This window comes from Achromobacter sp. Bel (genome assembly GCF_012928505.1).
Taxonomy (GTDB): Bacteria; Pseudomonadota; Gammaproteobacteria; order Burkholderiales; family Burkholderiaceae_B; genus Achromobacter.
The window spans coordinates 1-55,440 of record NZ_JABBJN010000034.1 but is presented as its reverse complement, the minus strand read 5'-3'; the positions used below and the strand labels follow the sequence as shown (position 1 = coordinate 55,440).

Annotated in this window: 55 protein-coding genes and 1 tRNA gene (1 of these 56 only partly in view); 23 read left to right on the top strand and 33 right to left on the bottom strand. The window is 65.4% G+C overall.

From position 1 onward, the window contains the following. On the top strand, nt 1-530 hold the 3' portion of the coding sequence (locus tag HG262_RS20445) for a response regulator transcription factor (protein ID WP_169272756.1). Its footprint begins 112 nt before the window's first position; the window shows 530 of its 642 coding nt (coding positions 113-642); its start codon lies off the left edge, out of view; its stop codon occupies nt 528-530. Between the two features lie 132 nt (nt 531-662). Continuing rightward, nucleotides 663-1,616, top strand: coding sequence for a nitronate monooxygenase (locus HG262_RS20440; RefSeq protein WP_169272755.1), 954 nt, complete (start codon nt 663-665; stop codon nt 1,614-1,616). Nucleotides 1,617-1,681: 65 nt separating this feature from the next. Here the strand turns inward: HG262_RS20440 and HG262_RS20435 are convergent, their stop codons facing one another. The 7 genes from HG262_RS20435 to HG262_RS20405 all read right to left on the bottom strand — a co-directional run bounded on the left by HG262_RS20435 (nt 1,682) and on the right by HG262_RS20405 (nt 8,710). Next, nucleotides 1,682-2,668, bottom strand: coding sequence for a tripartite tricarboxylate transporter substrate binding protein (locus HG262_RS20435; RefSeq protein ID WP_248293434.1), 987 nt, complete (start codon nt 2,666-2,668; stop codon nt 1,682-1,684). A 47-nt stretch (nt 2,669-2,715) separates the two neighbouring features. After that, entirely contained in the window at nt 2,716-3,912 is a 1,197-nt protein-coding gene (locus tag HG262_RS20430) for a CaiB/BaiF CoA-transferase family protein (protein ID WP_169272754.1), read from the bottom strand. Then, nucleotides 3,909-4,643 (bottom strand): enoyl-CoA hydratase/isomerase family protein, encoded by a 735-nt coding sequence (locus tag HG262_RS20425; protein WP_169272753.1) that lies wholly within the window; start codon nt 4,641-4,643, stop codon nt 3,909-3,911. The genes HG262_RS20430 and HG262_RS20425 overlap by 4 nt, the downstream gene beginning before the upstream one ends. 90 nt (nt 4,644-4,733) lie before the next feature. Next, a complete protein-coding gene (locus HG262_RS20420) occupies nt 4,734-5,270 on the bottom strand; it encodes a MarR family winged helix-turn-helix transcriptional regulator (RefSeq protein WP_169272752.1) in 537 nt (178 codons plus the stop codon). Between the two features lie 88 nt (nt 5,271-5,358). Further along, complete coding sequence (locus HG262_RS20415; RefSeq protein ID WP_169272751.1) at nt 5,359-6,315, bottom strand: hydroxymethylglutaryl-CoA lyase; 957 nt, start codon at nt 6,313-6,315, stop codon at nt 5,359-5,361. Continuing rightward, the gene (locus HG262_RS20410) at nt 6,312-7,943 is read right to left on the bottom strand and encodes an AMP-binding protein (protein ID WP_169272750.1); all 1,632 of its coding nucleotides are present in this window, start codon (nt 7,941-7,943) and stop codon (nt 6,312-6,314) included. The genes HG262_RS20415 and HG262_RS20410 overlap by 4 nt, the downstream gene beginning before the upstream one ends. Beyond that, nucleotides 7,940-8,710, bottom strand: coding sequence for an enoyl-CoA hydratase/isomerase family protein (locus HG262_RS20405; protein WP_169272749.1), 771 nt, complete (start codon nt 8,708-8,710; stop codon nt 7,940-7,942). The genes HG262_RS20410 and HG262_RS20405 overlap by 4 nt, the downstream gene beginning before the upstream one ends. Before the next feature lie 294 nt (nt 8,711-9,004). On the opposite strand from HG262_RS20405, the gene HG262_RS20400 reads away from it, so the two are divergent. Both HG262_RS20400 and pbpG read left to right on the top strand, forming a co-directional pair. Continuing rightward, nucleotides 9,005-9,079 (top strand) — tRNA-Arg (locus HG262_RS20400). Between the two features lie 307 nt (nt 9,080-9,386). Then, nucleotides 9,387-10,601: a D-alanyl-D-alanine endopeptidase gene (gene pbpG / locus HG262_RS20395; RefSeq protein WP_169272748.1), complete on the top strand. Its 1,215-nt coding sequence runs from the start codon at nt 9,387-9,389 to the stop codon at nt 10,599-10,601. Nucleotides 10,602-10,669: 68 nt separating this feature from the next. On the opposite strand, the gene HG262_RS20390 is transcribed toward pbpG, so the two are convergent. Continuing rightward, nucleotides 10,670-11,059 (bottom strand): ribbon-helix-helix domain-containing protein, encoded by a 390-nt coding sequence (locus HG262_RS20390; RefSeq protein ID WP_169272747.1) that lies wholly within the window; start codon nt 11,057-11,059, stop codon nt 10,670-10,672. A gap of 251 nt (nt 11,060-11,310) precedes the next feature. Between HG262_RS20390 and adhP the strand changes: the two genes are divergently transcribed. Beyond that, on the top strand, nt 11,311-12,336 hold the full coding sequence (gene adhP / locus HG262_RS20385; protein WP_169272746.1) for an alcohol dehydrogenase AdhP: 1,026 nt from the start codon (nt 11,311-11,313) through the stop codon (nt 12,334-12,336). A 115-nt stretch (nt 12,337-12,451) separates the two neighbouring features. Here the strand turns inward: adhP and HG262_RS20380 are convergent, their stop codons facing one another. From HG262_RS20380 to HG262_RS20365, 4 genes are all read right to left on the bottom strand, one after another. Further along, nucleotides 12,452-13,030: a DJ-1/PfpI family protein gene (locus HG262_RS20380; RefSeq protein ID WP_006222832.1), complete on the bottom strand. Its 579-nt coding sequence runs from the start codon at nt 13,028-13,030 to the stop codon at nt 12,452-12,454. Between the two features lie 135 nt (nt 13,031-13,165). Then, nucleotides 13,166-13,654: a Cys-tRNA(Pro) deacylase gene (gene ybaK, locus HG262_RS20375; protein WP_169272745.1), complete on the bottom strand. Its 489-nt coding sequence runs from the start codon at nt 13,652-13,654 to the stop codon at nt 13,166-13,168. A gap of 65 nt (nt 13,655-13,719) precedes the next feature. After that, nucleotides 13,720-14,703, bottom strand: coding sequence for a site-specific tyrosine recombinase XerD (gene xerD / locus HG262_RS20370; RefSeq protein WP_169272744.1), 984 nt, complete (start codon nt 14,701-14,703; stop codon nt 13,720-13,722). 5 nt (nt 14,704-14,708) lie between these two features. Further along, entirely contained in the window at nt 14,709-15,623 is a 915-nt protein-coding gene (locus HG262_RS20365) for a LysR substrate-binding domain-containing protein (RefSeq protein WP_169272743.1), read from the bottom strand. Nucleotides 15,624-15,793: 170 nt separating this feature from the next. On the opposite strand from HG262_RS20365, the gene HG262_RS20360 reads away from it, so the two are divergent. From HG262_RS20360 to HG262_RS20350, 3 genes are all read left to right on the top strand, one after another. Then, nucleotides 15,794-17,476, top strand: coding sequence for a thiamine pyrophosphate-binding protein (locus tag HG262_RS20360; RefSeq protein WP_169272742.1), 1,683 nt, complete (start codon nt 15,794-15,796; stop codon nt 17,474-17,476). A 132-nt stretch (nt 17,477-17,608) separates the two neighbouring features. Next, the gene (locus HG262_RS20355; RefSeq protein ID WP_105559071.1) at nt 17,609-18,802 is read left to right on the top strand and encodes an acyl-CoA dehydrogenase; all 1,194 of its coding nucleotides are present in this window, start codon (nt 17,609-17,611) and stop codon (nt 18,800-18,802) included. Between the two features lie 229 nt (nt 18,803-19,031). Continuing rightward, a complete protein-coding gene (locus HG262_RS20350; RefSeq protein WP_169272741.1) occupies nt 19,032-20,018 on the top strand; it encodes a TRAP transporter substrate-binding protein in 987 nt (328 codons plus the stop codon). A 76-nt stretch (nt 20,019-20,094) separates the two neighbouring features. Here the strand turns inward: HG262_RS20350 and HG262_RS20345 are convergent, their stop codons facing one another. The 5 genes from HG262_RS20345 to HG262_RS20325 form a co-directional block, all read right to left on the bottom strand. Next, nucleotides 20,095-20,538: a MaoC family dehydratase gene (locus HG262_RS20345; protein WP_006222824.1), complete on the bottom strand. Its 444-nt coding sequence runs from the start codon at nt 20,536-20,538 to the stop codon at nt 20,095-20,097. Nucleotides 20,539-20,617: 79 nt separating this feature from the next. Continuing rightward, on the bottom strand, nt 20,618-21,871 hold the full coding sequence (gene boxA, locus HG262_RS20340; protein WP_169272740.1) for a benzoyl-CoA 2,3-epoxidase subunit BoxA: 1,254 nt from the start codon (nt 21,869-21,871) through the stop codon (nt 20,618-20,620). Between the two features lie 56 nt (nt 21,872-21,927). Next, nucleotides 21,928-23,355 carry a benzoyl-CoA 2,3-epoxidase subunit BoxB gene (gene boxB / locus HG262_RS20335; RefSeq protein WP_169272739.1) on the bottom strand — a complete coding sequence of 476 codons (1,428 nt, stop codon included), beginning with the start codon at nt 23,353-23,355 and terminating at the stop codon, nt 21,928-21,930. 19 nt (nt 23,356-23,374) lie between these two features. After that, nucleotides 23,375-25,033 (bottom strand): 2,3-epoxybenzoyl-CoA dihydrolase, encoded by a 1,659-nt coding sequence (gene boxC, locus HG262_RS20330; protein WP_169272738.1) that lies wholly within the window; start codon nt 25,031-25,033, stop codon nt 23,375-23,377. A gap of 246 nt (nt 25,034-25,279) precedes the next feature. Further along, complete coding sequence (locus tag HG262_RS20325; protein WP_169272737.1) at nt 25,280-26,188, bottom strand: helix-turn-helix transcriptional regulator; 909 nt, start codon at nt 26,186-26,188, stop codon at nt 25,280-25,282. A gap of 180 nt (nt 26,189-26,368) precedes the next feature. Between HG262_RS20325 and HG262_RS20320 the strand changes: the two genes are divergently transcribed. From HG262_RS20320 to HG262_RS20285, 8 genes are all read left to right on the top strand, one after another. After that, nucleotides 26,369-26,845 (top strand): DUF4863 family protein, encoded by a 477-nt coding sequence (locus HG262_RS20320; RefSeq protein ID WP_169272736.1) that lies wholly within the window; start codon nt 26,369-26,371, stop codon nt 26,843-26,845. Between the two features lie 108 nt (nt 26,846-26,953). Further along, entirely contained in the window at nt 26,954-28,513 is a 1,560-nt protein-coding gene (locus HG262_RS20315) for a benzoate-CoA ligase family protein (protein WP_169272735.1), read from the top strand. After that, on the top strand, nt 28,510-29,355 hold the full coding sequence (locus tag HG262_RS20310; RefSeq protein ID WP_169272734.1) for an alpha/beta hydrolase: 846 nt from the start codon (nt 28,510-28,512) through the stop codon (nt 29,353-29,355). Before HG262_RS20315 ends, HG262_RS20310 begins: the two co-directional genes overlap by 4 nt. A gap of 31 nt (nt 29,356-29,386) precedes the next feature. Then, nucleotides 29,387-30,547: an ABC transporter substrate-binding protein gene (locus HG262_RS20305; protein ID WP_169272733.1), complete on the top strand. Its 1,161-nt coding sequence runs from the start codon at nt 29,387-29,389 to the stop codon at nt 30,545-30,547. 25 nt (nt 30,548-30,572) lie between these two features. Then, nucleotides 30,573-31,454 carry a branched-chain amino acid ABC transporter permease gene (locus HG262_RS20300; protein WP_169272732.1) on the top strand — a complete coding sequence of 294 codons (882 nt, stop codon included), beginning with the start codon at nt 30,573-30,575 and terminating at the stop codon, nt 31,452-31,454. 2 nt (nt 31,455-31,456) lie between these two features. Continuing rightward, a complete protein-coding gene (locus HG262_RS20295; protein WP_169272731.1) occupies nt 31,457-32,503 on the top strand; it encodes a branched-chain amino acid ABC transporter permease in 1,047 nt (348 codons plus the stop codon). After that, nucleotides 32,496-33,272, top strand: coding sequence for an ABC transporter ATP-binding protein (locus HG262_RS20290; RefSeq protein ID WP_169272730.1), 777 nt, complete (start codon nt 32,496-32,498; stop codon nt 33,270-33,272). The genes HG262_RS20295 and HG262_RS20290 overlap by 8 nt, the downstream gene beginning before the upstream one ends. After that, a complete protein-coding gene (locus tag HG262_RS20285) occupies nt 33,269-33,979 on the top strand; it encodes an ABC transporter ATP-binding protein (protein WP_169272729.1) in 711 nt (236 codons plus the stop codon). The genes HG262_RS20290 and HG262_RS20285 overlap by 4 nt, the downstream gene beginning before the upstream one ends. Before the next feature lie 12 nt (nt 33,980-33,991). Here HG262_RS20285 and HG262_RS20280 read toward each other — a convergent pair whose 3' ends face one another. The 7 genes from HG262_RS20280 to HG262_RS20250 all read right to left on the bottom strand — a co-directional run bounded on the left by HG262_RS20280 (nt 33,992) and on the right by HG262_RS20250 (nt 41,257). Beyond that, nucleotides 33,992-35,551, bottom strand: coding sequence for an acetolactate synthase large subunit (locus HG262_RS20280; RefSeq protein WP_169272728.1), 1,560 nt, complete (start codon nt 35,549-35,551; stop codon nt 33,992-33,994). A gap of 176 nt (nt 35,552-35,727) precedes the next feature. Continuing rightward, the gene (locus HG262_RS20275) at nt 35,728-36,480 is read right to left on the bottom strand and encodes an amino acid ABC transporter ATP-binding protein (protein ID WP_169272727.1); all 753 of its coding nucleotides are present in this window, start codon (nt 36,478-36,480) and stop codon (nt 35,728-35,730) included. Between the two features lie 4 nt (nt 36,481-36,484). Next, nucleotides 36,485-37,177: an amino acid ABC transporter permease gene (locus HG262_RS20270; protein ID WP_006222809.1), complete on the bottom strand. Its 693-nt coding sequence runs from the start codon at nt 37,175-37,177 to the stop codon at nt 36,485-36,487. 31 nt (nt 37,178-37,208) lie between these two features. Continuing rightward, entirely contained in the window at nt 37,209-37,997 is a 789-nt protein-coding gene (locus HG262_RS20265) for an ABC transporter substrate-binding protein (RefSeq protein WP_169272726.1), read from the bottom strand. Nucleotides 37,998-38,038: 41 nt separating this feature from the next. Continuing rightward, nucleotides 38,039-38,947, bottom strand: a complete 909-nt coding sequence (locus HG262_RS20260; protein ID WP_169272764.1) for an arginase family protein — start codon at nt 38,945-38,947, stop codon at nt 38,039-38,041. A gap of 281 nt (nt 38,948-39,228) precedes the next feature. Next, on the bottom strand, nt 39,229-40,095 hold the full coding sequence (locus tag HG262_RS20255; protein WP_169272725.1) for an IclR family transcriptional regulator: 867 nt from the start codon (nt 40,093-40,095) through the stop codon (nt 39,229-39,231). Nucleotides 40,096-40,234: 139 nt separating this feature from the next. After that, complete coding sequence (locus HG262_RS20250; RefSeq protein ID WP_169272724.1) at nt 40,235-41,257, bottom strand: amino acid ABC transporter substrate-binding protein; 1,023 nt, start codon at nt 41,255-41,257, stop codon at nt 40,235-40,237. Nucleotides 41,258-41,611: 354 nt separating this feature from the next. Here HG262_RS20250 and HG262_RS20245 point away from each other — a divergent pair, with 354 nt between their 5' ends. The 4 genes from HG262_RS20245 to HG262_RS20230 are packed head-to-tail and all read left to right on the top strand — an operon-like array spanning nt 41,612 to nt 44,872. Then, entirely contained in the window at nt 41,612-42,664 is a 1,053-nt protein-coding gene (locus HG262_RS20245; RefSeq protein ID WP_169272723.1) for a tripartite tricarboxylate transporter substrate binding protein, read from the top strand. A 52-nt stretch (nt 42,665-42,716) separates the two neighbouring features. Continuing rightward, nucleotides 42,717-43,397 (top strand): 3-oxoacid CoA-transferase subunit A, encoded by a 681-nt coding sequence (locus HG262_RS20240; RefSeq protein ID WP_169272722.1) that lies wholly within the window; start codon nt 42,717-42,719, stop codon nt 43,395-43,397. 9 nt (nt 43,398-43,406) lie between these two features. Then, nucleotides 43,407-44,045 (top strand): 3-oxoacid CoA-transferase subunit B, encoded by a 639-nt coding sequence (locus HG262_RS20235; RefSeq protein ID WP_169272721.1) that lies wholly within the window; start codon nt 43,407-43,409, stop codon nt 44,043-44,045. Then, nucleotides 44,045-44,872, top strand: a complete 828-nt coding sequence (locus HG262_RS20230) for an IclR family transcriptional regulator C-terminal domain-containing protein (RefSeq protein WP_169272720.1) — start codon at nt 44,045-44,047, stop codon at nt 44,870-44,872. Before HG262_RS20235 ends, HG262_RS20230 begins: the two co-directional genes overlap by 1 nt. Before the next feature lie 54 nt (nt 44,873-44,926). On the opposite strand, the gene HG262_RS20225 is transcribed toward HG262_RS20230, so the two are convergent. The 6 genes from HG262_RS20225 to HG262_RS20200 form a co-directional block, all read right to left on the bottom strand. Then, on the bottom strand, nt 44,927-45,988 hold the full coding sequence (locus HG262_RS20225) for an L-threonylcarbamoyladenylate synthase (protein ID WP_169272719.1): 1,062 nt from the start codon (nt 45,986-45,988) through the stop codon (nt 44,927-44,929). Between the two features lie 14 nt (nt 45,989-46,002). Further along, nucleotides 46,003-47,193 carry a 5-(carboxyamino)imidazole ribonucleotide synthase gene (locus HG262_RS20220; protein ID WP_169272718.1) on the bottom strand — a complete coding sequence of 397 codons (1,191 nt, stop codon included), beginning with the start codon at nt 47,191-47,193 and terminating at the stop codon, nt 46,003-46,005. Nucleotides 47,194-47,198: 5 nt separating this feature from the next. Further along, nucleotides 47,199-47,720 (bottom strand): 5-(carboxyamino)imidazole ribonucleotide mutase, encoded by a 522-nt coding sequence (purE, locus tag HG262_RS20215; RefSeq protein WP_169272717.1) that lies wholly within the window; start codon nt 47,718-47,720, stop codon nt 47,199-47,201. Nucleotides 47,721-47,824: 104 nt separating this feature from the next. Then, complete coding sequence (locus HG262_RS20210) at nt 47,825-48,397, bottom strand: disulfide bond formation protein B (RefSeq protein WP_169272716.1); 573 nt, start codon at nt 48,395-48,397, stop codon at nt 47,825-47,827. Nucleotides 48,398-48,407: 10 nt separating this feature from the next. Further along, nucleotides 48,408-48,566, bottom strand: a complete 159-nt coding sequence (locus tag HG262_RS20205; protein WP_169272715.1) for a DUF5993 family protein — start codon at nt 48,564-48,566, stop codon at nt 48,408-48,410. Nucleotides 48,567-48,711: 145 nt separating this feature from the next. Then, nucleotides 48,712-49,593, bottom strand: coding sequence for a phosphoribosylaminoimidazolesuccinocarboxamide synthase (locus HG262_RS20200; RefSeq protein ID WP_006222795.1), 882 nt, complete (start codon nt 49,591-49,593; stop codon nt 48,712-48,714). A gap of 264 nt (nt 49,594-49,857) precedes the next feature. On the opposite strand from HG262_RS20200, the gene HG262_RS20195 reads away from it, so the two are divergent. Next, complete coding sequence (locus HG262_RS20195) at nt 49,858-50,310, top strand: GFA family protein (RefSeq protein ID WP_169272714.1); 453 nt, start codon at nt 49,858-49,860, stop codon at nt 50,308-50,310. Between the two features lie 143 nt (nt 50,311-50,453). Here the strand turns inward: HG262_RS20195 and fba are convergent, their stop codons facing one another. Beyond that, a complete protein-coding gene (gene fba, locus HG262_RS20190; protein ID WP_169272713.1) occupies nt 50,454-51,518 on the bottom strand; it encodes a class II fructose-bisphosphate aldolase in 1,065 nt (354 codons plus the stop codon). Nucleotides 51,519-51,725: 207 nt separating this feature from the next. Next, nucleotides 51,726-52,625 carry an SMP-30/gluconolactonase/LRE family protein gene (locus tag HG262_RS20185; protein WP_169272712.1) on the bottom strand — a complete coding sequence of 300 codons (900 nt, stop codon included), beginning with the start codon at nt 52,623-52,625 and terminating at the stop codon, nt 51,726-51,728. A gap of 282 nt (nt 52,626-52,907) precedes the next feature. Between HG262_RS20185 and HG262_RS20180 the strand changes: the two genes are divergently transcribed. Together HG262_RS20180 and HG262_RS20175 are read left to right on the top strand one after the other, a co-directional pair. After that, on the top strand, nt 52,908-54,206 hold the full coding sequence (locus tag HG262_RS20180; protein WP_248293433.1) for a dicarboxylate/amino acid:cation symporter: 1,299 nt from the start codon (nt 52,908-52,910) through the stop codon (nt 54,204-54,206). 143 nt (nt 54,207-54,349) lie between these two features. Next, the gene (locus HG262_RS20175; protein ID WP_169272710.1) at nt 54,350-54,727 is read left to right on the top strand and encodes a hypothetical protein; all 378 of its coding nucleotides are present in this window, start codon (nt 54,350-54,352) and stop codon (nt 54,725-54,727) included. A gap of 32 nt (nt 54,728-54,759) precedes the next feature. Here HG262_RS20175 and HG262_RS20170 read toward each other — a convergent pair whose 3' ends face one another. Continuing rightward, nucleotides 54,760-55,194 carry a hypothetical protein gene (locus tag HG262_RS20170; RefSeq protein ID WP_169272709.1) on the bottom strand — a complete coding sequence of 145 codons (435 nt, stop codon included), beginning with the start codon at nt 55,192-55,194 and terminating at the stop codon, nt 54,760-54,762. Nucleotides 55,195-55,440: the final 246 nt, after the last annotated feature.

The following is a 55,440-nucleotide window of genomic DNA, read 5'->3' as shown; positions in this document are numbered from 1 at the left end:
TGCTCTATGGCCTGGTCCAGGCCAAGCCGCACGCCGATCTGCTGTTGCTGGACCTGGACATGCCTGGCGCCACGGGCTTCGACACCTTGACGCACGTGCTCCGCCTGCGGCCGCGATTGCGCGTCGCCATCGTGTCGGCGCATGACGACCCGCTGCTGATGCACCGCGCGATCGATCATGGAGCGATGGGTTTCATTCCGAAGTCGGCCAACGCCGACACCATCGGCCGGGCCTTGCGCCACGTGCTGAACGGCGGCGAGTGGCTGCCCTTTGATGACAGTCGAGCGGGTGGCTCCGGCCCCGAAGACAGGCAACTGGCTGCGAAGCTGCGCGAGCTTACGCCGCAGCAGTACCGGGTACTGCGGATGGTGAGCGCGGGTCTGCTGAACAAGCAGATCGCACATGAGCTGAACGTGGCGGAGGCCACGGTCAAAACACACATGACCGCCGTGATGCGCAAACTCTGCGTCTCCAACCGGACGCAGGCGGTGCTGATCGCGAGGCGTCTGGGGTTGACTGCCTGGGCGTGAACCCCTGTGCCGACTCCCGCGCCAGGCCGCTTCCACGCGCGCCCGCCACGTGCCCCCTCCCCGCCATTCGAATATAGTTGATATTATCAACTAATTGGCCGAAAATGGGATTTTCCCCACGGCAGGTAGGCCATGATTCTGCAAACTCCGCTGACCCGATTGCTGGGCACGCGTTATCCCATCATCCAGGGCGGCATGAGCTGGGCATCGTCCAACGCGGCGCTTGCGCTGGCGGTGTCCCGCGCGGGCGGGCTGGGCGTCATCGCCGCCGGCCCGATGTACCCCGAGGCCCTGCTTGCCGCCGTCCGCGAGGTGCGCCGAGGCACCGACGCGCCGTTCGCCGTCAACATCCCGCTGTACAACAAGCGCGCCCAGGAACACATGGACATCGCCATCGCGGAAGGCGTGCCGGTGATCATCGCGTCGCAGGGCGGACCGCAAAAGCACATCGGCCGCGCGCGGGACGCGGGCATCAAATGGCTGCAAGTGGTGGCCAGCCCGCTGCATGCCGAGAAAGCGCAAGCCGCAGGGGTAGACGCCGTCATCGCCGTGGGCCTGGAGGCCGGCGGTCATCCGGGCCCCGACGAAATCGGCCTGCAGGTCCTGCTGCGCGCCACCGTGCGCCGCGTCTCTTTGCCCGTAGTGGCCGCGGGCGGCATCGCCGACGGCGCGGGCATTGCCGCCGCGCTGTGCCTGGGCGCGGCGGGCGCGCAATTAGGCACGCGCTTCCTGCTGACGCCGGAGGCCGGCGTGCATGCCGACTACAAGGCCGCCGTGCTGGCCGCCGGCGTGGCCGACACCACGCTGGTCGGCCGCGGACGGTCGCCAGTGCGGATGCTGCGCAATGCGTTCGCGCGCCAGTATCTGGCGTCAGAACGCGGCAGCGACGACGCCGCGCTGGACGCGCTGTTCGCCGTCAGTTCGCTGAAGCAAGCGGCACATGACGGCGACGTCGAAGGCGGCAAGGTCGAGGCCGGGCAAAGCGCCGGATTGATCGACAGCCTGTTGCCCGCCGGCGAGCTCGTACAGCAACTGGTGGGCGAAACGCGGCAAGCCCTGGCGCGCGCCGCCGCGCTGGCAGGCTGAACAAAAGGAAGCCGCCCCGGGGGCGGCTTCGATGGCTTCGAGTGCGTACGCGCCCGGCGTGGCGCCTACTTCTTCAGCAGGCCCGCGGATTCCACCAGCTTCTTCATGGCCACCTGGTCTTTCTCCACGAAGGCCGTGGCCTCCGCAGGCGTCATGTTCCACAAATCGACGCCCTGCGCCTGCATCAGCTTGCCGTACTCGGCATCCGCGTTCACGCGGCCCATGGCGTCGTTAAGCCGTTGCAGCACGTCGGCCGGCGTCCCTTTGGGCGCCGCCAGGCTGTACCACGACGCGGACTCCGCGCCCGCGACGCCCGACTCGGCCAGCGTGGGCACGTCCGGCAATAGCGGCGAACGCTTGCCGTTGGCGTAGGCCAGCGCTTTCAGCCTTCCGCTGCGGATGAATGGCAGGCTGGCCGCCAGATTGAGCACGGCGATATCCACCTGCCCACCCACCAGGTCGTTGATGGCAGGCGCCGCGCCGCTATACGGTATATGCACGATGTCCACGCCCGCCCGTTCGCGGAACAGTTCGGCACCCAGATGCGGCGAACTGCCCGGCCCGGCCGAAGCGTAGTTGATCTTGCCCGGCTCCTTGCGCGCCAGCGCGACCAGGTCGGCCACGCTGCCGGCATTCAGCGTGGGGCGCGCCACCAGCATGTTCGGCTGATTGGCCACAATGGACACGAAGGCGAAATCCTTGATGCCGTCGTAGGGCGTGCGCTGCATCAGCGGCGTGACGACATGCGCGGCCGACGTCCCCAACAGCAAGGTGTAGCCGTCAGGCTTGGCGCGCGCCACGAAGTTCGCGCCGATCGCCGCTCCCCCGCCCGCCTTGTTCTCCACGATCACGGGCTTGCCCAGTTGCTTTTCCAGTTCACGCGCCAGGGCGCGGCCCAGCACATCGGCGGGGCCGCCGGCGGCATAGGGATTGACCAGCGTGATGGGCTGGGACGGATAGGGGTCGGCCGCGGCCGCAGCCGCGCAGAACGCGCCGGCGATCAGGCCGCACAACAAGCGCTTATGGGTAAGCAGACGCTTAAGGGTCATCATGGGTTTGTCTCCTGCAATGTCGTTTTTTTGGTGTGGCGGTAAATGGCTTAGATCGCGCCCTCGGCGCGCAACGCCTGGATTTCCGAATCGGACAGGCCCAGCGTCGACTTCAGCACGCGATCGGTGTGTTCACCCAGCAGCGGCGGGCGCTCCAGGCGCGGATCCTCGTAGCCTTTGAACTTGAACGGCACAGGCACGGCGCCAAAGCGGCCGATGGAGGGGTGCTCGTAACTGGACACCATGCCGCGCGCCAGCACATGTTCGTCGTGCATGATTTCTTCCACGTCCAGGATCGGACCGGCAGGCACGCCCACGGCATCGCAGCGCCGGCACAACTCGTCGCGCGTCAGGCGCCGCGCGGCAGCGGCCAAGCCCGCCATGACTTCGTCGCGCCGCGCCACGCGCACGGCATTACGCGCCAGTTCCGGGTCGTGCGCCCATTGCGGCAATTCCAGCGCGTCGCACAAGGGCTTCCAATGCTGATCGCTGCCCGTGATCTGCACCCAGCGCCCATCACCGCATTCGAACGCGGCCGAAGGCACACGCCCCGGATGTTCGGTACCCAGCCGTTGCGGCACTTCGCCCAGCGCGAAGTAGCGCGCCGCCGCCAGGGACAACAGGCCGACCTGCCCGTCCAGCATCGAGAAGTCGATGTGGCAGCCTTGTCCCGACCGCGCCCTGCCCACCAGCGCGGACAGGATGCCGATGGCCGCCCACAGGCCCGAGGTCAGGTCCGCCACCGGCAGACCCGGTTTGACGGGGCCGCCACCCCGTTCCCCCGTCAAGCTCATGATGCCGCCCATCGCCTGGAACACGGTGTCGTATCCCTTGCGCGGCGCGTAGGGCCCGGTCATGCCGAAGCCCGTGCAGGAAAAGTAGATCAGGCCAGGGTTGCCGGGCGCGATCCTGTCGCGGTCCAACCCGTACTTGGCCAGGGTCCCCACCGGAAAATTCTCCACGACCACGTCGCAGGTCTCGGCCAGCCTGCGGATCAGCGCCTGGCCCGCCGGCTTTCGGAAGTTGACAGTGATAGATTGCTTGCTGCGGTTGAAAGCCAGGTAATAGGCGGATTCGGTTCCGCCCTCGCCCTGCACCTGCGGCTCGAATCCCCGGGTTTCGTCACCCGCGCCAGGTTGCTCGACCTTGATCACGGTGGCGCCCAGTTCGGCCAGGATCATCGACGCGAACGGGCATGCCAGCACGCGCGACAGGTCCAGGATGGTCACCCCATCCAGCGGCCTCATCGCGCCGCCCCCTGACGGAATCCACGCATGATCACGTTGGCGTCGCGCCCCACGCCCAGCGCTTCGGCCAGGCCCAGATCCGCCGCGCGATGAAAGGCGCGCTTGGTCAATCCCATCGCGGCGGGCTCCCAACCCGCCAAGCGTGCGGCCATCGCCAGCGCCGCGTCCAGCACATCGGCAGCAGGCGCGACGCGATTGGCGATACCCAGCGCCAACGCGCGCGCGCCGTCGATGGGTTCGGCCATCGCCACCAATTCGAACGCGTGCTTGCGGCCTACCTGCCGCACCAGATTCGCCATGACGACGGCGGCCACGATGCCATGGCGCAATTCGGGATAGCCAAAGCGCACGTCCTCGGCCATCACGGTCAGGTCGCAGGCCAACGCCAGGCCGGCGCCGCCGCCCAGCGCATTGCCGTGCACCGCGCCCACGACGGGCTTGGTCATGCGCGAGAACACCAGATGCAGGTCGGTCGTCAGATCGGCGCGGGCAAGGACCGCTTCGGGCCGCTCCATCGTAAGACCCGAAAACTCGGTGGTGTCCGCTCCCGCGCAAAACGACTTGCCATTGCCCGCCAGCACCACGGCGCGCACCGTTGCGTCCCGCTCCGCTTGCGACAGCGCGTCCAGCAATGCCGTGGTCAGGGCCGTATTCAGCGCATTGTGCTTTTCCGGGCGATTCAGGCGCAGCAGACGCACGGCGCCCTGGTTCTCGACGATCAGTTCCGGCATGACGCAAATCCTTTTGAATAGTGATCAGGCATTTGATTGATTTAATCAACAATATGGGTAAAAAAAGGCGCCGGGACAGGCGCCGCTTGTTCATCGGGGTTGCACCCCACGGCCCCGGCGAGCCGGCACCTCGGCTTTGAATTCGTTCAGCATTTCCAGCGCGTGGGCCGTCAGCTTGTCCAGCATCCGCTCCATCTCGTCGCGCTCTTTCGCTGACAACACGGCAAGCATGGCGTCATTGCGCTGCACGGCGGCAGGGAACATTTCGTCGTACAACGCGCGCCCTGCCCGCGTCAGGTCCAGGCTGACGCCGCGGCCGTCCTGGCTGTCCGCGCTGCGATGTATCAGCCCGCGTTCGATCAATTCGGACACCGTCCGACTGGCCTGGCTCTTGTCGATATTGGCCTCGCGCGCTACCGCATTGAGCGACATGTCGGGCGCCGCGCCCAGCAACGCGATGATCCGCCACTCCCGCGGCCCCACGCCATAACGGCTTTCGTTCAGGCCCGCCGCGATGCGGCTGGACACATAGGCCAGGCGATTCAGGCGGTACGAGAACAGCTCTTTCAAAGCGGTCGGCTGGTCGCGCGCGGGCGAGGCTGGCTTGTGTGCGTTCAGGGGTGCCATGGCTGGGCTCTGCAAAGATAAGGAAAAAGCGTACGGGCGCGCCGGGCGCCCCCCTGGCCGCATGATATACAAATGCGCTGTCCCCTTGTCATGGCACGGCCGGCGCTTGCCGCGCCCCGGGAATCAGCGGATTCATGCCACTGAGCGCAACCCGGCTATGCAGCGGCCGGCCCAGCGTTTGCTGGCACAACACGGATACCTCGTCCAACGCATCCAGGTCCAGCCCCGTGCGCACGCCCATCGATTCGAACAGGCTGACCAGGTCCTCCGTGGCGACGTTGCCGGTGTGGCCGCCGCCGTAGCGGACCTTGGCCGGATGCCCGCCCACACCGCCGAATGCGCAATCGAAATGCCGCACGCCCGCTTCCAGCGCCGACACGTAGTTCACCAGGCCGGTGCCCCGCGTGTCGTGGAAATGCGCGACCGGCGTCAATTGCGGAAACTCTTGCGCCATGCGGGCGTACAGCTCGCGCACGGCCGCAGGGGTCGCCATGCCCGTGGTGTCACCCAACGTGACGATGCCGACCCCCAACCGGGCAAATCGCTCCACGTCGTCCAGCACGGAATCCGGATCCACGGCGCCCTCGAACGGGCATCCAAACGCGACCGAGATCGTACCCACCATCCGCAAACGGCCGCTGGCCAGGCCGGCCATTTCAGCGATGTTGTCCCATTGCGCGGCCCGTTCGCGCTTCAGGTTGCGCAGCGAATGCGATGCGCTGGCCGATACCAGCAGGCTGATCTCGTTGGCGCCGATGCCGGCATCCTGATCCGCCAGCGCGCGCTGCACGGCGCGGGCATTGGCGCAGGTCGCCTTGTACCAGACGCCCACGCGGCGCGGCAGCGCCGCGAGCAAATCGCTGGCGTCGGCAAACTGCGGCACGACCTTGGGATTGGAATAGGAGGTCGCCTCCACCCGCTCGAATCCCAAGCGCGCAAAGCGGTCGATCAGGTCCGACTTGACCGCAGTGCCGATGAATTCGGGCTCGTGCTGCAAGCCGTCCCGGGCAAAGCACTCGCACAGCACCACGTCGCGCGCGCTCATGCCGCCTGCTCCAAACCGAACAAGGCGATCGCATGCGCGCGCAGCTTGTTCTTCTGCACCTTCGAACTGCCGGTCATGCCGATATGTTCAAAGCTGTCGACCACGGCCACATGACGCGGCACCTTGTAGTTGGCGCAGCGGCTCTTGCACCAGGCCGTCAATGCCTCTGCCGAGCAGTCTTGCCCGTCTTTCAGCAACACAAATGCGGCGGGCACTTCGCCCAGGCGCGCGTCGGGCACGCCCACCACTTGGGCCATGCGCACCGCGGGATGCGCATGCAGCACTTCTTCCACCTCGGCCGGCGCCACGTTTTCGCCGCCGACGCGGAACATGTCTTTCAACCTGCCCACCATGCGCAGGCGCCCTTCGGCGTCCATTTCACCCAGGTCGCCCGTGCTGAGCCAGCCGTCGGCGCCCAACGCGCGCGCGGTCGCCTCGGGCATGTTGTAGTAGCCCTTCATGACGCTCCAGCCGCGTGCCTGGATTTCGCCCGCCTCACCGACGGCGACAGGCTTGCCGGTGCCGGGGTCCACCACCCGCACCTCCATGCCCGGGTGCGGTAATGCCCAACCCGCCGCGCGGAGCGAAAACGGATCATCGTGAGACGAAAGCGTGATGTTGGGAGACGCCTCGGATTGGCCGTACGCGTTGCACATGCCGGCCACGCCCATGACATCGCGGATCTTCTGCATGACCTGCGGTCCGGCGGCCGCCCAGCCGCCGCGCAAATGGATGCGCGCGCGGTCGAAATCGGGATGCCCCATCAACATGAGAAAGATCGTGTCGTTGCCGGAGGTGAGCGTACAGCGCTCGGCATCCAGCATCCGCAAGGCATCCGCCACGTCGAACTTGGGCAACGTAAGCAGGCAGCAGCCCGTCACGAGGCTGACCAGGATCGACAAAGTGGTGCCGGCCACGTGGAAGTACGGGCGGATGCTGAAGTAGCGGTCGTCGGCCGTCACGCCAATACGCTGCGCGGCGGCCCACGCGTTGGTCAGCATGTTGGCATGCGTCAGCATCACGCCCTTGGGGAACGAGGTCGTGCCAGAGGTGTACTGGATCAACAGCACGTCATCCGGAACGACAGCCTGCACGCGCGCCTGCAGTGCATCGCCGTCCACCATTTCTCCCGCCGCCAGAAAATCATGCCAGGGCTGTGCGCCAGGCGGGCATCGGTCGCCCAACACCACGACCTGGCGCAGGCAGGGCAGGCGCTCGCCGGGCAGGCCGCTTGCGCGGTCCAGCGCCGGCTCCACTTGCGTCAGCAACGCCAGGAAATCGATGCCCAGGAACGTGTCCGCGGTCAGCAGCAATTTCACGTCCGCCTGCTTCAGGCAGAATTCCAGTTCTTCCGTCTTGAAGCGCGTATTGACCGGCACCGTCACGGCGCCCAGCATCGCGCAAGCGTAGAAGATCTGCACCCACACGCCGCTATTGCCCAACAGCACGCCGACGTGATCGCCATGCCGCACGCCCGCGGCGTGAAGCGCGCGCGCAATATCCTTTGCCTGTTCGCGCATGGCGCGCCAGTCATGACGTTCATCCGGCGCGACAAACGCCTCAGCCTGCGGCCGTTCAAACGCCACCCGATCCAATGCCTGTGACAACGTCATCGGTGCGCCGATCATGCCCGGCCCCCTTGGTCCGGCGCGCCGAACCCGGCAATCGCCTGCCGCCAATCCGTGCCGCGCAGGTTTTCTTCAATGGCCAGCAGCTCGATCGCCATGGCGCCTTCGCGCGTGGTGGCCAGGCCCTGATCAATACTGCGTTTGGTCAGCCTGACCGTCAGTGGCGACGCGGCGGCGATCTTCGTGGCCATTGCAAGCGCTTCAGACGGCAACGCGTCCGTCGCGTGCACCTGATTCACCAGACCGATCTCGCAGGCCTCGGCCGCATCGAAGCGGCGGCCCGTGAACAGCAGTTCCTTGGCCTTGCGCGCGCCCGCGATCCGCGGCAGCCGTTGCGTGGCGCCCACCGTGCCCCAACCCACTTCGGGATAGCAGAAGATCGCATCGGACGAGGCCAGCACGAAATCGCACGCCGCCGCGATCTCGCAGCCCGACCCGAACGCCGGGCCGTGCACCACGGCGATCACCGGCTGCGGCATGCGCTCGATCGCGCCGTAGGCGGCAAAGCCCTGCACCCGCCTGGCGGTCATTTCCGAGGTGCTCATGGTCTTGCGCTCTTTCAGGTCGGCGCCTGCGCAGAACGCCGCGCCGGCCGCCCGGATCAGCACGACATGCACGCCCGCGTCGGCGGCAAGCAGCCCCATGGCTTGCACCAATTCGGCGCACATCTGGGAATTCAACGCATTGCGGCTGTCGGGTCGGTTCAGCGTCACCGTGGCGACACGGTCCTGCACGTCCAGCAGGATCGTGTGAAAAGTCGGGGTCATGCCTGCTCCTGAATGTTCTAGGTCTTGAAATCGACTTTACGGCATATAGTTGATTTAATCCACTATTTTTTCAGAAGCATGATTGCCCGGGCAGGACCCGGCAGGCGGCCACGGCACCGGCGATTTGCCGCATTGGCCCAAGCCCCGGCGCCTCTGCTAGACTTGCGCCCTGTCAGCGGCCTGGATTTGCCTTGAATAGTGATACACTCCGCCCGGGTGTTTCCCTGCAATATCAAGGCACTAGAGAAGAAATTCGCCCCTGCGCGATCGCTTCGACACCCAAGTTTTGACCGTCTCGCCGTAGTTAAATGGATATAACCGACCCCTCCTAAGGGTCAATTGGTGGTTCGATTCCACCCGGCGAGGCCACCCCCCGGCCTCGATTCCGACGCCGCTCCCCCCGAAACACCGCACGTTCAGCCGGATGAGGGTTAATCCGGGCTACGCTCTCGCGCTCCGCGCAGTTAGCTTCTCATGTCGCGTCTTGTGACGAATTGAATCCACGTCAATACGTCACCATTATTTTTTTCGGCGATGATAGCGAATCGTCTTGCGCGCATCTTGATGTACTGTTTAAATTCGACGCGTAAGCCCCTAATTCCTCTGGATTTTTTTGAACCGACGATACGCCGGCTTAAGAAATACTTCTTCACAGACTGACAAGCCTGCTCAAACCATGGCATTTACCTGGAAACGTGCAATTGCGAACGCGGTAGCGCCGACGGCGCTGGCGCTGTGCGCGCTCCTCCTCCCCCCGGCCGCGCTGGCCGCGAAGAATTCCGACCCTTGCAAGACGAACGCCAAGTCGGCGGCCTGCAAGGCGCAACAAGCTAAAAAGACCCCCGCCGCGAAATCCGGCTCGGGCAAGGCCGCGGCAGGCAAGCAGGCCGCGCCGGCCGCCAAGAAAGCCGCCCCGGCCACGGCCAAGAAAGCACCGCCCAAATCGTCGTCCACCGCCAAGAAGGCGCCGCCCAAGGGCGGCAAGCAGGTGGCAGCCAAGGGGACACCGCCCAAGAAAGGCGCCGCGGCCGGCAAGAACGGCACGCCGAAGTCTTCGCGCGGGCAGCGCGCCGCCGCTGCGGCCTCCGCCGCCATGCCGCCGCCCGCCGTATCCGTACGCGCGGAAGCCGCCGCGCTGCGTTCCAGCACCGCTTATGTGCAAGACCTGGAAACGTCGACCGTCCTGTTTGCCAAGAACGAAAACGTCGTGCGCCCCATCGCTTCCATCTCGAAGCTGATGACCGCGGTCGTCGTCGTCGACGCCAACCTGCCGATGGACGAAATGCTTGAGATCACCGACGACGATGTCGACGGCCTCAAGCACACCACGTCGCGCCTGCGCGTGGGCACCAAGCTGTCGCGCGGGGACATGCTGCACCTGGCGCTGATGTCCTCTGAAAACCGTGCCGCCAACGCGCTGGGCCGCCACTATCCGGGTGGCCTGCCCGCTTTCGTGGCCGCCATGAACGCCAAGGCGCTGTCGCTGGGCATGAGCAGCACGCACTTCATCGAGCCGACGGGCCTGTCCAGCAATAACGTGTCGTCGCCGCATGATCTGGCACGCCTGCTGCGCGCAGCCTCGCAACGCCCGCTGATCCACCGCTACTCGACCGATACCGAGTACGACGTCGAGATCAACAACCGCACCCAGACCTTCCGCAATACCAACCTGCTGGTGCGCAAGCCCGACTGGGACATCAAGGTGTCCAAGACCGGCTACATCAACGAAGCCGGGGAATGCCTGGTGATGCTGGCCCGCATCAATGGCCGCGACCTGGCCATCGTGCTGCTGGATTCGCAAGGCAAGCTGTCGCGCATCGGCGATGCGGTACGCATCCGCCGCATTGTGCAGAACGAAGTGGCGTTGGCGTCGATTCAGCCGGGCGGTTGAACGCTCCCCGCCTGCAATGAAAATGGCCCGATCCGATCGGGCCATTTTCATTGGGTGGCGGTCTGGCGTTACGCCGCCACCGGCCGCTTCGCGCGTAGCGGTTTTGCGTCGTACAACGACGCCGGCAATCCTTCCAGAACGGCTTGCGGATTCAAGGACCGGATCGGCACCGCCGCGTCCAGCGGAATCCGGCCTTCAGCCTGCAGCAGTTGATAGCGCAGGCAGCACACCCGCAGGAACGAAGTGAAGTTGGCGGCCTCGCCGCGGTATTCGATCAGCTCGTCGTACAGGCGTTCAATCAGTTGCGTGACGCGCATGTTGTCGCGGCCGGCGATCTCTTCCAGCACCTGCCAGAACAATTGCTCCAGCCGCAAGCTGGTCGCCACGCCATGCAGGCGCAACGAACGGGTTTCGGGCGCGTAGGACTGTTCGCTCGCGCGGATGAAGATTTCACACATGGGAGCTCCGGTGCCGAGGGGCAAGGCGTCCGCCGGGGCGGCACGCCACGACCACTGTACGACGTTTGGCGCACCGCCCGCAAGGCACAGGACGCCCCGGGTCGCGCCCGACTCCACCCGGTTGATGCCCCGCCATTCTGCAACCACACGTTTCCCGCTGGCTGTGCATGTCGCCTGGGTTGATATAAATCATGGTCTGGAACGCGCGGGCGTTCGAGCATAGTGAAACTGATCAGACTTCGGAGGTAGTGATGAACAAGACCATGAAGGCCGCAGTTGCACGCGCATTCGGCAAGCCCTTGGTAATCGAAGAAGTCGAGGTACCCCGCCCCGGTCCAGGCGAACTCCTGGTGAAGATCGAAGCGTGCGGCGTCTGCCACACCGATCTGCACGCCGTCGAAGGTGACTGGCCCGTCAAACCCAATCCCCCGTTCATCCCCGGCCATGAAGGCGTGGGCTTCGTCGTCGCCGTGGGCGCAGGCGTCATGCATGTGAAGGAAGGCGACCGCGTCGGCATCCCGTGGCTGTACTCCGCCTGCGGCCATTGCGAGCACTGTCTGGGCGGCTGGGAAACGCTGTGCGAACAGCAGCAGAACGCGGGCTACTCCGTGAACGGCGGCTTTGCCGAGTATGCGCTGGCCGCGGCCGATTACGTGGGGTTGCTGCCCAAGAACGTGGGATTCGTCGACATCGCCCCCGTGCTGTGCGCGGGCGTCACCGTCTACAAGGGCCTGAAGATGACCGACACGCGCCCGGGCAACTGGGTCGTGATTTCGGGCATCGGCGGGCTGGGCCACATGGCTGTGCAGTATGCCAAGGCGATGGGGTTGAATGTCGCCGCGGTGGACATCGACGACGCCAAGCTGGACTTCGCCCGGCGCCTGGGTGCGGAAGTGACCGTCAACGCCAAGACCACCGATCCCGCCGCCTACCTGAAGCGCGAAATCGGCGGCGCCCATGGCGCGCTGATCACGGCCGTCTCGCCCAAGGCGTTCGAACAGGCGCTAGGCATGGTGCGCCGCGGCGGCACCGTCGCGCTGAACGGTTTGCCGCCGGGCGATTTCCCGCTGTCGATCTTCGACATGGTGCTGAACGGCGTCACCGTGCGCGGCTCCATCGTGGGATCGCGCCTGGACTTGCAGGAGTCCCTGCAATTCGCCGAAGAAGGCAAGGTGCACGCCACCGTCGCCACGGAAAGCCTGGAGAACATCAACAGCGTGTTCGACCGCATGAAGCAGGGCCAGATCGAAGGCCGCATCGTGCTTGATTTCGCCTGATCCAGGAACAAGCGCCGCCACGCAGGCATCGCGACGCTGGTATCACAACGGAAAGGGCCTGGAGCGGTTGCCGCCCCAGGCCCTTGCGCCATTCATGCGGCCTGAGCCTGGGCCGTCAGGGCGTGATCTTCGTGCCCAGCACGGCCAGGAACTGCGACAGCCACGCCGGATGCGCGGGCCACGCCGGCGCCGTCACCAGATTGCCGTCGGTATAGGCCTGGTCGATGCCGATTTCGGCGTACGTGCCGCCGGCCAAGCGCACTTCCGGCGCGCACGCGGGGTACGCCGAGCATGTGCGGCCCTTCAGGATGCCTGCCGCGGCCAGCAACTGCGCACCATGGCACACGGCGGCGATCGGCTTGCCGGCCTGATCGAAACCGCGCACGATATCCAGTACTTTTTCATTCAAGCGCAAGTATTCCGGTGCGCGTCCGCCCGGGATCACCAGACCGTCATAAGACGAAGGCTCGACGCGGTCGAAGTCGAAATTCAGCGCAAAATTGTGACCGCGTTTTTCGCTGTAGGTCTGTGCGCCTTCGAAATCGTGGATCGCGGTCGCGATGGTGTCGCCGGCCTTTTTGTCCGGGCAGACCGCGTGCACCGTGTGCCCCACGGCCAGCAGCGTCTGGAACGGCACCATGGTCTCGTAGTCTTCGGCATAGTCGCCGACCAGCATCAACAGTCTCTTGCTCATGATTGTCTCCTAGGGATGGGGGCAGCCGGTTGCGCGCCCGACAGGCCGGGCTCCGGTTCTTGATGTTCTGCCCCCATTGTGCCCCTGGCGGAAATCAGGTGGGTGGTATGGGAATACCGCGCCGGCGATCGGGCGTTATTCCAGCGCGACGGACACTCCCTTGGCGCCCAGCAGTGTCACCAGCACCTTGGGGTCGATGCCGATCAGGTAGCCGCGTCGTCCGCCGTTGATGTAGACGACGGGGTAGTCCAGCACCTCAGCCTCGACCCATACCGGCATCTTCTTGCGCGTGCCGAAGGGAGACGTGCCGCCCACCTGATAGCCGGAATGCCGCTGCGCGACCTCGGGCTTGCAGGGCTCGACCTTCTTCAGGCCCGCCTGGCGCGCCAGGTTCTTGGTGGAGACCTCGCGGTCGCCATGCATGACCACGATCAGCGGCTTGGCGGATTCGTCTTCCATCACCAGTGTCTTGACCACCGCGTGCGGGTCCAGGCCGAGCTGGCGCGCCGCTTCGCCGGCTCCGCCGTGGTCCACGTAGTCATAGGTGTGTTCCGTGTAGACCACCTTGTTCTGCTTGAGGAACTGGGTGGCGGGCGTTTCAGAAACGTGGCGGGCTTTGCTCATGGGTAGGCGTCAATCGGGAAAACGAAAAGTGTAAGACAGTGGCAGCCGTTGCACGGCGCGGGCGGCTAGCCGCGGGGGTGATGCGCCGCATGCAGCGCCTTCAAGCGTTCGCGCGCCACGTGGGTGTAAATCTGCGTGGTGGAAATGTCCGCATGGCCCAGCAGCATCTGCACCACGCGCAGGTCGGCGCCATGATTGAGCAGATGGGTGGCGAACGCGTGGCGCAGCACATGCGGCGACAACGGAGCATGGATGTCGGCCAGCAGCGCGTATTTCTTCACGAGCTGCCAGAAGGCCTGGCGCGACATCGCTTCGGCGCGGCCGGTGATGAAGAGCGCATCGCTCTGACGCCCTGCCGCCAGCTCGGGCCGCGCGGTCTTCAGGTATTGGTCGATCCAATGCGCCGCTTCGGCGCCCAGCGGCACCAAGCGGTCTTTGCCGCCCTTGCCCAGCACCACGCGCACCACGCCTTCATTCAGGCTGACATCTAGCGCGCGCACGCCCACCAGTTCCGACACCCGCAAACCGGTGGCGTACAGCGTTTCCAGCATGGCCCGGTCGCGCAGGCCGCGCGGCTGGCCCAGGTCGGGCGCCCGCAGCAAGGCGTCCACCTGCTGTTCGGACAGGGTCTTGGGCAGGCGCGGCGGCTGCTTGGCGGCAATGAGCGTCAGGCAGGGATCGCGTTCGGCGCGATGTTCACGCAAGGCCCAGGCGTAAAAGCGGCGCAGGGCCGCCAGGCGGCGGTTGGCCGTGGTGGCGCGGGTTTCTTCGTGGCGGAACGCGAACCAGGCCTCGATGTCGGCCTTTTGCGCCTCGTTCAAGGGTTTGGCAGGGCCCGCAGGCAACGCGTGGGCCGGGGCGGCGTCGCCATGGCGGTCGGCCATCTCGCGGGCGTAGGCGTCGGGGTCTTCCAGCCAGCGGGCAAAGCCCGTCAGGTCGCGGCGATAGGCGGCCAGCGTGTTGGCCGACAGGCCGTCCTCCAGCCAGACGGCGTCGATGAAAGCGTCGATATCGGCCTGGGAAGCCAGCGGCGGGCGGGGGTCTGACATGCGGTTCACCTTTCGCCCACGCCGGCGGCGGCGGACTTCAACCAGCTTTCGAAAAGCTTGAGCGCGTCGGACCGTTCGCTGCGCTGCGGGTAGCCGAAGTAGTAGCCCTGGCTGACCGTCAGCGACTGCGGCACCGGCATCTTGAGGGTGCCCTGGTCCAGCGCCGGCTGCGCCAGGAAGCGCGGCATCAAACCGGCCCCCAGCCCCGCCTGCACCGCGGCCATCACCATGGTGAAGAGTTCATAGCGGGGCCCGCCCGCCGCGTGCGGACCATATAGATGATTGTTGGCGCCGTACCACTGCCGCCAGGCGTCCGGCCGCGAGGCCAGATGCAGGTGGGTCATGCCGGCCAGCGCGCTGACGCCGGAGTCGGTGGCCAACCCCGCCCGGGCCGCGAGTTCCGGCGCACACACGGGCACCAATTCGCGCTCGGGAAACAGCAGCCCCCCCTGGGTGCCCGGCCAGAGGCCGTCGCCATGGTAGAGCGCGCCGTCGAAGGGCTGGTCCTTGAATTGGAAAGGCAAGGTGCGCACCGACAGGCTGACCGTGATGTCCCCGTGTTCGCGCTGGAAATCCGCCAGGCGCGGAATCAGCCACGTGGTGGCCAGCGTGGGCACCACCGCGATATGGATGCTGCGGCCCATGCCGGTGCGGCTGACCAGGCCGAAGGTATCCTTTTCGATCTGGTCCAGATGGTGACGGATCCGGCCCGCGTATTCCGCCCCATGGTCGGTCAGCACAATGCGGCGCCGCACCCGGGTGAACAGCTGCACCCCCAGGCGCGATTCCAGGCTGGCCACCTGCCGGTAGACGGCGCTGTGCGTCAGGGACAGTTCCTCGGCCGCGCGGGAAAAGCTGCCCAGCCGGGCCGATGCTTCGAACGCCTGCAGCGCGCTCAGATTGGGAATGCCGTTTCTCATGGGGCGGGGACAGCCTGAAACCGGCCGGGGCCGGGCGCGCCGATTGCGGCGGCGCAACAGGGCACTACGTGCCGGAGGATCAATAGATTGTGCAATTTTATCAATTGCGTTGTGCGATCAAGGAACATATGCTCGGGAGTCCTATCCTCGGCTCACCACGACACCCCCTCATGCCCCAGCAAGATTCCCGCCTTGGCGGTCACATTCTGGTCGACCAACTGGTCGCTCAGGGCGTCAAACATGTTTTCTGCGTTCCTGGCGAGAGCTACCTGGCGGTGCTGGACGGCCTGCACGACGCGGACATCAAGGTCACCGTCTGCCGCCAGGAAGGCGGCGCGGCCATGATGGCCGACGCCCACGGCAAGCTGACCGGTGAACCCGGCATCTGCATGGTCACCCGCGGCCCGGGCGCGTCCAACGCGCTGGCCGGCGTGCACATTGCCAAGCAGGACTCCACCCCCCTGATCCTGTTCGTCGGCCAGATCGAACGCGGCATGCGCGAACGCGAAGCCTTTCAGGAAATGGACTACCGCGCCGTGTTCGGCACCCAGGCCAAATGGGTCACCGAGATCGACCAGGTCGAGCGCATTCCCGAATTGATTTCGCGCGCCTTCCACATCGCCACGTCGGGCCGCCCCGGCCCCGTCGTGATCGCGTTGCCCGAAGACATGCTGGTCGAAGCCGCCAAGGTGGCCGACGCCCCCCGCTACGAGCTGATCGAATCCGCCCCCACCGCCGGCCAACTGGCCGATCTGGAAAAGCTGCTGGCCGACGCCAAGCACCCGGTTGCCATCCTGGGCGGCACGCGCTGGGATGCGCGCGCCGTACAGCAGTTCGCCGACTTCGCGCAGCGCCATGCGCTGCCCACCGCGGTCTCGTTCCGCCGCCAGATGCTGTTCCCGGCCGACCACCCCTGCTTCATCGGTGACGTGGGCCTGGGCATCAACCCGGCGCTCCTCAAGCGCGTGGCCGACGCGGACTTGATCCTGCTGGTCGGCGGCCGCATGTCGGAAAACCCCAGCCAGGCCTACACACTGCTGGACATCCCGGTGCCCCGCCAAAAGCTGGTGCACGTGCATCCCGATACCGCTGAACTGGGCCGCGTGTACCGCGCCAACCTTGCCATCAACACGTCGCCGGCCGCCTTCGCGGCATCGCTGGCCGGCCTGAAGGCACCTGCCAAACCCGTGTGGGCCGAAGGCACCCAGGCCATGCGCGAGTCGTACCTGAAGTGGAGCGACCCGGAAACCATTACCACCCCTGGCGCGCTGCAAATGGGCCAGGTCATGGCCTATCTGGAAAAGACGCTGCCGGCCGACGCCATCATGACCAACGGCGCGGGCAACTACGCCACCTGGCTGCACCGCTTCCACCGCTTCACCCGTTTCGGCACGCAACTGGCGCCCACCTCGGGGTCGATGGGCTACGGCCTGCCGGCGGCTGTCGGCGCCAAGCGCGTGTGGCCCGACAAGACCGTCGTCTGCTTCGCGGGCGACGGCTGCTTCCTGATGCATGGCCAGGAGTTCGCCACGGCCGTCCAATATGACCTGCCCATCATCGTGGTGCTGGTCGACAACGGCATGTACGGCACCATCCGCATGCACCAGGAAAAACACTACCCCGGCCGCGTATCCGCGACCGAACTCAAGAACCCGGACTTCGCCGACTATGCGCGCGCCTTCGGCGGCCACGGTGAACGCGTCGAGACCACCGAGCAGTTCGGTCCCGCCTTCGAGCGGGCGCTGGCCAGCGGCAAGCCGGCGATCCTGCACTGCTTCATCGATCCGGAAACCATCACCCCGTCGACCACCTTGGAAAAGATCCGCGACGCGGCGCTGAAGGCCCAGCATTGATACCAGACCGGGCGGCATAGCCAGCGGCGAGCCTCTGGCGCGCTGCCGTGCAAACCCCAACTTGCCGCCCGAATTATTTTAGGTTTAAACTTTCTAGATTCCGAATACGGAAATCCATAGCGGAGACCCAGCATGTCCTCGAATCCTTCTTTTCAATGGCAAGATCCCCTGTTGCTGGACCAGCAACTGACCGAAGAAGAACGCATGGTGCGCGACGCCGCCCACGCCTATTCGCAGGACAAGCTTGCCCCCCGCGTGCTGAACGCCTTCCGCAACGAGAAGACCGATCCGGAAATCTTCTCGGAAATGGGCGAACTCGGCCTGCTGGGCGCCACCATCCCTGAAGCCTATGGCGGCGCTGGCATGAACTACGTCAGCTACGGCCTGATCGCCCGCGAAGTCGAACGCATCGACTCCGGCTACCGCTCGATGATGAGCGTGCAGTCGTCGCTGGTCATGGTCCCGATCAACGAATTCGGCAGCGAAGCGCAAAAGCAGAAGTACCTGCCCAAGCTGGCCCGCGGCGAGTGGATCGGCTGCTTCGGCCTGACCGAACCGAACCACGGTTCCGACCCCGGCGGCATGGAAACCCGCGCCGTCAAGACGTCCGACGGCTACAAGGTCTCCGGCAACAAGATGTGGATCACCAACTCCCCCATCGCCGACGTGTTCGTGGTGTGGGCCAAGTGCGTCGGCGGCGAGTTCGACGGCAAGATCCGCGGCTTCATCCTGGAAAAGGGCATGAAGGGCCTGTCGGCTCCGGCCATCCACGGCAAGGTCGGCCTGCGCGCCTCGATCACCGGCGAAATCGTCATGGACGAAGTCGAGATCTCGGAAGACCAGATGATGCCCGGCGTGTCCGGCCTGAAGGGTCCCTTCACCTGCCTGAATTCCGCCCGCTACGGCATCGCCTGGGGCGCTGTCGGCGCCGCGGAAGCCTGCTGGCACACGGCCCGCCAATACACGCTGGATCGCAAGCAATTTGGCCGCCCGCTCGCCGCCAACCAGCTGATCCAGAAGAAGCTGGCCGACATGCAGACCGAAATCACGCTGGCGCTGCAAGGCTGCCTGCGCCTGGGCCGCATGAAGGACGAAGGCACCGCCGCCGTCGAGATCACCTCGATCATGAAGCGCAACTCGTGCGGCAAGGCGCTGGACATCGCCCGCCTGGCCCGCGACATGTTGGGCGGCAACGGCATCTCCGACGAGTTCGGCGTGGCCCGCCACCTGGTGAACCTGGAAGTGGTCAACACCTACGAAGGCACCCACGACGTGCACGCCCTGATCCTGGGCCGCGCGCAGACCGGCATCCAGGCGTTCTATTGATCGCCTGACCGGTAGCCGCAATAAGAAGCCGCCCCTCGGGGCGGTTTTTTTTGTTGCCGGGCCGCCCCAAGACAAACATGCCTCATGGGGGCCGCAAGCAGGCGAAGCCGGCGCGGCGCAGTTGCCCTTTTTTTTGTCGCCTCCCCCCGACGCATTGCCGTTAGCCCGTATAGGCGCGGGCTTGCACACGCCGTACGCTTTGTGCACTTGCCCCGACCTGGAGTCGCGAATGCGCGTCCGTTCATCCCTCCGCCTGATGGCGGTTATCGCTCTGCCCTTCATCGCCCATGGCGCCTATGCCGTCACCACCCTGACGATGGCCACCGAGTACCCGGCGACGTCCATGCCGGGACAAGGCGTGTCCACCTTCGCGGAGCTGGTCCGCGCAAAATCGGCAGGCAACGTGGTGATCGACGCCTCGTACGACGCGTCCAAGGGGATCAAATCGGCCGACATGATCGACGCGGTCGAAACCCGCAAAGTGGATGCGGGCGACGCGTTCGCCGGCGCGCTGGCCAAGAAATATCCCTTGTTCGGCGTATCGTCCTTGCCGTTCCTGGCGGACTCCCTGCCCAAAGCCCGCAACTTGAACAAAGCCGCACGGCCCGCCTACGAAAAGCTGCTGGCCGCCCACGGGCAGAAGCTGCTTTACACCACGCCGTGGCCCGCTTCCGGCATCTGGTCCAAACAGAAGATCGACGGCCTGGCCGCGCTGAAGGGCCTGAGCATCCGCACCTATGACGCCACGTCCCAGGAGGTAATGCAGAAGGCCGGAGCCCGTGCGGAGACCATTTCATTTGCCGACGCCATGCCGCGCATCGCCGCCGGTGACGTGAATGCCGTGCTGTCGTCGGGCGACGGGGGCGCCGGACGGAAGCTCTGGGAATATCTGCCCCACTTCGCCGAGATCAATTATGCGATGCCGATTTCGGTCGCGACGATGAACCTGCAGACCTATCAGGCGCTGGACGAGCGGTCGCGGCGCGCCATCGACCAGGCCGCGGCACAGACGGAAATCGAACAATGGAAACGCATCGACGGCCGCCTGCAGCAGAACTACGCCAACATGCGCAAGAACGGCGTCGCGATCAATACCACCGTGCCATCCGCCGTTCGCCGTGCGCTGCGCAGCGCGGCGGCGGATTCGGTGCAAGCCTGGAAGACGGCGGTCGGGCCCGATGCGGCAGGCATCCTGAAAGGAGGGGCCAACCGCTGACGGCGCAAGCGCGCCGCCGGGGCAACCCGGCCGCGCGGACCTGACGCGGCGATACGTCGCCCGGAAGGCCTCGCGCCTAGTTCTCGCCCGACAGATCGAACAAGCTCGTTGCGTCCAGTTCCAGCACGCCTTCGTCGTGCTGGTTGATGACGGTCCACGCCCACGTGATGATGCCCAGATCGGGGCGCGAAGATGAGGTGCGGGCGCCCTGCACCCGCGCTTCCAGACGCAGGGTATCGCCCGGACGCACCGGGGTGCGCCAGCGCACTTCGCCCAAACCGGGGGAACCGAAAGATTCGGAGTCATGCAGCGCGGCGTCCACCGCCATGCGCATGGCCAGCGCGCACGTGTGCCAGCCGCTGGCGATCAGCCCGCCCCAACGCCCTTCCGCGGCCCGTTGCGGGTCGGTGTGGAACCACTGGGGATCGAACTTGCGTGCAAACTCCAGGATCTCGGCCTCGGTGATGGTGACCGGACCGGCCTTGATCAACATGCCGTCTTTGAATTCGGCGAACTTCATTTTTGGTTTTCCCCCAAGCCAACGCGAACGGCGCGCCGTGGCGCGCCGTTTTCACGTGTGTCACGCTCATTTATCGGATTCAGTACGTCTCGAAATGCAGGCGCCCTTCGCGGCGCAGCACATCATGCAGAATAGACCAATCCTGCCCCGATTGCATTGCCACGTCGCGCAAGGCGTCCAGCACGCCGACTTCCATGCCCTTTAAGCCGCACACGTAGATGCAGGTGTTGCGGTCCGACAGCAAATCCCGTACCTGGGCCGCGCGTTCGCGGATCAGGTCTTGCACATAGCGCTTGGGCTGGCCCGCCTCGCGCGAGAGCGCCAGATTGATGTCGATGAAATCGCGGGGCAGCTTCATCAGCGGACCGAAGTACGGCAGTTCGCGTTCGGTGCGAGCGCCAAAGAACAGCATCAGGCGGCCGTTTTCACCGGTATCGATGCGGCGGCGGTAGCGTTCGGTCATCGCGCGCATCGGCGCGGAGCCCGTGCCCGTGCAGATCATGATGAGATTGGCGCGCGGATGGTTCGGCATCAGGAAGGTATGGCCGAACGGGCCGATCACCTGCACGGTGTCGTTCTTGGCCAGATCGCACAGGTAGTTCGAGCACACGCCATGCGCGGCGGCACCGCCATGGTCTTCGGTCACGCGCTTCACGGTCAACGACAGGTTGTTGTAGCCGGCGCGTTCGCCATCGCGCGGACTGGCCAGCGAATACTGGCGCGCGTGGTGCGGTCGTCCTTGGGCGTCGGTGCCCGGGGGCAGGATGCCGATGGATTGGCCTTCCAGCACCGGAAACGGCAGATCGCCGAAGTCCAGCACGATGTGGTGGATATCGCTTTCGGTATCGGCGTCGGTCACGCGGTAGTTGCCCACGACCGTGGCCGTCATCGGCGCCTTGTGCGTGTAGAGATTGACGTAGGGATGCGCGGCAGACCACGGCGGCACCGATGCGCCTGCGGGCGAAAACGGTGCAGCCATCGCTGAAGACGGCGCGGGCGCGTCGGGGTCGGCCAAGGCGGATTGCGCGCCGGCGCCCGCATCCGCCCCTTCCGGCAATGCCTTTTCCAATGGCAGCTCTTCCCAGCCCAGTTGGTCTTGCACCGAGTAGGCGTCGGTGCGCAGCACCAGCCGCCAGTTGTCGATCGACCCCGTCGGGCACGGTGGCACGCACGCCATGCAACCATTGCAGATATCGGGGTCCACCACGTAATTGTTCGAATCGTGCGTGATCGCATCGACCGGACAGGTTTCTTCGCAAGTATTGCAGCGGATGCAGATCTCGGGGTCGATCAGATGCTGCTTGAGCACTTGTACGGGCAGGGGGGCGTTCATCGCAGTCTTCCCAATGCGCTGGCGGGCGGCGCGCAAACGCGCCCCGCCCTGTCGCCTTAGTTGAAACGGACGTAGTCGAAATTCACCGGCTGGCGGTTGATGCCCATGACGGGGGGCGCGATCCAGTTGGCGAACTTGCCGGGTTCGGTCACGCGGCCCATCAGCGACGCGACAAACGCGCGGTCCTCCGGCGTGGGCAACCACTTGTGGCGATTGGCCTGCCATTGGGATTCCGACAGGATCTCGCCTTCGGGAGACATGCGGATACCGGCCAGCGTGCCGATCTGGCGGTTGAACGCCTTGTGCGGCACATGCAGGCGGAACGGGATGCCGCTTTTCTCGATGACCTTGTTCCAGCGCCCGATGCCTGCCACGGAATCGCGAATGAAGTCGTCGCGCAGCACTTCGTTCAAGGCGTTCAGCATTGGCACTTCGATCTCGTTCAATTTGCCGTTGTTCACGGTCAGCACGCGATAGGTGTCGTTTTTCAGCTGATGGTCGTCGGTGCGCTTGGATTCCTCGTAGCGGCCCTTCAGGCCGGACCCGTAGAAGATCGCGGCGTTGGAAGATTGGTCCGCGCCGAACAGGTCGATCGTGACGCTGTAGTGAAAATTCAGGTAGCGCTGGATCGTCGGCAGATCGATCACGCCGGCGGCGCGCACGCTTTCCGGATCGTCGGTCTTCAGCTGGTTCATCACTTCGCAGGTGCGCTGGATCACGCGGGAAATGCCCGACTCGCCCACGAACATGTGATGTGCTTCTTCGGTCAGCATGAACTTGGTGGTGCGGGCCAGGGGGTCGAAGCTGGACTCGGCCAACGCGCACAGCTGGAACTTGCCGTCGCGGTCGGTGAAGTAGGTGAACATGTAGAAGGCCAGCCAGTCCGGCGTCTTCTCGTTGAACGCGCCCAGGATGCGCGGATTGTCGGAATCGCCCGAACTGCGCTGCAAGAGCGCATCGGCCTCTTCGCGTCCATCGCGGCCGAAATAGCGGTGCAGCAGGTACACCATCGCCCACAGGTGGCGGCCTTCCTCGACGTTGATCTGGAACAGGTTGCGCAGGTCGTACTGCGACGGCGCGGTCAGGCCCAAGTGGCGCTGCTGCTCGATCGAGGCCGGCTCGGTGTCGCCCTGCGTGACGATGATGCGGCGCAGGTTGGCGCGGTGTTCGCCGGGCACGTCCTGCCAGACGTCACGCCCCATGTTCTCGCCGAAGTGGATCTTGCGCTGGCCGTCCTGCGGTGCCAGGAAGATCCCCCAGCGGTAGTCGGGCATGCGGACGTGGTTGAAATTGGCCCAGCCATCGGGCTCCACGCTGACGGCAGTGCGCAGGTAGACATCGAAACCGTGCGAGCCGTCGGGCCCCATGTCCTGCCACCATTGCAGGTAGTTCGGTTGCCAATGCTCCAGCGCGCGTTGCAAGGTGCGGTCGCCGGACAGGTTGACGTTATTGGGGATCTTATCGGTGTAATTGATTCCAGACATGTCTCGCTCCTTTTCTTGTTCAGACCCGGTTCCAGTCGAATGCGGCCTGTTCGCCCTTGCCGTACAGCTTCAGCGCGCCTTTGTCGCCGGCCGCATTGGGACGGTTGAAAATCCAGTTCTGCCAGGCGGTCAGCCGGCCGAAGATGCGCGTCTCCATCGTTTCCTGCCCGCCGAAGCGCAGGTTCGCCTCCAGCCCGGTCAAGGCGTCGGGCGACAGCGCGCGGCGTTCTTCCAGCATCATCCGCACTTCGTCGTCCCAATCGATGCTGTCGGGCGCGAAGGTCACCAGGCCCAGGTCCAGCGCATCGGTGGCCGACAGGCGCTGTCCGGCGCGGGCGCGCACGGCTTCCAGCGGCGCGGTTTCTTCATAGAAGCGGCGCTGCAGGCGGCTTTGGCCGTTCACCAGCGGATAGGCGCCGAAGTTGCGTTCACCCACCACGATCTGCGCGGGCGCGGAGGCGTCCTCGTTGTCGAGCATGTAGCTGCGGTCCGCGGCCAGCGCCAGTTCCAGCAACGTGCCCACGAAGCAGGAACCCGGCTCGATCAGCGCGAACAGGCTGCGCGAGGTCACGTCCAGGCGCGCCAGCGTGCGGCGCAGCATGCCGGCGGTTTCGCGCACGAACCAGTGGCCGGCGTGGCGTTGCAGTGCGGCATCGGCGGCCAGCACGGCCTCGGCGTCGCCTTCGGTCTTCAGGATCCACGTGCCGATGTCCAGTTCGTTGGTCCGCATGGACAGGATGGCGTCGTCCAGTTCGCGCGCCATCTGCAACGGCCACCAGGCGGCCCCGGCGGCAACGATGTCCGCCAGCTCGGATTCCACCGGGCCTTGCGGGGCGCGCACGGTCCAGGTGGCCTGGCGCTTTTCGCGGTCCAGCCGGATATCCACGTAGCGGTAAGCAAGCCCGTCCGCGCTTTCGGTGCGCTCGACCGGCGTCAGCGCGATGCCCTGCTCACCCGGCTGCCGGTCGCTGTTTTCGGCCAGGACCAGCGCACGTTCGCGCACGGCGGCCTCGAAGCGAGCAGGCTTGACCACGTCGTCGACCAGCCGCCAATCCTTGGCGCGCTGGCCGCGCACGCCCTCGACCAGCGTGCAGAAGATGTCGGCGTGATCATGACGCACGCGGCGCTTGTCGGTCACGCGGGTCAGGCCGCCCGTGCCAGGCAGCACGCCCAGCAGCGGCACTTCGGGCAGCGCCACCGAGGATGAGCGATCGTCGATCAGCAGAATCTCGTCGCAGGCCAGGGCCAGTTCATACCCGCCGCCGGCGCAGGCGCCGTTCAGGGCGGCGATGAACTTCAGGCCGCTATGGCGGCTGGAGTCTTCAATGCCGTTGCGCGTTTCGTTGGTGAACTTGCAGAAATTGACCTTCCAGGCGTGCGAGGACAGGCCCAGCATGAAGATATTGGCGCCGGAACAGAAGATACGGTCCTTCATGCTGGTCACGACCACGCTCCGCACTTCGGGATGTTCGAAGCGGATGCGCTGCAGGGCGTCATGCAGCTCAATGTCTACACCCAGATCGTAGGAGTTCAGCTTCAGCTTGTAGCCGGGACGCAGGCCGCCGTCTTCCGCCACATCCATGGCCAGCGTGGCGACCGGGCCATCGAACGTCAGGCGCCAGTGGCGGTAGTGCTCGGGCTGCGTCCGGAAATCAACCCGGTTGATGGTGCTGCTCATAGTGTGTCTCCTCGTACGCCCTGCTGGACAGGAAAAATACTGCATTACATGAATTATTGTGCAGATTAGTGCAGGAAAAAATACGCGTCAAGCAAGACATGCATAAAAGTGCAGCTTTACCATCAACGGGCGAATCAGGGCGGACGTTAAAAGGCCGCCTGATTCAGGCGGCCTTCACGGGCAGATCGGATGGGGCGCGGGGGCGGGGGCGCCGCGAAAGGCGCTTTCTTTCGTCCAGGGCGGCCGCTACAGCGGCAGGCCGCAGGCTTTGCGGACCTGGGTACGCAAACCGGCGAAACTCTCCTGCACCTCCAGGTTGCTCGTCACCCAGGTCAGATCCGCCTTGGCGTAGAACGCTTCGCGGCCGGCCAGGATGCGCTTCAGATCGGACATCGCTTCGTTATTACCCGACATGGGGCGGAAGTCGCCCTGGGCCATCACCCGACCCATGTGCTCTTCGGGGGTTGCGCGCAACCAGACCGTATAGCAATGCGCCAGCAGCAGATTCAGGGTGGCGGGTTCCGAAACCAGTCCGCCCGGCGTGGCCAGCACCATTTCCGGATAGATCTGCACGGCCTCTTCCAGCGCGCGGCGTTCGTAACGGCGGTAGGCGTTGGGGCCATAGAGATTATGGATTTCCAGGATGCTGCACCCGGCCACGCGTTCGATTTCACGGTTCAGCTCGACAAACGGGTAGCCCAGGTCGTCGGCCAGCATTTGGCCCAGGGTGGACTTGCCTGCTCCCCGCAGCCCGATCAGCGCCACCCGCTGGGTACGGTTGGGACGCTGCGCGCCCGCCCCTACACCGAACAGCTGGGTCAAGGCCTCGCGGGCCCGCTGCAGGTCGGATTCCGTGCGGCCGCTGAGCAACTCGCGGATCAGCAGCCAGTCCGGTGATTCGGTGGTGACGTCGCCGACCAGCTCGGCCAGCGCGCAATTGAACGCGCGGGCAATCTGCAGCAGCACCAGGATCGAGGCATTGCCCACCCCGTGCTCAAGATTGGCCAAATGCCTTTCGGACACGCCGGTCACTTGAGACAAGCCCTTGCGCGTCATGCCGCGTATGGCTCGCAAGCGGCGCACCCGCTCGCCCAATGCCACCAGGAAAGCTTCCCGCCTGGGTTCGGATGGCGCCGCGTCTAGCGCTTGATTCATGTTTTGGCTGACTCCGCAAATACCCTGATACGCCCTGTTTTATGCACTATAGTGCTTGACCCAATCCAGTGGAAGCACTATTTTTCCTCCAAGCAGTTCCAAGCCGCCAGGGTGTGCAAAAAAGCAGCACTTGATTTCATGCCGCATCTCAGGCGCCGACAGTGTAAAGGAGGAGTCCCGGTGAGCACGCCAGATCAATTCCATGCCCTGATGCGCGAGGCCACGCGCCTGGTGTCGGGCCAGCCGCTGGACGATGAGCTGGCCGCGCGGCTGAACCGCGAAGCCGGTCCGCAAAGCGCCCTGTACCAGAATATCTTCGCCGCCTGTAGACAGGGTGTGGCCGACGGTTGGATGTGCAATCGGGAAGGCGGCGGCATCCGCTATGGCCGCGTCATCAAGCCCGCCGAAGACCTGGCCGGCTGTTCCGTGGACGTCGTCGACATGGACGACCTCGCAGGCCCCCACCACGCCCATCCCAACGGCGAAATCGACTTGATCATGCCGCTGACCGGCGACGCCCGGTTCGATGGGCATGGCGCCGGGTGGCTGGTCTATGGCCCCGGCAGCGCTCACCGCCCCACCGTCACGCAAGGACGCGCCCTGGTGCTCTACCTGCTGCCCGGCGGCGCCATCGAATTCACGCGGCCCGGCAGCTAGGTCCGCGCCCCGTGCGCCCTGAAAAAAAGTCCGCGCGCCGTGCCTTGGCTCGGCCCAGCGGAAAAAAACAGCACCACGGCCCGCCCACCAGGACATCAGGAGACAACCGTGAACACCTGCCCCGCCGAATTGAATTTCGCCAGTTACCTGGCCGCGCTGAATGCGCCCCGGGCCGCCAAGCCGGCCTATATCGATGACACGCGCCAGTTGAGCTATGGCGAACTGGCCGAGCGGGTGGCCCGCATGGCGGGCGCCCTGCGGGAATTGGGATTGCGCCGCGAAGAACGCATTTTGCTGTTGATGCAGGACACGGCAGACTGGCCCGTCGTGTTCCTGGGCGCGCTGCATGCCGGCGTGGTGCCCGTGGCGGTCAACACGCTGCTGACGGCGGACGACTACGCCTACATCCTGGCGCACAGCCGCGTGCGCGCCGTATTCGTATCGGGCGCGCTATTGCCCGTCTTGCAGGCGGCGCTGGCGCAGGCGCCCACCGATGCCGAACACCTGGTGGTGTCCCAGCCCACGGCTGCCCTGCCCACCCATGCCCACGAATTCGAGGCGTTGCTGGCCGCCGCGCCGATCGCGCCCGCCGTCCGCACGCTGTCCGACGAAATCGCCTTCTGGCTGTATTCCTCAGGCTCCACCGGCAAGCCCAAAGGCGTGGTCCACACCCACGGCAACCTGTGGCACACGGCCGAACTCTATGCCAAGCCGGTGTTGGGCATCCGCGAAGACGACGTGGTGTTCTCGGCGGCCAAGCTGTTTTTCGCCTATGGCCTGGGCAATGGCCTGACCTTCCCCCTGTCCGTCGGCGCCACCGTGGTGCTGATGGGTGAACGCCCCACGCCACAAGCCGTGTTCCAGCGCCTGACCCAGCATCGCCCCACCGTGTTCTACGGCGTGCCCACGCTGTACGCCAGCATGCTGGCGTCGCCCGACCTGCCGCCGCGCTCGCAGGTGGCGATGCGGGTCTGCACCTCGGCCGGCGAAGCGCTGCCGCGCGACATCGGCGAACGCTTCACGCGGCATTTCGGCTGTGAAATCCTGGACGGCATCGGGTCGACCGAGATGCTGCACATTTTCATTTCGAACCAGAGCGGCCAATTGCGCTACGGCACCACCGGCAAACCCGTGCCCGGCTACGAAGTCCAGCTGCGTGACGAGCACGGCGCGCCGGTCGAGGCAGGCGCCATCGGCGACCTCTACATCAAAGGCCCCAGCGCTGCGTTGATGTACTGGAACAACCGCGACAAGACGCGCCAGTGCTTCCTGGGCGATTGGCTGAAAAGCGGCGACAAATACACGTGCGACGCCGATGGCTACTACACCTACGCGGGCCGCAGCGACGACATGATCAAGGTCAGCGGCCAGTACGTGTCGCCGGTGGAAGTCGAGAACATCCTGGTGCAGCACGAGGCCGTGCTGGAAGCCGCCGTAATCGGCGTGCCGGACCACGACGGCCTGGTCAAGACAAAGGCCTATGTCGTGCTGCGCCCGGGTTTCGAACCGGACGCCAGCACGGGCGCCGCGCTGCAAAGCTATGTGAAGCAGCACCTTGCGCCCTTCAAGTATCCGCGCCAGATCAATTTCACCGAAGAGCTACCCAAGACCGCCACGGGCAAGATCCAGCGGTTCCGCCTGCGCCAGCTTGAAGAGGCGACGCTGTGAACACCGCCGCCGCCATCGACGCGCCAAGCCTGCGCCCCGCCTTCGCCGATATCGAGGCCGACGGCCGCGCGCTGCGCCTGGAGTGCCTGTGGATTGCGTCCGAACGCGCGACGGCGCCGTTGCTGGTGTTCCTGCACGAGGGACTGGGGTCGGTCGCCATGTGGAAGGACTGGCCGGCGCAGGTCTGCAAGGCCGCCGGATGCCGGGGGCTGGCCGTGTCGCGTTACGGCTACGGGCAGTCCACGCCGCGCCCGCTGCAAGAAAAATGGCCAGTCGACTTCATGCACCGCGAGGCACGCGACGTGCTGCCCGCCCTGTTCGCCGCCTTGGGCGTGGACGCGCTCCGGGACAAGCCGGTGCTGTTCGGCCATAGCGACGGCGGATCGATCGCGCTGCTGTATGCCGCCATGCACCCGGAGGCCGTCGCCGGCATCGTGGTGGCCGCGCCGCACACATTCGTCGAAGACGTGACGGTCGCGAACATCGCGCTGGCGCGCCAAGCCTATCTGGACACGGACCTGCGCAGCCGGCTGGCCCGCTATCACGCGGACGTGGATTCGGCGTTCTGGGGCTGGAACGACATCTGGCTGAACCCCGATTTCCGCCGCTGGAACATCGAAAATTATCTGTCCGACATCGCCTGCCCCGTGCTGGCGATCCAGGGCGTGGACGACGAGTACGGTTCGCTGGCGCAAATCCGCGGCATCCGCCGGCATGCGCCGCAAACCGCGCTGCTGGAGATTCCCGGCTGCCGCCATTCGCCGCACAAGGACCAGCCCGCCATTGTTATCCAGGCCGTCGCTGATTTCATCGACGCGTTGGACAAACCCGGCCGGCCTTGACGCCAGCCCATGACAAGCACGGAGACAAACCATGAACCACGCCCTGACCCGCGCTGCGATCGCCGCGGCCCTGACGTTCGCCGCCGGCGGCGCGCAAGCCGCCGACAAGATCAAAGTCGGATTCATGCTGCCCTATAGCGGCACCTACGCCGCGCTCGGCAACGCCATCGAGAACGGCTTCAAGCTGTACGTCGCCGAGCAAGGCGGCAAGTTGGGCGGGCGCGAGATCGAGTACTTCAAGGTGGACGACGAGTCCAACCCCGCCAAGGCTGCGGAGAACGCCAACCGCCTGATCAAGCGCGACCAGGTCGACGTGCTGATCGGCACCGTGCATTCGGGCGTGGCGATGGCGCTGGCCAAGGCCGCCAAGGACAGCGACACCACGCTGATCGTGACGAACGCCGGCGCCAACGCCATCACCGGCCCGCTCTGCGGCCCCGGCATCTTCCGCACGTCCTTCACCAACTGGCAGCCTGCTTACGCGATGGGTCCCGTCGCCTTTGCCAAGGGGCACAAGACCGCCGTCACGATCACCTGGAAGTACGCTGCGGGCGACGAGGCGATCGGCGGCTTCAAGGAAGGCTTCGAGAAGGCGGGCGGCAAGGTCGTCAAGGAACTGAGCCTGCCGTTTCCAAACGTGGAGTTCCAATCGCTCTTGACCGAGATCGCCGCGACCAAGCCCGACATGGTGTTCACGTTCTTCGCAGGCGGCGGCGCGGTGAAATTCGTGCAGGACTATCACGCCGCCGGCCTGGACAAGACCATCCCGCTGTACGGATCGGGCTTCCTGACCGACGGCACCTTGCAGGCGCAAGGCGCGTCCGCGCAAGGCCTGCTGACCACGCTGCACTATGCCGACGGCCTGAACACGCCGCGCGACAACGCGTTCCGCGCCGACTACGCCAAGAGCTACAACGCGCAGCCGGACGTGTACGCCGTGCAGGGCTATGACGCGGCGCAGCTGATGCAATCGGGACTGTCCGCCGTGAAGGGCGACTTCGCCAAGAAGGCCGACTTCCGCACCGCCATGCGCGGGGCCACGGTGGACAGCCCCCGCGGTCCGTTCACCTTGTCGGCCGCCGGCAACCCGGTGCAGGACATCTATCTGCGCCGTGTGGACGGCCTGGAGAACAAGGTCGTGGAAGTCGCCGCGCAGAAGCTGGCCGATCCGGCCCGCGGCTGCAAGCTCTGACGCCACGTCCGCAACGGGAGGCCCCATGGACATCAGCATCCTGCTTATTCAAAGCCTGAACGCTTTCCAGTACGGCTTGCTGCTGTTCCTGGTGGCCAGCGGACTCACGCTGATCTTCGGCATCATGGGCATCATCAATCTTGCTCATAGCAGTTTCTACATGATCGGCGCCTACATGGCGTTCGCATTGGGGCCGGTGGTCGACCGCTGGATCGGCGGCGGCTTCATCACGGCCCTTATCGTCTGCGTGGCGCTGGCTGCGGTGCTGGGCTATTTCCTGGAGGCCGCGTTCTTCAGCTACCTGTACCACCGCAACCACCTGCAGCAGGTGCTGATGACCTACGGCCTGATCCTGGTCTTCGAAGAACTGCGCAGCATCCTGGTCGGCAATGACGTGCATGGCGTGCCGCTGCCCGCCTGGCTGCAAGGCAGCATCTCGTTGGGCGGGGTGATGACGTATCCGGTCTACCGGCTATTCATATCGGCGGTGGGCATCGCCGTCGCGCTGCTGTTGTATTGGGTCATCTCGCGCACGCGGCTGGGCATGATGTTGCGCGCAGGCGCCAGCAATCGCGAAATGACGGGATCACTGGGTATCGACGTCAATAAGCTGTACCGCCTGGTATTCGCGGCGGGCGTTGCGCTGGCAGCGCTGGCCGGCACCATTGCCGCGCCGGTGTCGTCCGTGTATCCCGGCATGGGCAATGGCGTGCTGATCATCTGCTTCGTGGTCGTGGTGATTGGCGGCATCGGGTCGATCCGCGGCGCCTTTCTGGCCGCGATGCTGGTGGGATTCGTCGAGACCTTCGGGCAAGTCCTATTCCCTTCCGCGGCGGGCGTGCTCGTTTACCTGCTGATGGCCTTCATTCTTCTTTGCAAGCCCGAAGGGCTGTTCAAACAGGGCTAGCCATGACGAAACTTCTCCCCGTCGCGACGCTGCTGGCGCTGGCCGCGTTTGCCTGGAGCGGCAGCGACTACTACACCGGGCTGGCGATCAAGATCATGATCTACGCCATCTTCGCGCTTAGCCTGCAACTGCTGGTGGGCGGCGCAGGGCTGGTCAGCCTGGGGCATGCCGCGTTCTTCGGCATTGGCGCCTATGCGGCGGCGTTGCTGTCGCCCGAATCGGGAGCTGCCAGCCTGTGGTGGTTGCTGCCCCTGGCCCTGCTGGCAGCCGCCGCTTATGCCGCCGTAACCGGCGCTCTGGCACTGCGCACGCGCGGCGTCTACTTCATCATGGTCACGCTGGCGTTTTCCCAGATGGCCTATTACGTCTTCCACGACACCAAGCTGGGCGGTGGCAGCGACGGCATCTATCTGTATTTCAGGCCGGAGTTATCGGTGGCCGGCTGGATGCCGTTCGACCTGGGCAACGCCACGACCTTCTACTACTTCGTGCTGATCTGCCTGGCGGGCACATGGGGCTTTCTGGCCTTGTTGCGTCGTTCGCCCTTCGGCGCGGCGTTGGCCGGCATTCGCATCAATGAACAGCGCATGCGGGCGGCAGGCTATTCGACCTATCCGTACAAGCTGACGGCCTACGTCGTGGGCGCCACGCTGGCCAGCCTGGCAGGCTTCTTGTTCGCGCTGAAAGACGGTTTCGTCACGCCTGAACTGTTAGCCTGGGAGCAATCGGGGCTCGTGTTGCTGATGGTGATCCTGGGCGGCATGGCCCGCCTGGGTGGCGCGGTGCTGGGCACGGTGACATTGGTGCTGATGCAAGAGCTGTTCCAGTCGCAAGCCCTGTTTGGCGACTATGCCCGCCATTGGCACCTGCCCCTGGGTATCGCCATCATCGTGCTGGTGGCGCTGCTGCCCAACGGACTGGCCGGACTGCCCGCGCAATGGCGCCAGCGCCGCGAGGCGCGGGCCGCCAGCCAGCGGGCGGCTGCGCCCGCCCCCAGCCCCGCCCGCAATGCGGCCCGCCTGCCCATCCAAGGGGAACCTCATGCCTGATCTTTTGCTTGCCGCCACCGACGTCACGCGGCGCTTCGGCGGGCTGACCGCCGTCAATGGCGTGTCCCTGGGCCTGGCGCGCGGCCAGGTTCATGCCGTCATCGGTACCAACGGCGCGGGCAAGTCAACACTGATCAACATCCTGTCGGGGGAACTGGCGCCCAGCAGCGGCAACGTCATGCTGGGCGGACGTGACATCACCGCGTGGCGGCAACCGGAACGGGCGCGCGCCGGCCTGGGACGCAGCTACCAGCGGTCTACGCTGTTTCCCGAACTCAGCGTGTTTGAAAATTGCCGGCTGGCCGCGCAGGCGGGCCGCCAGCGCTTCTGGCATTGGTGGCGTTCGGCCTCGGACTGCCGGCATAGCGCCGACCGCGCGCATCACGCGCTGGAATGCACGGGTTTGGCGGATGACGCCACACGCGCCGCCGGCCTGCTGCCGCATGGCTGCAAACGCCAGCTTGAAATCGCCATGTGCCTGGCGGGCGACCCGCAGGTGCTGCTGTTGGACGAGCCCCTGGCCGGCATGGGCCCCGAAGAAACCGACCGCATCCTGGACCTGCTTCAAACGCTGAAGACCGGCCACGCCATCCTGCTGGTGGAGCATGACATGGACGCCGTGTTCCGCATCGCAGAGACCATCACCGTGATGGTCAACGGAACCGCCATCGCCAGTGGCACCCCTGCCGAGATTCGCGCCAACGCGCAAGTGCGCACGGCGTATCTGGGCGAGGACATGCAAGACACCCCGAAAGGAGCCACGTCATGAACGCGCTGATCGAAGCCGGCGGTCTGCATGTGTATTACGGTGCCAGCCATGTGCTGCGGGGCGTGGACGTCCGGATCGCCCCGGGTGAATCCGTCGGGCTGGTGGGCCGAAACGGCATGGGCAAGACCACGCTGATCCGCAGCCTGATGGGGCAAGTGAAAAGCGCACAGGGTCAGGTGCGGATCAGCGGCCGGGACTGCACGCATGCCCAGCCCCACGCGATTGCGCGGCTGGGCCTGGCCTATGTGCCCGAGGGGCACGGCATCTTCCCCAACCTGAATGTGCGCGAAAACCTGCAAGTCGCGGCGCGCCCCGGCGTGCGCGGCGGGCGGGAATGGACCTATTCGCGGGTACTGGACACGTTCCCACGGCTGCGGGAACGGCTGGGGCATGGCGGACAGCAACTATCGGGAGGCGAACAGCAGATGCTGGCCATCGGCCGGGCGCTAATGACCAATCCCGATCTGCTGATCCTGGACGAAGCCACCGAGGGGCTGGCCCCGCTAATCGTGGCGGAAATCTGGAAGATCATCCGCGAGATCCGCGCCACCGGCATGTCGGCCTTGATCGTGGACCGCAATTACCGCGCGGTGCTGGAACATACCGACCGCTGCCTGGTGATGGAAAAAGGGCTGATCGTGCAGGATGGAGACAGCGCGTCGCTGGCCCGGCAACCGGAGCAGCTGACGCGCTATCTGGGCGTGTAGCGCGAATCGCCCTTAGATGACGGCTTCGATCAGGAACGGGCCACGGCGCTTCAGGCCGTCGGCCAGCGCGCGGGCAAAGCCTTCCACCGTATCCACGCTGACCGCCTCCACGCCCATGCCACGGGCCAGGTGCGTCCAGTCCAGGTAGGGTTCTTCCAGATCCAGCATGCGGCGCGCATTGCGGCCGGGTTCCTTCACGCCCACGTTTTTCATTTCACCATGCAGCGTGGCGTAGGAACGGTTGGCCAGGATCACCGTCAGGCAATCCAGGTTTTCGCGCGCCTGCGTCCACAGCGCCTGCAGGGTGTACATGCCGCTGCCGTCGGCTTGCAGCGTGATGACTTTGCGGTCCGGGCACGCCACGGCGGCGCCGGTCGCCATCGGCAGGCCGATGCCGATGGCCCCGCCCGTCAGCATCAGCCAGTCGTGCGGCGCGCTGCTGGCACTGTAGATCGGGAATTCGCGGCCTTGCGTGATGGACTCGTCGCACACGATGGCCTGCTCGGGCAAGGTGTGCGCGATCAGGATGTTCACGGCGGCGCCGGTCAGTTTGCCCGATTCGGGAACGTCGTAGCTGGCGGCCGGCGTGGCCAGGCGCGGCGCATCCGCCGCAATACCCAGTTCATCCGCCAGCCATTCCAATGCCTGCGCCAGATCCTGTTCGGCAGTCGCCAACACGACCTGATTGCAGTCCGGCGGCGCCAGCAGGCTGGGCTTGCCCGGATACGCGAAGAAGCCCACCGGCGCCTTGGCGCCGGCCAGCACCAGGTGCTTCACGTCTTTCAGCTTGGCCACGGCCAGGTCGATCGGATACGGCAGGCGGTCGACCGGCGTGCGCGAACCGCCACGCTCGATGCGGCGGTTGGAGGTTTCAGACATCAGGCGCACGCCCGTGGCGCGCGCAATGCGTCCGGCAGCATTCAACGCGCGCTCACGCAGCGCTGCGCCGCCCAGCATCAGCACTGCGACTTCGCCAGAGCGGATCGCCGCGGCGGCAGCGCGCACCGCGTCCGCCGATGTACTGGCCAGCGCAGCATCCTTGACCTGCACGGGCGCCGGCGCGTTCTCAGGCAAGTCCGTCCAAGCGGTATCGGCGGGCAGGATCAAGGTGGCGATATTGCCCGGCGCCCGGCGTGCCACGGCGATCGCTTCCGCGGCATCCGCGGACACCTCGGCAGCGGTCATCGTGCGCTTGACCCAGTGCGACATCGGGCGCGCCACGCCCTCGACGTCGCTGGTCAGTGGCGCGTCGTATTGCACGTGATAGGTGGCGTGGTCGCCCACGATGTTGACCATGGGCGTGCGGGCGCGCTTGGCGTTGTGCAGATTGGCCAGGCCATTGCCCAGGCCGGGCCCCAGATGCAGCAGCGTGGCGGCGGGCTTGTCGGCCATGCGCGCGTAGCCGTCGGCCGCGCCCGTCACCACGCCTTCAAACAGGCCCAGCACGCAACGCATTTTGGGCTTGCGATCCAATGCCGCGACAAAGTGCATTTCGGACGTGCCCGGATTGGCAAAGCAAACGTCCACATCATTGGCCAGCAAGGTATCGCAAAGACTGTCAGCGCCGTTCATGATTTTCCCTAGTCGTTTTCAAATGGCGATGCGGGCGCATGCGCGCCCGCCTGATATGCATGATAGGTAGCGTATCAAAAACTCGATAGAGCCAGTTCAGCTTGCGGGCATGGAACCATTCCCGCGCGGTACGTCGCGTTCCGCCAGCCGGAATTAGCGCCGCCGCGCGGGCGCGGTCAGCCCAGGATCTGCCCCAGAAACGCCTGCGCCCGCTCTGATCGGGGCGCGTTGAAGAAATTCTCGGGCGTGTCCGCCTCGACGATCGCGCCCTGGTCCATGAAGACAACCCGGTCGCCGACTTCCCGCGCAAAACCCATTTCATGGGTGACGCAGACCATCGTCATGCCGTCACGGGCCAGCGCCACCATCGTGTCCAGCACTTCCTTGACCATTTCGGGATCCAGGGCAGAAGTCGGCTCGTCGAACAGCATGATCTTGGGCTGCATGCACAAGGCGCGCGCGATCGCCACGCGCTGTTTCTGGCCGCCGGACAACTGGCCCGGATACTTGTCCGCGTGCTGGGGGATCCGCACCCGTTCCAGATAATCCATCGCCCGCGACCGAGCCTCGTCCGCCGGCACGCCCTTGACCAGCAGAGGCGCCAGCGTGCAGTTCTCCAGCACCGTCAGATGCGGGAACAGGTTGAAGTGCTGGAACACCATGCCGACTTCCGCGCGGATGCGCTCGATGTTCTTCACGTCTTCGTTGAGTTCGATCCCGTCGACGACGATGCGGCCCTTCTGGTGCTCCTCCAGCCGGTTCAAGAGGCGGATCGTGGTGGACTTGCCCGAACCGGACGGGCCGCAAAGAATCAGTTTTTCGCCGGGCGACACTTCCAGCGCCAGGTCGTCCAGCACCTGGAAGTCGCCATACCATTTGCTGACGCCCTGCATGGTGATGATGGGGGCAGCGCCATTCATTGCGTTCATCGTGTCAGGCCTTGGAAATATCGTGGTTCTCGCCGGCGCCACTCCAGTAGCCCGGCACCGTCAGTCGCTTTTCAGAACGCCGGAACAGATACGACAGCACGCTGCACATGGCAAAGTAGATGACACCCACCATCGTGTAGACCGTCAGCGCCTGAAACGTCGCGCCGGCCAGCATCTCGCCTGCCCGCATCAGTTCGTACACGCTGATGACGGCCACCAGCGACGTTTCCTTGATCAACACCAGCGCATAGTTCCCCAGCGCGGGGAACACCGTTCGCAACGCCTGCGGCAGCACGATCCGGCGCAGCCGCTGTACCTTGCGCAGGCCCAGCGCGCGCGCCGCCTCGTATTGGCCGGTGTCCACAGACTGGATGCCGCTTCTGAAGAGCTCGGCCAGATAGGCGCCGAAGTTCAACGTGAGGCCCAGCACGCCGGCCACGAAACCGTTGATTACCACCCCCATCTCGGGCAAGCCGTAGTAGATGTAGAACAATTGCAGCAGCAGCGGCGTGCCGCGTATCACTTCGATGTAGAAGCGCGCGCCCCGGCTCAACAGCCGCGAAGGCGACAAGCGGCACAAACAGACGACCAGGCCCAACGCCACCGCCAGGAAAGCCGAACAGAAAAACAGCGCCAGAGTCCAGACCGTACCCTCGGCCAAAGGGGTCAGGTACATGCGCAGCGTAGCGAGATCCAAGTCGTACTCCTTATCCGTGCCGTTGCGGCGCTTACTTGCTCATCAAGTCAGACACGCCCCATTTCTTTCCGATGGCGTCCATCTCTCCGTTCTGCTTCATCTCGGCCAAGGCGCCATTCACCGCGTCCAGCAGCGCGGCGTTGCCTTTCTGCACGGCCATCCCGACTTGCCACTTGCGCTGCGGTTGGTAGCCGGTGTCGAGCTTCACGCCCGGGATGTTCTTTGTCTGGATCTGATAGATGATGCTGGGCGGATCCACGATGCCCAGGTCGATGCGGCCGGCACGCACATCCGCCAGCAAGGTGGAGTAGTCCTGGTAGGTCGTGACCTTGGTGCCCGGCATGTCCTTGATCATGTTGAACTGGACCGAATCCACCAGCACGCCAACCCGTTGCCCCTGCATGTCTTCAAACTTGGCGTACTTCCTGGCGGCCTTGTCGCTGACGACGATGCCTTCGCCCCATTCATAGACAGGCGCCGAAAAGTCGATGGCCTTTGCCCGTTCTTCGGTAATGAACAGCGGCGCGGACATGACATCCGCGCGCCCGGAAGTCAGCGTGGGAATCAGGCCCGAAAACGGGACGTCGGTCAGCTTGTCCCCCACCTTCAGGTGCTTGGCCACGCCTGCGGCCACGTCCACCATGATGCCTTCCAGCTGATTGGATTTTGGGTTCTTGAACCCGTGCGGCGGCGCGGATGCCGTCGTGACCACGGCCAGGTTCTTGTCCGCACGCACTTCGTCCAGCGTGCGCGCTTGCGCACCTGATTGGACCAACAGGCTGGCAGCGGCCATGCCCAGCAGGATGGATTTGAGTGTCATCGTTTTCCCCTTGAATGAATGAATACCCCGGATGCTGCGGCTCAAGCCGGACGGCCTTGCGGGTACTGCTGCACAGCGACCGCCGCCAACGCGCAGAATTCCTGCATCACGGTGGCAGCCAGGAAGGCGGTGGCCCCCTGCACGTCTTGCGGCGGCGACACGGTATTGACGTCAAACGCCACGAAGTTCAGGCCGGCAAGCTGGCGCAACAGCGCCAGCCCCTCCTTGGCCGTCAGCCCCCCCCACTCCGGCGTGCAGACGCCCGGCGCGCAAGAGGGGTCGAAGATGTCCATGTCAAAGCACAGATAGACGGGCCGTTGGCCAATGCGCTGCTTGATGTCGGCCAGCGTGGCCTTCTGGTCCTGATCAAAATCGTCGTAGGGCACGATCGTGTAGCCAACCTCGCGCCCGAATTCCAGTACCCCCGGCATGAAGGAGCTTCCCCGGGTGCCCACGTGAAAACTGGAAGCGACGTCCAGCAGTCCTTCTTCGGCGGCGCGTGTGAAGGTCGTGGCCGTGTTGTAGCCGGGGATCGGATAGGTATCCGTATGCGAATCGAAATGCAGCACGACGAAATCCGGATGGCGACGCGCTACGGCACGCAATTGCGGCAGCGTCACCGCGCCGTCGCCCCCCATCGAAATCGGAATGGCGCCCGCGTCCAGGATCGCGCCGATGCCGGCTTCGATCAGCGGATAGGAGGCGTCCGGGTCGCCGGGATGGCAGGCGACGTTGCCCACGTCGATGGCTCGCAGGAATTCGGGCGGGTTGTCGATGCCGTTACGCCGGAAGATGTCGACGGGACGCAGCAGCCGGGACTGCTCGCGGATGGCGTCCGGGCCCTGCCGCGACCCCACGCGGAACGGGTGGGTGCCGCAGTCGAACGGGATGCCGACCACGCAAGCACGCGCCTTGCCCGCCCCCGCCTCGCGCGCGGCCGGCAGGCCCATGAATCCGGCGACGGGATTGAAACTGACTTCAGATGACTGCGGCACAGCGCGGCTCCTGGCATGCCTGGCCGACAATGGCCGGCTCAAACTCTATTTAGATTCAAACGAATCGCTGTGCGATACGTTCGTGTCGCAAATAGATTAGCAAGTAAGAACCCAGGCGGCCAATTAGGGAGTTTCCCCTAAGGTCAGAAAATTAGTTGAGTGATTTAGTCAGCAATAGGCGCGCAAGCGCCCCGCCATGGTGCGTCGCCGGCACCGCAATGCAGCATGCGGTCCGGTCAGGCTTCGGCGTCGGCCGGCGGCATGGCGCCGCGCAAGGCGCCGCCGGGCGGCTCCATCTGATAGAACGGATGCGAACGGCCCAACGTGCGCGATGCACTGATCGCGTGCGCGGTTTCCACCACCTGCGGGCCGAAAACGGCTTGCGCCTGTTCAAACGACCATCGGCTTGACGGGACGGACACGTTCACGGCGCCCAAAGGGATGCCGCCGGCGTCCAGGACCGCCGCGCTGACTGTGATGTCGCCGGGGTAGAACTCGCCATTGGAACGCGCATAGCCGTGGCGCCGGGCAAAATCCAGTTCGGCCAACAAGGCGTCCATGGTGGTGATCGTGTTCGCCGTATAAGGCTTGCGGTCGCCGCGTTCCAGCAGGTCCCGCGCAACGTCCGGGTCCAGCTTGGCCAGCACGGCGCGTCCAGCCGCCGTGCAATACAGGGGCAAGCGCATGCCCACCGGCATGTTCACGAACATTTCCTTGTGGGTGGCGAAACGCGCCACGTACACCATATCCAACCCATCCGGTTCCGCCAGGCTGCAGGTTTCCTGGCAGTTGCGGTTCAATGTGTGCAAAAACGGGTTGCCGCCCAGCACCAGCGGGCTGGTCTGCACATAGTTCATGCCCAGCTCCAGCGACCAGGGCGCCAGCGAGAACTTCTTGCTGACCGGATCTTTGCGCAGGTAACCGAGCGTCCACAGCGTATGCGTGAAGCGTTGCACCGCGCTTTTGCTCAAGCCCGTGACGTCCGCAAGCTCCGGCAACGTCATGGCCGGCTGACCTTCGCTGAATGCCCGCAGCAGGGAAATGCCGCGCGCCAGCGCGGCAACGAACAACGGGGAATCCTCGGGGTGTCGAGTCAGGGTCATGGCACGCGGCGTGCAAAGGGAAAGCGCATAGCGTACCGCATTACGGTTCGCTTATATCGCATGGCGATTGCAAATAAGGCAGAGGCAAAAAAAGGCGCCCCGCATCGCGGGCCGCCTTTTCGTCACCGCCTGCCGGACGTCAGCGGATCGGCCACGGGTACATGGCCCCGCCCTGGTTCCACAGCGCGTTCGTGCCGCGTTGAAGACCCAGCTTGCTGTCCTTGCCAACGTTGCGCTCGAACACTTCGCTGTAGTTGCCGACCGCCTTGATGGCGTTGTAGGCCCACTTTTCGTCCAGCCCCATATTCTTGCCGGCGCCAGGCGTCACGCCCAGGATGCGCAGCACGTTGGGGTTGTTGCTCTTGAGCATCTCGTCCACGTTCTTCTGCGTAATGCCGTATTCCTCGGCCTCAAGCAGCGCGAACAAGGTCCAGCGCACGATGCCCAGCCAGTTCTCGTCGCCCTGGCGCACCATCGGGCCCAGCGGTTCCTTCGAGAAGCGTTCCGGCAGGATCTCGTAGTCATTCGGATTGGCGACTTGCGTGGCGCGCACGGCGGCCAATTGCGAGGCATCGTCGGTGAAGGCGTCGCAGCGGCCGGATTCGAAGGCGCGCACGACTTCGGTCACCTTGTCGATCACGACCGGCTTGAATTCGATCTTGTTGGCGCGGAACCAGTCGGCCAGGTTCAGTTCCGTGGTGGTGCCCGGCTGCACGCAGACGGTCGCGCCGTTCAGTTCCTTGGCGCTCTTGACACCCAGCTTCTTGTTCACCAGGATGCCCTGGCCGTCATAGAAGCTGGCGGCGACGGCGGACAGGCCCAGCGACGTGTCGCGCGTCTGGGTCAGCGTGACGGTGCGCAGCAGCACGTCGACTTCGCCCGATTGCAGCGCGGTGAAGCGTTGCTGGGTCGACAGCGCCGTGCCCTTGAATTTGGTCGAATCGCCGAATACGGCCGCGGCGACCGCGCGGCAGATATCCACGTCCATGCCTTCCCATTCCCCCTTGCTGTTGGTGGCGGAAAAGCCAGAGACGCCGTCGGTCAGGCCGCACTGCACGAACCCTTTTTTCTTCACCGCATCCAGCGTGGGGCCGGCGACCGCCGCCTGGGACGCGCAAGCCAGGGCGAGCGCGCCGGCTGCAAACAAGATGGACCGCTTCATTGTTGCCTCTCCTGAGATAGATGCCCGGGCAGCCTTGTAAGCCGTCCCGGCTGAAACCGAGCCCAGCGTTATCGGGCCGGCCGCCAGATTACGCCATGTCCACTGCGTGAACAACGCGATCGGGCCTAGAGGAAACCCGGGGGACTGCCCACCGTCGCCCCTATCAAATTTGTCCGGTGATCGAACTTTATCCCGCCCTCTCAAGCCACCCGCGCAGGGCTTGCATGCCATACTTTTTTTTGCGCCGGTGTCCGCTCAGCGGCATCGGCGTTGCAACAAAAAAGCCGATCGCGTCACAACAAAAATCCCCGGACGCGCATCGATACTCGGCCGATTCATGGAGGAGACCAATCCATGGCACAAGCAAGAAAATCGCAGCCCCGCCGCGCCGCAGCGCTTCGTCACGCCGCAGCGCTTCGTCACGCCGCAGCGCCCCGCCGTATCGCCCTGAAGACCCTGTTGTTGTCCGCGCTGGCCGCGGCGGGCCTGAGTACCGGACTGGCCCAGGCCGCGGACGACTGGCCCAGCAAGCCCATCAAGATCATCGTGCCCTACACGCCGGGCGGCTCCACCGATATCGTGACCCGTATCGTGATGGAAAAACTGGGGCCGCGCCTGAAGCAAACGATCATCGTCGAAAACAGGCCGGGGGCCAACAGCAGCGTCGGCTCGGCCATCGCGGCCAAGGCAGATGCGGACGGCTATACCTTCCTGTCGATCCTGCCCGCCTACATCATCAACTTCCACCTGTACAAGCTGACCTACGCCCCGGCCGACCTGACGCCGGTGGTGCAGATGGCCGACCTGCCCCTGTTCCTGTTCGTGGCGCAAGACCTGCCGGTCAAGACCGTGGCCGACCTGGTCGCCTATGGCCGCAAGAACCCGGACAAGCTGACTTATGCCTCTAGCGGCAACGGCTCCAGCGCGCACCTGACGGGCGCCGACTTCGCGCTGCAGAACAAGCTCACGATGACGCACGTGGCCTACAAGGGCAGCGCCCCCATCCTGACCGATCTGCTGGGCGGGCGCGTGTCCATGGTGTTCGACCCGATCCTGGTGCCGATGCAATACGTCAAGCAGAACCGACTGAAGGCGCTGGCGTTCACGGGCAAGGAACGTTGGCCCACCGAACCCGACATCCCCACGATGGAAGAGGCGGGCATGCCCGGCTTCGTGACGGGTTCCTGGGCGGGGCTGATGGCGCCGGCCGGCACCCCCAAGCCGATCATCGAACGCATGGCGCGCGAGATCGCCGAGATCGTCAAGGAGCCCGATGTAAAGCAAAAATTCGTGGACGCGGGCTTCCTGCCCGTCAGCGGCACCACGGCGCAGTTCACGGACCTGATGAAGACCGATTCGGCGCGTTATGCCGAAATCATCAAGCAGGCCGGCATCACCGTGAATTGAACGCGGATCGGGCGTGGCACTGCGCCACGCCTGGCCCGATCGGAGTCCCATCATGATCAACAAGTTCATCGACACCCCCGAGGCTGCGGTCTCGGACATCCACGACGGCGCCACGGTGCTGATCAGCGGCTTCGGCGGCGCCGGCATGCCCACCGAACTGATCCACGCGCTGATCGATCAAGGCGCGCGCGAACTGACCGTGGTCAGCAACAATGCCGGCAACCATGAAACCGGCCTGGCCGCGCTGATCAAGGCGGGTCGCGTGCGTAAAGTGATCTGCTCGTTTCCCAAGGCGTCGCATTCCTGGGTCTTCGACGACCTGTACCGCCGCGGCGGCATCGAACTGGAATGCGTGCCGCAAGGCACCATCGCGGAACGGTTGCGCGCGGCCGGCGCCGGTCTGGGCGGCTTCTTCACGCCCACCGCCTACGGCACCGAACTGGCCCAGGGCAAAGAGACCCGCATCATCGACGGCCGCGGCCATGTGTTCGAAAAGCCGCTGCATGGCGACTTTGCGCTGGTCAAGGCCGATCAGGGAGACCGCTGGGGCAACCTGACCTATCACAAGAGCGCGCGCAACTTCGGGCCCATCATGTGCATGGCGGCCAAGACCACCATCGTGCAAGTGCGCGCCAAGGCCGAACTGGGCGACCTCTCGCCCGAAGCCGTGGTGACGCCGGGCATCTTCGTCGCGCGCGTCACCGAGGTGGCCAACGCCGCCTTTTCCAGCTGAAGGAATCTTATGCGCCCCCTCACCCGCGAAGCCATGGCACGCCGCCTGGCCCTGGACATCCCCGACGGCAGCTACGTCAACCTGGGCATCGGCATGCCGGTGCTGGTGGCGGCCCATCTTCCGCCCGGCCGCGAGATCGTGCTGCACAGCGAAAACGGCATCCTGGGCATGGGCCCGCCACCCGCTGAAGACGCCGTCAACCTGGACCTGATCAACGCCGGCAAGCAGCCGGTGACGCTGCTGGAAGGCGGTTCGTACTTCCACCACGCGGATTCGTTCGCGATGATGCGCGGCGGCCATCTGGACATCTGCGTCATGGGCGGCATGCAGGTCGCGGCCAACGGCGATCTGGCCAACTGGTCGCTGGCCAAGCCGGGCGAAGCGCCGGCCGTCGGCGGCGCGATGGACCTGGCCGTCGGCGCGCGCAGCGTATTCATCATGATGGAGCACAACAGCAAGAACGGCGATCCAAAGATCGTCGAACGCTGCACGTATCCGCTGACAGGCGCCGGCGTGGTCGACCGCATCTACACGGACCTTGCCGTCATCGACGTCACGCCGGACGGCCTGGTGGTTCGGGATATGATCGACGGCATGACTCTGAACGAACTGCAAGCGCGCACCGGCGCGCCACTGCGCGCAGGCTGATGCCGCCCAATCTTCCCCCGCCCGGCTACGCCGCCCCGCTTGCGGCGGAAGACCACCCCGACCAGTTGCGCGGCGACCCGGACTACATGCTGACGCTTGCGCGCGGGCTGCATGTGATCCGCGCGTTCGGCACGCGCCGCCATCCGCAGACTGCGGCGGAGCTGAGCCGCCGCGCCGCGCTACCGCGCGCCGTCGTGCAACGTTGCCTGCACACGTTGATCCTGCTGGGCATCGCCGAACAGCATGGCCGGCTGTATGTGCTGACGCCGCGCATCCTGGGCCTGGGCTACGCGTATTTTTCATCCACGCCGTTCGTCTCGCTGGCGCAGCCGGTGCTGGAAGAACTGAGCGCCACCGTCAACGAAACCTGTGCGCTGGCCATCATGGAAGGCCACGAGATGCTGTACCTGGCGCGCTCCGAAGTGAACCGCCTGCTGGCCACCTCCATGGGGCTGGGCAGCCGCTTGCCGGCGTATTGCACGTCGATCGGGCGCGTGCTGCTGGCGCAACTGCCCGAGCCCGCGCTGGCGCGCTATTTCGCCACCGTCGACCTGCAGCCCTATACGGAATTCACGCTCACCACTGAAACGAAACTGCGCGCCGAGCTGGCGCGCATCCGCGAGCAAGGCTACGCGGTGGTCGACCAGGAACTGGAATTGAACGTGCGCGCGATCTCGGTTCCCGTGCGCTCGGCCAGCGGCAAGGCCTGCGGCGCCGTGAACGTCAGTGTCAAAGCGGCGCGGGTGCCGCTGAACCGCCTGACGGACGAGTTCCTGCCGCCCTTGCGGCAGGCCGTGGAGAGAATCGGGGAGTTCCTGGTCGCGTAAAAGCGATGTGTACGATGGCGAGATCCGGCATGAAGCCCCCGCCACTCCTGGGCTTTACGGACTTTGCAGGTCCGTCGTATCCAGCGTGAACGCGGCGGCGGCGCGGCCGATGCGGTCGTTGACCGCTTGCCATTCGTCGGTGGCCGGGGGCGCCTGCACGATGATGCGCGCATAGCCCTGCTTGTCCAGGTCGCGCAGCAGGCCATACAGGGCCTGTGCATACCGCGCCGGGTCCGCGGGCACGGGATGCCACTGCAAACGCGCATCCAACGCCGTGGGCGCATCGCCATACGCCACCACCACCACCCTGCCTTCCGGCAGGTTGCGGCCCAGCGCCACGTCCTGCAAGCGCGCGTCCGACGCCAGCTCCAGCGGCGTGCGCGGCGCGTAGTGCGCTTTCAGCGTGCCTGAAGCCCGCGGCGCGGCGGCGTCCGGTGCGAACACCTGCACGCCCAGCACCGCTTCGATCTGCGCGGCGCTGATATGGCCGGGACGCAGCAGCACGGGGCCGGCGCCGCGGTCCAGGCGCGACAGGTCCAGAATGGTGGATTCGATGCCGACTTCCGATGCGCCGCCCTCCAGCACGGGCATGCCGGCCGCGACGGCTTCGGGGAATTCATGGCGCACGTGCTCGGCGCGCGTGGGCGATACCTGGCCGAACTTGTTGGCCGACGGCGCGGCCACGCCGCCCTGCCCGTTCGGCTTGCCCGCGGCGAACGCGGCCAGCAGCGCCTGCGCCACGGGATGCGAGGGACAGCGGATGCCGATGCTGTCCTGTCCCCCGCTGACCGTGTCCACGATGTGCGGCGCGCGCTTGAGGATCAGCGTCAGCGGCCCGGGCCAGAACGCGTCGATCAGCAGGCGCGCCTCGGGCGGCACCTCGGCCGCCCAGTACGACACGTCGCCTTGCGGCGCGATGTGCACAATGACAGGATGATTCGACGGCCGGCCCTTGGCCGCATAGATCTTCGCTACCGCTTGCGGGCTTTCCGCGTCCGCTCCCAGGCCGTAGACGGTCTCGGTGGGAAAAGCGGCCAGCTCGCCATCCAGCAGGCGTTGCGCGGCGTGGGCGATCTCCGCGGCGCTGGCGGATTCATGCGGGGGCAAGGAAGGCATCGGATCGTCGCGGCTTACTCGGGGGCTTGCATGCCCAGCGCGGCAGCCACGCGGGCGGCGTCGGCACGGGCCTGGTCCAGGGTGGGCGCCACGATGGTGATGTGGCCCATCTTGCGGCCACGGCGCGCTTCCCGCTTGCCGTACAGGTGCAGCTTGGCCGTCGGCACGGACAGCGCGGCGGCCCAGTCGGGTTCGCGCTGCGTCGTCGCGGTCGACGACGCATACCAGATGTCGCCCAGGATATTGAGCATAACGGCGGGCGCCAGCAGCGAGGCGCTGCCCAGCGGCAGGCCGGCCATGGCGCGCGCCTGCTGCTCGAACTGGCTCGTGACGCAGGCGTTCATCGTGTAGTGGCCGCTGTTGTGCGGGCGCGGCGCGATCTCGTTGACGATCAAGCTGCCGTCCTTCAGGACGAAGAACTCCACGCACAGCACGCCGTGGTAGCCCAGGCCTTGCGCGATCGACTGCGCAGCCTCGGTCGCGCGGGCCTGGCGTTCGGCGTGGGCCGCGTCCAGCTGCACCGGCGCTGCGGTGGACACCGCCAGGATGCCGTCGCGGTGCACGTTGCGCGCCACCGGAAATACCACGGAGGCGCCGTCGAAACCGCGTGCGATCACAACGGAAATCTCGTAGTCCAGCGGCATCAGCGCTTCCAGCACGCAGGCCACGCCGCCGAAGTCGGCGAAGGCGGCCAGCGCCGCTTCACGCGTATCGATGCGGGCTTGGCCCTTGCCGTCGTAGCCCAGGCGGGCGACCTTCAGGATGCCGGGGAACAAGGCGTCGGGCGCGGCGCGCAGGTCCGCTTCGGTGCGGATGGCGGCGTGCGGCGCAACGGGAATGCCTTGCGAGGCGATGAACGTCTTTTCGGTGATACGGTCCTGCACGATAGCCACGGCGTCCGCGGCCGGGCTTACGCGGCAGCGCGTCGCAAGCGTGCGCAGGCTGTCGGCGGGGACGTTTTCGAATTCGGTGGTGACGGCCTGACAGGTCTGGGCCAACCGGGCCAGGCCGGCTTCGTCATCGTAGGCGGCCTGGATGTGCAGGTCGGCCACCATGCCGGCAGGGCATTCGTCGGCCGGATCCAGCACGGCGACCTTGTAGCCGAGGCTTTGCGCCGCGTGGCAGAACATGCGGCCCAGTTGGCCGCCGCCCAAAAGGCCCAGCCAGCCGCCGGGGGCAATCATGAAAGGAGTCGATTGAGTCATACGGATCAGGCCTCGGGCGGAACCTTCATGTCGCGGGCAGCTTGCGTCTGCCGCGCGCGGAACGCCACCAACTTCTTGTGCAGGCCGGCGTCGGTGCCGGCCAGCGTGGCGATCACGTGCAGCGCCGCATTGGCCGCGCCCGCCTCGCCGATCGCGAAGGTGGCCACCGGCACGCCCTTGGGCATCTGCACGATGGACAGCAGTGAGTCTTCGCCACGCAGGTATTTGGACGGCACCGGCACGCCGAATACCGGTACTTCAGTCAGCGCCGCCATCATGCCCGGCAAGTGGGCCGCGCCGCCGGCCCCGGCGATGATGCCGCGCAGGCCGCGGTCATGCGCCGCCGCGCCGTATTCCGCCATGTCCTGCGGCATGCGGTGCGCGGAAATCACGCGCGCCTCGTAGGCCACGCCGAAATCCTCCAGCATGGTGACCGCGTGCTTCATGACCTCCCAATCGCTGGAAGAACCCATAATCACGCCCACCACGGGGGTGGCCTCTGCCGCTGCGGAAGTCTTGGCTGTCATAACCGGTGTCAAAGAGGTAAGACCGCGGAACCTGCCCGCGGAATGTCAAAGGGCCGCGGATTCGGTCCGCGAAACCCGGTATTTTACCCGGCGCGCGCGATCGCCTATGGCGCGGTCGCGGAGGACAGCCACAGATAGCTGTCCGGGTTGTCCGGGCAAGGCCCGAAACCGCACTCCAAGGTAGTGCTGCCGGCGTTGGCCAGCGATATGATGAAAAACAGGGCCATGACGACGAGACCCAGCGCCGAGACCGGCTTCTTCAGCATGCTATCGCCCCATTTGCGGTCTGCGGACTGCATCACCACGCAGAAGACGATGATGGCGGCAAAGGCGATGAACGCCCAGGTGTAGAAATGCAGTCCCATGAACGGCGTGCCATAGCCAGGATCGCCGGGCGCGATGAGCAGCAACACCTGCCGACCCGAGGCGACCATGCCGCCCAGCGAGGCCGCGATGCTCATGCCGTAATGCATGGGCGACGGCCCTACCCGCATGTTCAGCAGGAATCCCACCCCGGCCAGGATGAACGCCAAGCGCTGGAGCAGGCACAGGGGACACGGCAGTTCCCCATAGAGGAACTGCCAAGCGAAGGCCATGCCCAGGATGCCGGTGACACCCAGCAGTGCCAGGCCGTTCAGCACGCGCGAACCGCGCGCCGGGTTGCGGGAGAAGATCATCGCCTCGCCCTTACCAGGACAGCGCCAGAGGGCTGGTCATGTGATAGTGGCACCACGCGGCGAAGATCGCGAGCGTGAGCAGCCAGAACGTCACGCACGGGCGGCGCTTTCCCAGCACTCCGAACCACACCGCGACCGATCCGGTCAGAAAGGGCAACATCATGATCATGCGTAAGACTCCTGTCGACGGACGTCCTGCTAAGGCAGCCGACGAGTATAACGTAACAATACGCAATAATTGTTATCGATACCCCTAAGCCCGACCTCAAAAAAAAACCCGCTCATTCGAGCGGGTTTCGGTCAGTCGGGGAGGATCAGGCGATCAATCGGTCCAGCGCTTCGCGGTACTTGGCGGCCGTCTTTTCCAGCACGTCCTGCGGCAGGCGCGGGGCGGGCGGCGTCTTGTCCCAGGTCTGGGTTTCCAGCCAGTCGCGCACGAATTGCTTGTCAAACGACGGGGGGCTGATGCCGACGCGGTAGCCGTCGGCCGGCCAGAAGCGCGACGAATCGGGCGTCAGCACTTCGTCCATCAGGTGCAGCGTGCCGTTGTCGTCCAAGCCGAATTCGAACTTGGTGTCGGCGATGATAATGCCCTTGGTGGCGGCGAACTTGGCGGCTTCGGCATACAGCTTGAGCGTGACGTCGCGGATGCGCTCGGCCAATTCCTGGCCCACTTCCTTGACCACGTGCGCGAAGTCGACGTTTTCGTCGTGCATGCCGAATTCGGCCTTGGCGGCAGGCGTGAAGATCGGCTCGGGCAACTGGCTGGCCTGCTGCAGGCCGGCAGGAAGCTTGATGCCGCAGATGGCGCCGGTGGACTGGTAGTCTTTCCAGCCGGATCCGATCAGGTAGCCGCGGGCAACCGCTTCCACCAGGATCGGCTTCAGGCGCTTGACCACGACGGCGCGGCCGCGCACCTGGTCCACCTCGTCCGGGGCCACCACGTCTTCGGGCTTCACGCCCGTGGAGTGGTTCGGCAGGATGTGGGCCAGTTTCTGCAACCAGAATTCGGTCAGCTCGGTCAGCACCTGCCCTTTGCCGGGAATGGGATCGTCAAGAATCACGTCGAAAGCGGAGATACGATCCGACGCGACGATCAGCAACTTGTCGTCGCCCACCGCGTACATATCGCGCACCTTACCGCGGCCCAGCAGCGGCAAGGACTTGATGCTGGATTGATGCAAAGCAGAAGTCACGGGAATGGCCTATGGCAAAAATGAAGATTCCCGCCTCGGGCAAGCGCCAGGGCGGGAAGTAGAACGAAATCGGAAACTGCGCGGGGACGCCGCATGACACACGAAGCGCTGCCGCGCCAGCCCCGCAAAGCGCATAGATTACTGCAAATATGTCCGCCTTGCCGGGCAGCGGGGGCCGGGTTAGGCTCTGATTCCCAACACACTATTCGCACCGGCCGCCCCTGGGCGTCACGGCGCTGACCTTACGTCCGGAGACAAAGCCGTATGCAGGATGCTTCCCTCAAACGCCCGCCCGCCGACGCGCAGGTACATCTGACTGGCGGTTGCCAGTGCGGCGCCGTCCGTTACGCCGTCACCGACGAGCCCATCACCGCCGCCACCTGTCATTGCCGGGACTGCCAGTATTCCAGCGGCGGCGCCCCGGCCCATGCGCTGATTTTCGCCGCCGGGTCGGTCACGATGCTGCGTGGCCAGGCCAAGGAACACCGCTACAAGGGCGATTCCGGCCACACCGTCATGCGCAGCTTCTGCGGCGCCTGTGGCACGCCGCTGTTCGGCGGCTCCGAAGGCATGGGTTACGAAGTGGTCCGGGCCGGGTCGCTGGACGATCCGGAGGCCTTCCACGCCCAGGCCAGCCTGTGGACGAGCTCGGCCCCCTCCTGGCACCACGTGGACAAAAACGTCCCGCACTTTCCGCAAAACGGCCCGGCCGCCTAGGCGTCGCGGCCATCAGGGAAAGAGCGGGGAAGACGCGAGAAAAAGCGCGGTCGGCGACACCCCGCAAAAGAAAGGGGCGGGTCCGTTTGGACCCGCCCCTTTTCACTGCCGGACCGCCGCCCGAAGGCGGCGGCGCGGAAGGCTTACTGCACCACTTGCGACAGCTTGCCCGACGCGTATTGCGCGGCGATGTCGGTCAGCGGCAGCGCGCGGATCTTGCTGGCGTTGCCGGCCGTGCCGAATTCCGTGTAGCGAGCCACACAGATGGCCTTGGCGGCGGCACGGGCAGGCTTCAGGTATTCGCGCGGGTCGAACTTTTCGGGATTCTCGGCGAAGAAGCGGCGGATCGCGCCGGTCATGGCCAGACGGATGTCGGTGTCGATGTTGATCTTGCGGACGCCGTACTTGATGGCTTCCTGGATTTCCTCGACCGGCACGCCGTAGGTTTCCTTCATGTTGCCGCCGAATTCACGGATCTCGGCCAGCAGTTCCTGCGGCACGCTGGAGCTGCCGTGCATCACCAGGTGGGTGTTCGGAAGGCGGGCGTGAATTTCCTTGATGCGGGCGATCGACAGGATGTCGCCGGTGGGCTTGCGCGTGAACTTGTAGGCGCCGTGGCTGGTGCCGATGGCAATGGCCAGGGCGTCCAGTTGCGTGCGGCGCACGAAGTCGGCGGCTTGTTCCGGGTCGGTCAGCAACTGGTCCATGGTCAGCTTGCCGTCGGCGCCGTGGCCGTCTTCCTTGTCGCCTTCCATGGTTTCCAGCGAACCCAGGCAGCCGAGCTCGCCTTCAACGGTCACGCCCAGCTTGTGGGCGATGTCCACGACCTTCTTGGTGACGTCGACGTTGTAGTCGTAGTCGGCGATGGTCTTGCCGTCTTCCTTGAGCGAACCGTCCATCATCACGCTGGAGAAACCCAGGTCGATGGCGCCTTGGCAGACCTTCGGCGACTGGCCGTGGTCCTGGTGCATCACGACGGGGATGTGCGGATAGGATTCCACCGCGGCCTGGATCAGGTGCTTCAGGAAGCCTTCGCCCGCGTACTTGCGCGCGCCGGCCGAGGCCTGCATGATCACCGGGCTGTCGGTCTCCGCAGCGGCTTCCATGATGGCCTGGACCTGTTCCAGGTTGTTGACGTTGAACGCCGGAATGCCGTAGCCGTGCTCGGCGGCATGGTCGAGCAACTGGCGCATGGAGACTAGGGCCATGAGTGGTCCTCCTAAGACTGTCTATTGAAAGATGGTTGAAGTCCTGCTGAATGGTGTGATTTTACGGGGGAATCGCTGAAAGGTCTTGCAACCGGCCGTATCCGATCCATTCAGTCGAGGACAGACGGGCGAGGCGCCCGTCCATTGAGGCGGCGCCCAGGCCGATTCCGGCGCGGACGGCTACGCCTGGCTGGCCTGGAATGACGGCTACGGCCGGCCCGCGTGCGGCACGTCCACCCGCGTCATCAGGATCCGGCCTTCGGGCTTGGCGCGGCGGTTGGCTTCGATGAAGTCGGGCGCTGCCGCCATGAATAGCGTGCGGCCGTCCGGTCCGCCGAGCGCCGCGGCGAAGATGCCAAATTCGCCGGTGTCGATCTGTTCCAGGATCTTGCCCCCGCGCTCGACCCGCACGATCCGCTTGCCGATGGCATCCGCCACCCAAACCGCCCCTTCCGCGTCCAGTGCGCCGCCGTCCGGGCCGATGGCCGACGCCGCGATCAGCACCGACAGGTCGTCGCTGTCGGGCAGCGCGCCGAAGTCCGCCCAGTCGCGCCGGGGCCCCAGCGCCCCGTTGGCCTGGATGTCGAATTCAGAGATGCGGTTGCCGAAGGTCTCGTTGACGATCAGCGTCTTGCCGTCCGGCGTGATGAACGAGCCATTGGGAAAACACAGCCCATCCGCCACCACCTGCGCCACGCCGTCGGTATCCACGCGCACCAGGGTCGTCGTGGCGACCGGCTCGCCCGCCATCAGGTCGAAACCGAAATTGCCCACGTAGGCCCGGCCTTGCGCGTCCACCACCATATCGTTGATCGGGCCGCCCGTCAGCGCGGACAAGTCGGCATGCACGGCCAACGTGCCGTCCCGCTCGCGGCGCAGCACCTTGCGGTCTTTCATGGACGAGATCAAGAGGCGCCCGTCGGGCAGCCAGCCCAGGCCTGAAGGCTGCTGCGGCACACGGCAGATCTGCTCCACCTTGCCCTGGAGGTCCACCGCGATCACCTGTTCGGTATAGAAGTCCGACGCCCACAAGCGGTCCTCGTGCCAGCGCAACCCCTCCAGGTACGTATACCCGGAAGCCAGCACGGACAATTCGCGTTTCGGCATTGCCTTGTCTCCTGTCTATCGCCCCGCTCGGGGCCGGTTCTTTTCAATGGGTCGCAATGGCCGACCGGGCCTTGGCGCCGGCCCATTCTGGCATGAGTGATCCGTCCCCGACCTGACAACTCGCTGTCAGCTTCGCGGCATTAACATCACGCCCCAAGGGAAAACCCGCACTTCGGGGACATCCCTGGCATATCCGTCACCGGACCGTCGTGCCCCGCCCTATGCCGGCAGGCCCCGCCCCTTCCCCGGGCTCCGCGACAGGTCCCTGTTTCCGTTTTGATCATGAATACAAAGAAGCTGACGCGCTACATCGGCATCGCGATGGTGTTGGGCATCGTGGTGGGCTACCTCTGCAACCAGACAGCGCATGACGCGAAAGACGCGGCGCAGATCGCGTCGTACTTCAGCCTGATCACGGACATCTTCCTGCGCATGATCAAGATGATCATCGCCCCGCTGGTGTTCGCCACGCTGGTGTCCGGCCTGGCCAGCATGAGCGATGCCAACGCCGTGGGCCGCATCGGCCTGCGCGCCATGGTCTGGTTCATCGCCGCGTCCGCGATCTCGTTGCTGCTGGGCCTGCTGCTGGTCAATATCTTCCAGCCCGGCGCGCACATGAACCTGGCAATTCCCGATGCGGGCATCACGTCGGGACTGAAAACGGGCGACTTCACGCTCAAGGCCTTCATCGCGCACGTGTTCCCCAAGAGCATCGCCGAAGCCATGGCCAACAACGAGATCCTGCAGATCCTGGTGTTCTCGCTGTTCTTCGGTGCCGCGCTGTCCTTCATCCGCAGCAAGGGCCACAACACGATCTACAACATGATCGACGAGCTGGCCAAGATCATGTTCCGCGTGACGGATTACGTGATGCGTTTCGCGCCGCTGGGGGTGTTCGCTGCCATGGCCGCCGCCATCACCACCGAAGGCCTGGGCGTACTGGTCAGCTACGGCAAGCTGATCGGCGAGTTCTACCTGGGCCTGGCGCTGTTGTGGGCCATCCTGTTCGGCGTGGGCTACCTGTTCCTGGGCAAGTCCACGCGCCGCCTGGGCGGCCTGATCAAGGAACCCACGCTGCTGGCCTTTTCGACTGCCAGCAGTGAATCAGCCTATCCGAAGACCATCGAAGCGCTGGAGCGTTTCGGCGTGTCCAAGCGCATTTCGGGCTTCGTGCTGCCGTTGGGCTACTCGTTCAACCTGGACGGTTCGATGATGTACCAGTCCTTTGCGGTGCTGTTCATCGCGCAGGCCTACAACATCGAGATGAGCTTCGCGCAGCAATTGACGTTGCTGCTGGTGCTGATGGTGACCAGCAAGGGCATGGCCGGCGTGGCGCGCGCCTCGCTCGTCGTCGTGGCCGCCACCCTGCCGATGTTCCATCTGCCGGAAGCCGGCCTGCTGCTGATCATGGGCATCGACCAGTTCTTCGACATGGGCCGCACGGCAACCAACGTGGTCGGCAACAGCCTGGCCACCGCCGTCATCGCCAAGCTGGAAGACGACCGGGGCGACCAGCCCGACCCCGCGCCGGCAGGCGAAGGCGGCGCCGGCAAGGCGCGTCCTGCCAGCCAGGACGCATAAAAACCGCGCGAAAAAAAACGGGCCGCAACCCGTTTTTTTCTTAACACCTGTCAGCTTGACCCGCCGGCGCCGCCGGGAGCAACATAGGACTCCCTGCCAGATACCCGGCGCGGCGCCCCGGCGTCACGCGCTACCCGCATGCCATGACACCCCACCCCCTGCGCGGCATCGTGGCGGCAATCGCCCTGATGGCCGCCGTGCCTGCCGCACACGCCTGGACCCGCATTTCATGCGATTTGTCCGGCACTGCCTCTACCCCCGCCATGCAAATGCGCCAGTACCGTACCGATGGCACGGAGCTGGCGCAGACGACGTTCCGGTTGAAGGTCAGATCGGCCGACATCCCCGACGGGGCGCGCGCCGATACGGATTGCACCGAATTCGTGGACCGCGACATCGACGTCACGCTTGAGAACACGGCGCCCGGCCAGATCCGCAAAGGCACGCCGATCAAATTGCACTACCGCTACGACGAATCGCTCGGCCAGAGCCTGGCGACAAAGTTCGAGCTGGTCCGCTAGGCCCCCGCGCATCCGCCAAGGGCCGTTCAGGCTTAGTCGTTGACCGAGCAGGACACCGGCGTGCCGTCTTCGAATTCGACGTCGTACGTGTGGACCGGATCCCAGGGCAGCGTGAACCACAGTTCGTAGCCGTCGCCGTCTTCGTCGAACAGCCATAGCGCGCGCAGCACGGCCTTTTCGGCCATGGCTTCTGCGGTTTCTTCCTTCAGCAGCTGGTCGTCTTCGATGCCCAGCTTCTTGCAATGTTCGTACGAGTAGTTGTCCAGCAGGAACTCGGAGGCCGCCAGGATGTGGTCGTCCAGATTGTCGATGATGGCCTTGACCACCTTGGACGCGCCGCTGTCAGGCTCTTCGCCGTCCGTCTGGATCATGACGTGGATGGGCGGACGGCCGTTGCCGGCGGGCACGTTCTCGGCCGCCCACAGATCGGGTTCTTCGGGGTCTTGGGTGAAATTGAATCGTGCCATCGCGCGCTCCGGGAAATTGGATGGCGAACCGTGAAAAGTACGGCTTCGCCTGAGCAAGCCGCAAGAACGCGGCTCCGCCTTAGGCCGTTACGCCCTTTCGCCATTTAACCAGATGCGGGGCACCCCGTCTGTGACCGGGCGCGATGTTTTTGCGCCGATGCGCGTTCCCGCGGCGAATGCGACAACCGGGGCGCCTGCGCGCCGACGAGGTCGCCCCTGCCAACCGCCCCGCCCCGATCGGGCCCC

Excerpts from the sequence above, each read along its gene's own strand:
- HG262_RS20410 (WP_169272750.1), bottom strand. The coding sequence starts at position 7,943 with ATGATCGGCGCACCGATGACGTTGTCACAGGCATTGGATCGGGTGGCG.
- purE (WP_169272717.1), bottom strand. The coding sequence starts at position 47,720 with ATGACAGCCAAGACTTCCGCAGCGGCAGAGGCCACCCCCGTGGTGGGC.
- HG262_RS20350 (WP_169272741.1), top strand. The coding sequence starts at position 19,032 with ATGCGCGTCCGTTCATCCCTCCGCCTGATGGCGGTTATCGCTCTGCCC.
- HG262_RS20255 (WP_169272725.1), bottom strand. The coding sequence starts at position 40,095 with ATGACCCTGACTCGACACCCCGAGGATTCCCCGTTGTTCGTTGCCGCG.
- HG262_RS20205 (WP_169272715.1), bottom strand. The coding sequence starts at position 48,566 with ATGATCATGATGTTGCCCTTTCTGACCGGATCGGTCGCGGTGTGGTTC.
- HG262_RS20175 (WP_169272710.1), top strand. The coding sequence starts at position 54,350 with ATGACACCCCACCCCCTGCGCGGCATCGTGGCGGCAATCGCCCTGATG.
- HG262_RS20170 (WP_169272709.1), bottom strand. The coding sequence starts at position 55,194 with ATGGCACGATTCAATTTCACCCAAGACCCCGAAGAACCCGATCTGTGG.
- HG262_RS20305 (WP_169272733.1), top strand. The coding sequence starts at position 29,387 with ATGAACCACGCCCTGACCCGCGCTGCGATCGCCGCGGCCCTGACGTTC.
- HG262_RS20260 (WP_169272764.1), bottom strand. The coding sequence starts at position 38,947 with ATGGGCCTGCCGGCCGCGCGCGAGGCGGGGGCGGGCAAGGCGCGTGCT.
- HG262_RS20360 (WP_169272742.1), top strand. The coding sequence starts at position 15,794 with ATGCCCCAGCAAGATTCCCGCCTTGGCGGTCACATTCTGGTCGACCAA.
- HG262_RS20265 (WP_169272726.1), bottom strand. The coding sequence starts at position 37,997 with ATGACACTCAAATCCATCCTGCTGGGCATGGCCGCTGCCAGCCTGTTG.
- HG262_RS20250 (WP_169272724.1), bottom strand. The coding sequence starts at position 41,257 with ATGAAGCGGTCCATCTTGTTTGCAGCCGGCGCGCTCGCCCTGGCTTGC.
- HG262_RS20220 (WP_169272718.1), bottom strand. The coding sequence starts at position 47,193 with ATGACTCAATCGACTCCTTTCATGATTGCCCCCGGCGGCTGGCTGGGC.
- HG262_RS20390 (WP_169272747.1), bottom strand. The coding sequence starts at position 11,059 with ATGTGTGAAATCTTCATCCGCGCGAGCGAACAGTCCTACGCGCCCGAA.
- HG262_RS20420 (WP_169272752.1), bottom strand. The coding sequence starts at position 5,270 with ATGGCACCCCTGAACGCACACAAGCCAGCCTCGCCCGCGCGCGACCAG.
- HG262_RS20210 (WP_169272716.1), bottom strand. The coding sequence starts at position 48,397 with ATGATCTTCTCCCGCAACCCGGCGCGCGGTTCGCGCGTGCTGAACGGC.
- HG262_RS20180 (WP_248293433.1), top strand. The coding sequence starts at position 52,908 with ATGAATACAAAGAAGCTGACGCGCTACATCGGCATCGCGATGGTGTTG.
- HG262_RS20405 (WP_169272749.1), bottom strand. The coding sequence starts at position 8,710 with ATGACCCCGACTTTTCACACGATCCTGCTGGACGTGCAGGACCGTGTC.
- HG262_RS20225 (WP_169272719.1), bottom strand. The coding sequence starts at position 45,988 with ATGCCTTCCTTGCCCCCGCATGAATCCGCCAGCGCCGCGGAGATCGCC.
- HG262_RS20345 (WP_006222824.1), bottom strand. The coding sequence starts at position 20,538 with ATGAAGTTCGCCGAATTCAAAGACGGCATGTTGATCAAGGCCGGTCCG.
- HG262_RS20300 (WP_169272732.1), top strand. The coding sequence starts at position 30,573 with ATGGACATCAGCATCCTGCTTATTCAAAGCCTGAACGCTTTCCAGTAC.
- HG262_RS20285 (WP_169272729.1), top strand. The coding sequence starts at position 33,269 with ATGAACGCGCTGATCGAAGCCGGCGGTCTGCATGTGTATTACGGTGCC.
- ybaK (WP_169272745.1), bottom strand. The coding sequence starts at position 13,654 with ATGAGCAAAGCCCGCCACGTTTCTGAAACGCCCGCCACCCAGTTCCTC.
- fba (WP_169272713.1), bottom strand. The coding sequence starts at position 51,518 with ATGGCCCTAGTCTCCATGCGCCAGTTGCTCGACCATGCCGCCGAGCAC.
- HG262_RS20430 (WP_169272754.1), bottom strand. The coding sequence starts at position 3,912 with ATGAGGCCGCTGGATGGGGTGACCATCCTGGACCTGTCGCGCGTGCTG.
- HG262_RS20440 (WP_169272755.1), top strand. The coding sequence starts at position 663 with ATGATTCTGCAAACTCCGCTGACCCGATTGCTGGGCACGCGTTATCCC.
- HG262_RS20185 (WP_169272712.1), bottom strand. The coding sequence starts at position 52,625 with ATGCCGAAACGCGAATTGTCCGTGCTGGCTTCCGGGTATACGTACCTG.
- HG262_RS20425 (WP_169272753.1), bottom strand. The coding sequence starts at position 4,643 with ATGCCGGAACTGATCGTCGAGAACCAGGGCGCCGTGCGTCTGCTGCGC.
- HG262_RS20245 (WP_169272723.1), top strand. The coding sequence starts at position 41,612 with ATGGCACAAGCAAGAAAATCGCAGCCCCGCCGCGCCGCAGCGCTTCGT.
- HG262_RS20355 (WP_105559071.1), top strand. The coding sequence starts at position 17,609 with ATGTCCTCGAATCCTTCTTTTCAATGGCAAGATCCCCTGTTGCTGGAC.
- HG262_RS20295 (WP_169272731.1), top strand. The coding sequence starts at position 31,457 with ATGACGAAACTTCTCCCCGTCGCGACGCTGCTGGCGCTGGCCGCGTTT.
- HG262_RS20230 (WP_169272720.1), top strand. The coding sequence starts at position 44,045 with ATGCCGCCCAATCTTCCCCCGCCCGGCTACGCCGCCCCGCTTGCGGCG.
- HG262_RS20275 (WP_169272727.1), bottom strand. The coding sequence starts at position 36,480 with ATGAACGCAATGAATGGCGCTGCCCCCATCATCACCATGCAGGGCGTC.
- HG262_RS20435 (WP_248293434.1), bottom strand. The coding sequence starts at position 2,668 with ATGATGACCCTTAAGCGTCTGCTTACCCATAAGCGCTTGTTGTGCGGC.
- boxC (WP_169272738.1), bottom strand. The coding sequence starts at position 25,033 with ATGAGCAGCACCATCAACCGGGTTGATTTCCGGACGCAGCCCGAGCAC.
- pbpG (WP_169272748.1), top strand. The coding sequence starts at position 9,387 with ATGGCATTTACCTGGAAACGTGCAATTGCGAACGCGGTAGCGCCGACG.
- HG262_RS20280 (WP_169272728.1), bottom strand. The coding sequence starts at position 35,551 with ATGAACGGCGCTGACAGTCTTTGCGATACCTTGCTGGCCAATGATGTG.
- adhP (WP_169272746.1), top strand. The coding sequence starts at position 11,311 with ATGAACAAGACCATGAAGGCCGCAGTTGCACGCGCATTCGGCAAGCCC.
- HG262_RS20415 (WP_169272751.1), bottom strand. The coding sequence starts at position 6,315 with ATGAGCGCGCGCGACGTGGTGCTGTGCGAGTGCTTTGCCCGGGACGGC.
- boxB (WP_169272739.1), bottom strand. The coding sequence starts at position 23,355 with ATGTCTGGAATCAATTACACCGATAAGATCCCCAATAACGTCAACCTG.
- HG262_RS20235 (WP_169272721.1), top strand. The coding sequence starts at position 43,407 with ATGCGCCCCCTCACCCGCGAAGCCATGGCACGCCGCCTGGCCCTGGAC.
- HG262_RS20195 (WP_169272714.1), top strand. The coding sequence starts at position 49,858 with ATGCAGGATGCTTCCCTCAAACGCCCGCCCGCCGACGCGCAGGTACAT.
- HG262_RS20325 (WP_169272737.1), bottom strand. The coding sequence starts at position 26,188 with ATGAATCAAGCGCTAGACGCGGCGCCATCCGAACCCAGGCGGGAAGCT.
- xerD (WP_169272744.1), bottom strand. The coding sequence starts at position 14,703 with ATGTCAGACCCCCGCCCGCCGCTGGCTTCCCAGGCCGATATCGACGCT.
- HG262_RS20380 (WP_006222832.1), bottom strand. The coding sequence starts at position 13,030 with ATGAGCAAGAGACTGTTGATGCTGGTCGGCGACTATGCCGAAGACTAC.
- HG262_RS20365 (WP_169272743.1), bottom strand. The coding sequence starts at position 15,623 with ATGAGAAACGGCATTCCCAATCTGAGCGCGCTGCAGGCGTTCGAAGCA.
- HG262_RS20290 (WP_169272730.1), top strand. The coding sequence starts at position 32,496 with ATGCCTGATCTTTTGCTTGCCGCCACCGACGTCACGCGGCGCTTCGGC.
- HG262_RS20240 (WP_169272722.1), top strand. The coding sequence starts at position 42,717 with ATGATCAACAAGTTCATCGACACCCCCGAGGCTGCGGTCTCGGACATC.
- boxA (WP_169272740.1), bottom strand. The coding sequence starts at position 21,871 with ATGAACGCCCCCCTGCCCGTACAAGTGCTCAAGCAGCATCTGATCGAC.